We start from the raw sequence: 57,671 nt of genomic DNA, 5'->3' as shown, positions 1-57,671 counted from the left end.
ATGTACAAAAACTTTATGTTCATTGGATCGAACAGGCTTGGTAAAAATGAGGATGGGGAACTGCTGAAGGTCGCATCCATTATCGATGTCTATGACTGGGGCGACTCCACTTATAGGTTCAGCTTTCACCTATATCATGTAGGAAAGGAAAAGGTCCATGAGTTCAGTGTCTTTGATGGCCGTTTAGTGGCCTTGATTGACAATGCGCTCTCCGTCTACAATTTTAGAAAAGGGATTGTGGACCACATTCCCTATCAGGAACAAGAAAATATTACTGGCCAGTAACGGGGATGCGATCGAAAACCCGTAAAAAAGAGTAGATCACAGTATTAATTTAAATGTTATCATTATGAAATTTAGTAAAACAAAATTTCTGATTCCAGGGTTGGCTGTAGTACTTGCTGTCGCAGCCAGCGCCTTTACGACAAACGAGACAAAAGATGAGTCTTTTGTCCAAAATTACATCAATTCCCCGGTCCCGTGCCAGGAAGTTGAAGAGAGCTGTACTCCTCAAGGTACACAGGAATGTACCTATGAAACCGGTGAGTACATATTCGCCAAAAACGGGACTGTTTGTGAAACACCACTTTACAGGCAATAGGTTGTTTTTTGTTTTCATAATTAGAATGGGAAAAGGAGCCTTGATCGGCTCCTTTTCTTTGACTAATTCAAAAAACTAGGGGAACACTTGTTCCATTTTCAAGAGGCAATGCCTTAAATGTCCTATATTATCGATGTCCGAATCACCGTCCAGGGTAAGTTTCAGATCAGCCTTTAAGGTGTTATACGCTTTCATAAAATGGCCCTTGGCCTGTTCAGAATATCCAAAGTTGCCCAGCTTGGTCGAATGGTCCATACCTTCACCTACCACCTGGACCAATAGGGCGATATATCTTTTTTGAAGTGCCTGACACCGACGTTTACCGATGTATTTTGTCTTGAAAAGCGCTTGTTGAAAATCCATTAAAACCTTTTCGGTCAAGCCCCTGTGAGCCAAGGCTTCCTCCATCCATTCCAATCGTTTCATTCGGTGCGGCCCGAACAGTTTTAGGACAAGCTTTTGCTGGTACCCCATCAGTTCATCCGGATGTGTGGAAAACCGAAGACCGATCAGGAAATCGGGATTGGCCAACCAATCTGGTGGAGAGATGGCCTGTTCCATAAAAAAAGACAATGCCTCCTCTTGATTCTTCCTATCAATGGGGCTATACATTGCTCCTTGTTGTCCATTAGATCTGTACTGGATCGAATAGCCGCCGACCATGCTCAAAACATGTTGCATTTGTCCATACCATAATTCCAGAGCTGTATTATACCTTCTTTCCAGAACAGCGTCATCTATTTTACCACTGCGGTACATTCCATCGAGTATTGCCATCACACGTTGCATATTCTCAAGTCCCAAACGCGTACTTTCAATGGGGTCATCATTGTCCATCACATTGTTTACGGTTCCTGGGCCGATCCTTTCGTATTGATTGCGATTGTATCGGTACCAGGGCACACTGTCCTGTTGCCGTACCAAGGATTCCAGTATGGGAAGTTCATCTGTGGGCATTCGCACATCCTGGATCTCTCTATACCCCCATTGGATGTGGTAACGATCCATGGGCCCTACTTTTTGGATGAGTAGTGAGGGAGGGATCCCATCCGCTGGTTGGACCACATAATTGTGGCGTGCATAGCCCATGATACTCGGGGTATGCCCCATTTTCTTGAGCCAATCCCTATCCCTTGTTTTATCAATCGGATAGGCGTACTCCCCAAAATTGGCATCCTTGATCCCAAAGGCATGGCCGGCTTCATGTGCCGTGATATATTGTAACAGTTCCCCCTTAAGGCTTTCGGGGACCGGGTATTCCCGGGCCCTGGGGTCCAAAGGCGCACAACGGATAAAATATTGATCCACCCAATAATCAAATGTGCCCCCGATTATAATATCTGCTTTGAGGATCTCCCCTGTCCGAAAGTCCGTGATTTGGTGAACGGTGGAACTGGATCGCCGCTCCTTTCGTGTTCCTTCGTCCATATTCCATCGAACCACGGAATGGCCCATGGTATTCAAACTCCACAGGGAATCCTTGGAACTAAACTCCCTTACGATCAGGGCGTCCTTAAAACCTGCCGCTTCAAAGGCAGGTTGCCATTCCATTATTCCTGCAGTTATATAAGGTTTCCATTTTTCGGGTATGGTCCTGTCCAAATAAAACACAATGGGTTTTACCGGTTCACTTAACTCTTGGCCTTTGTTCTTCTTTTCCAAGCGCCAACGCATGATACTGGCTAGCGCCGGCTTTGTGCTATGGTTCAGGACATCAAATATATCCTCACCAAAAAAACCCATGCGATGGTCAAATAATCTTGGTGCCATGGGTTCGGGGAGCACATAAAATCCAAAATCTGCATCCAAGCTTATGCTCTCACCCTCCTGCAATATTGTTCTTTTGGTACTGATGGCCACTTCCTGGTCCAAATTATGCACGCCATCAATATAGGATCGTTGTCCATCCACTGTTTCTGGACGGTTGTTTTGCCAAGAAACCGGGGCCTGGAGGATAAAATCGGTCACATCCACTTGAAAGGAAGCTGTATCACGACCATTGGGCAGGATCGGAAACCGTCCCAAAATCGGGGATGTTCCTTTGGCCCCTTGTGGAATCAGCACTCCAACAAGGGAATGGACAGGAGGGGCCTCCAACACCAGATAATCTGCTTTCTTGGACCATCTGACCTGATATTGGCCCGATGACCCATGTCTGACAAAGAGCATCGGTTGTCCCAGTATGTTTTCATTCAAGGTCATGATGAGTCGTTCCCCCTCCAAATGTCCCATCAATTTGGAATTGGTCTGCCCCATAATGGGACAGACCGCTAGCCAAACAATCACAGAAAACAAAACTTTCCAGTGACATAGCTTAGGGGCGGGTTTTCTTCTACCCGATGACAATCTGCCTGACTCCATTTCAATAGCCTTCATTCTGGGGTTCTAGCTTTGGATTGAGCAACAACTCCGATTCCGGGACAGGTAACAGGATATCCGTACCCTGCCAATTGGGCTTTGTTGGGGCCAATGTCCCATCAATCCTTCCGGTCCTTTTCAAATCAAAAAAACGATGCCCATGCTCCGTAAAGAGTTCCACCCGTCGTTCCCTCTGGATGGCATCCAATACACTGGCCTGATCCATGGATACAATAGCCGGGAGGTCCGCCCTCTCGCGAAGGATGTTCATATGGTCCAAGGCCAATGCAGTATCCCCCAATTGTGCCGCCGCTTCAGCAACAATCAAATGGAGTTCTGCCAAACGAAAGATCACGGAACACTCCTCCGTGGTAGCCGTATTGGTGTTCAACTTGTACTTGAAGGGATGATACCATATCCCATCGCCTTCAGAAACAGATCCGACCCAATTCGATAAGCGCTCATCTCCTTCCTCAAAACTTTCCACCAAATCATTGCTAAGTGCTGAATAGGGCGGAGGACCATCGGTAAAAACAAACGTAAAGGCTTCCTCTGTATTGACCCCGGCAATCCCTGGGTCCAATTGCCACAATGTTTCCAAACTATGTATTGAAAACACTTGTCCTAAATCCGCATGTAATTGATATCCTCCATTTTCGATGACATATTGCGCTTGTTCCAAGGCCAAGGACCAGTCACCCTGATACAGGTAGACCCTGGCCAAAAGTGCCGATGCGACCCAATGGTTCGGACGAAAGCTTGTTCCGGTATCCTTTGCCATCAAATCTCTCGCCCGTTGCAGGTCATCAATGATCTTTTGATATACCAAAGTGCCCTCCATTCGGCCCAATTCCCTATTGGCCCTATAATCCGTACGCTCCACATAGGGAATGTCCCCGAACAAGCTGGTGAGGTAAAAATGGACAAAGGCCCTTAAGAAATAGGCCTCGCCCATAAAATGCTCTTGATCTTCCAATGATAGGGAACTGGATGTCCCCACACCTTCCAATATACTATTTGAGGCATGGATAAGGTTATAACCCGAACTCCAAAATCCCTGCACATATCCATCGGTGGGAAGTACATCGTTCTCCTCATAGACTTGAATGGATTGGAAACTGGGGTTATATAGATTGAGTTCATCGGTGTAGTGCCCCAAAAGATAACTTAAACCAGAGGTTGTTCCATTGGTAAATGCCGTTTGGCGCAATTCACTGTAAATATGTGCAAAGGCCGCTTCCACCGTAGCGGCATCTTCAAAAACCACTGGGCCCGTCAATTGGTTATTGGGGGGTTCCACATCGGTAAACCCCTCACAAGAAGTACATAGGATCAGTAAGATACAAACAGGCCCAAGGAGCCTCGTTTTGATGAATTGTTTTATTTCGTTAACTGATTTCATGGTGTTTGTTTTTAAAATTTTAATTGGGTACCTAGACTTATCATTCGCAATACCGGAGGGCTTGACATGGACTGTGTCTCAGGGTCCAGCCCCTTATAATTCGTCCATGTCCAAAGGTTCTGACCCCTAAGAAAAAGCTCACAGCCAAACCCATGTTCACCCCTATCGGTCACTTGATAGGAAATGGATACGGTCTTGAGCCGGAGATAGGAGGCGTCCGATACCGAGGTATCACTGTTGGCAAAAAGCGAATGTGCCCTCCTTGCCCCTGAATCCCGCCCAGTGGAGAATCGCTGCACCCCCGATTTTTCGCCTTCTGACTGCCAGCGTTGCAGTACCTCCGTGGGTTGATTGGTCATTCCTCCAGGTATACCAGTTGAATACCAGTAATTGTATCCCTCCTGTTGGGTAAACTGGAACAATACATCCAATTGGAACTTTTTATATGAAAATTGGTTGGAGATACCTCCATAAAATTTTGGCCCAAGATCCCTGATGACCTGCCTATCATCCGGGGATGAAATCGTACCATCCCCATTGAAGTCCTCAAATTCATATAGCCCGGTATCGGGGTCGACCCCATTGAACTGGTACAACTTTACAATGTTCAAAGGCTCGCCGACCACCAATCGGTTCGCATAGGTGGAACCTTCCAGGTCAGGGAAGGACACCAATCTGTTCTTGGGAATGGTGATATTAAGGGAAGTGGACCAACGCAGGGTTTTGCTTTCAAGATTCACTGTATTGAGCAACAGTTCCCAGCCCGTATTTTCCACCGTGGCATCCAAATTCCCCTGTATCGAACCAAAGCCTGTGGTTCTGGGCAAAGGGATGCCAACCAATTGGTTGGAAGATCGGTTTTTATAATAGTTCCCGCCGAAAACAATGCGATCCTTGTATAACCCGAGGTCCAATCCAATTTCAAACTTCCGGTTGGACTCCCAGCCAAAATCCGGATTGAACAGACGGGTCGGATACAGGCCTACCACGTTTTGGTACTGTGCACTTCCATAGGAGTAGGTGTCCAAATATTGATAATTCCCGATTTGATCGTTCCCGGAAGTCCCATAACTGGCCCTTATCTTTCCAAAGCTCAGCTGGGGCAATGCTCTGGAGACAAACCTTTCCTCAGAGAATACCCAGGCCGCTCCCAAGGCACCAAAATTCGCAAATCTTTTGTTCGGTCCAAATCGACTGGACCCATCCCTCCTGCCCGTGGCGTTCAGGATATATTTGCCCATATGGTTGATGTTCACCCTGCCGAACAGTGCATTGTACCTATAGACCTCCTCAGCATCTTGCAACGGGATGATATTTGAGGCAGCAGCGAGGTTTTCTATCAGGCTGTTACTGGTGAACCCCTGTCCGTTCTGCGACAACCGATCATCCTTTTGCTCTTGAAAGGTCAAGCCTGCCAATACCTCCAATCGGGTATCTCCAAAGTCATGTCCAAAGTGCAATTGGGGCTCCACGATCCACGAAGTGCGTTGGGACACATTGTGAACGGCACTGGAATATTCGGGACCCACCCCGTATGCAGGGTCATATATGGTGGAAGGGGTCGTCTTTAATTCCTTGACATGACTTTCCGTGTAGCCCAGATTGGTAGACAAGTTCAGGTCACCAAAAAGGTTATACTTAAGGCTCATGTTACTGATAAGGTTGGTTGCATTGGACTCATAGAACCCTTCCAAATGCCTCAGTGGATTGCTCCAAGTGGAATTCTCCCAATTGAGCGACCCATCCTCATTGAACAGTTCCGGTGCATTGGGGGGTAGACCGATTGCCGTCGATACCAGCCCGATGGCCGGAAGGTTGTTCGTATTGGAGGTATATCCCGTGGAGAGTTGAAGGATAAGCCCATCATCTTTGGAAACATGGCTGAGATTGGCCAGAACGGAAACCTTGTCATTGGCATAGTCCCCATAATAAACATTGTTCTGTCGGTGATAGTTTCCACTGACCAAAAAACGCGTCCGCTCACTCCCCCCGGACACAGAACCTTGAACATTGGTCAGATAGGACGCCCTGCCGAACAGTACTTTTTGCCAATCGGTATATCTGTTTTCATCCCAGGTCCCATTGATATCATAGGCATTGGAGGGAATAGGGTCGATTCCGTCATTGGCATAGGCCTCCTTTCGCATGGAGAGATAGGTTGGAGTGTCCAACAGGTCCAAGGTATTGGAAACCCTACCCAAACCTGTCAATATATTGAACTCCACTACGGTTTTGCCGGCCTTGCCTTTTTTGGTGGTGATCAGCACCACCCCATTGGCACCTCGGGAACCATAAATGGCCGTGGCGTCCGCATCCTTTAATATCTCTATACTTTCAATATCGGAAGGGTTCAGGTTGTTCAGGGGACTGATGGCACCTCCGGTGATGACCGTGGAGGAAGATTGTTGTTCCCCCAGGCTTGATGAGGAAAAGGGAACCCCATCAACGATATAAAGGGGATCATTGCCATCGGAACGAATACTGTTCCTCCCCCTTATGCGAATATCGAATTTCGATCCCGTGACCCCTGAGGTCTGTATAATTTCAACCCCGGCAGCTCTCCCTTGAAGTCCTGCCAATGGATTGGAAATGGGCTGTTTTTCGATGTCCACCGAAGTCACTTTTTCGATACTGCCCGTGCGTTCCTTCTCTGAAACGGTATAGTAGCCCGCATTGAGTACCACTTCGCCCAATACCGTCACATCCTCTTCCAAGGTAACAAGGACCTCATCCCTGCCCGCAATGGGCACGGTAAGGGTCTTGAAACCGACCATGGAAAAGATCAGCACATCATCAGGGCCTGCATTAATGGTAAAGGAACCGTCCAGACCGGACATGGTCCCGATATGCTTGGATTCCACCACAAGGTTCACCCCGGCCAGGGGATTCCCCGACGCATCGGTCACGGTGCCGGATACGGTGGCCTGTGGTGGTTCCAAGACATTGCCCGCCTGCATATAAAAGGTACAAAAGGGCATTAAAAAAGCATATAGGAGCACAAGCAGGGATGCCCTGCGCATGCGTATTGTTATTGGTTGCATAAAAATGAGTTCTTTTGATTAAAGCGTTAGTTGTTCTCCACACTGCCCATAAGTCACGGAAAAGCCGTAACTTCCAAAAAGGACATCAAGGTTCGGACATAGGCCATCCTGCCCAGGCAAAAGCATACCCAGTAATAGGATTCCTAAACCAAAAAAGACCATGGTTTCGTGATTGGGCCGGTTGCCCTAAAAGTGTGTGTGTTGATTGTGGGACAAAGGATATCGTGAACCGGAAAAAAATGTAACGTGTATCCCACAACCGTGGCCTTGGGTTTAAACGGGGTTCTTGGGCTTCTTTTTGAACAGGATATCGAACACCGAGTGCGCTGCCCCAAAAACAGGACAACAACACGGTGTGAACCCCACATAAAAAAATTGCCAAATGTTTCCCATAACCCAAAATGGTTGGGCGATGCCCCGAAAGGACCAAAGAAACCAAACGCTAAGAAAAAGTTGGGCGTGAAACTCAACTTACCGACTTGAGGTACTGGTATACCTGTACACGAATAAGAGAGCTCACGCCCGGGTCGTGAGCCAATCTGCTTATCCTCTCGTGTACTAAAAATTACCAGTTTTCAAGTCGAGATTCAAAGCGATAGCTTCAAATATGTTCTAAACGAAGAATCGCAAAATATGTAATTCTAGACGAATATAACAATATTTTTCAATCTGTACTATAGTACATAATTATTCTTTGAGAATTTGTTTCAATTTGATGGATGCACGAATCGCTGGATGAAATAGAACGTTATATAATATCTAGAGTTAGAGAAATTCGAGAAGCCAAAGATGTTACGCAGGAAGAATTATCTCTAGCTATTGGAAAAAATATTGGTTTTATATCACAGATAGAAGCACCTTCTAAAAAAGCCAAATACAATACGATTCACTTGAATTTAATTGCAATAGCATTGGAGTGTTCACCTAAAGACTTTTGGCCTGAATATCCTCTAATAGAAGAAAAATATAAAAATATCAAAGCCGCTCAATCTAAAAACAACTAGGAATTAAATATTCAGTTTGCCTTTCTCCAATTTAAGTCCACTACGGAAATTCCCATTTTCTTTTTCTGGAAAATTCTAACATTTAGTTTTTGCTCCCCCAAATTTTATTGAACAATAAGAAAACTATGCTTTTGCATATGTCAAACGAATCACGAAAAGGAATACCAAAATAAAGTTCATAACGAAGTGTTTTAGCCCATATTCTACGACGGGATATGGCCATAGAAGACGGCTAAAAGTAATTGCCTGTTCTCGCCTACTTTTGAAAACCCTCGTTCAATTTAACCATCAAAGTTAAGTGCTAATACTATAAAACTACTCATAGACCTTTGTGGTCAATATCTGAATGAAAAAACCGTACAAAGAATATTTAATTCAGTTTTTTCAAAAAGTAATTGAACTCCGACATTCAAGCAATCGGATAAATTCAGTTTTGAGAAAAGATGTTGAGAAATATACAATAGAAGATGCCATCACGTTGACTTTATAGATCCAGAGACAATCAGACCATATTATACAATCACACCATTTTTAAAATATAAGTTGGTATCATAACATGCTTGTTTGTCCGTTTATTTATAACCATCAAAATATTGGAAAGGGATGCAATTTAATCAAAGCTGTATTCGGACACTTTTCCCCTCACCCCTTTATAAAAGCCTTGAATTTTTTGGAAGTCATTTTCTTGATTGTCCGTAGTGAAAAACGGTTCCCCTATTTTGATTTCTTTTTTGTCAAAATCGAATGCTACCATAACAATGGGAACATTGGCCTTTTTGGCAATGTGGTAAAATCCAGTTCTGAGCTGTTCTACTTTCTTACGGGTGCCCTCTGGGGCCAATGCCAGGCGAAATGTTTTTCTGGAATTGAAAATCTGAACAACAGTATCTACCGTATTGGAATTTTTGGAACGATCTACGGGTGCACCGCCAGTCCACCTAAAAAACCATCCGAACGGGGGCTTAAAAAGACTCTTTTTACCAATGTAGTTGATTTTCTGGTCAACCACTTTCCTAATCAGCAATCCCAAAAAGAAATCCAACCAATGGGTATGGGGAACTACAATGATAACACACTTGTCCACATCGGGAAAAGAGCCGATAAGTTTCCATCCCAACAATTTGAAGTAAATAAACTTGGCCAGTTTACGCATTTATTGTGATGATTGTTCAATTTGGTACAATCCCTATATTTTTTCGTAAAGTGCCTGAAGCCGCTCTGGGGTCATAATGGTTTTCCAGTCCCTCCCCAATGCATTTTCCCATAAAGGCTCCAAGCCCAATGAGATATTCACCATTACATCAAAATCGTTTTGGGTTAGATTGGCACAAATTCCTTTTGGTAATTGAATATTGTGCTTGTCCATCATTTTGTTGAACAATGCTACACCCTCGGGATAAAATTCTTCCAAATGTTGAAACACCAAACAATTTCCGATTCCGTGTTTTACCCCCAAGACGTATGATAAACCATAGCTCATGGCATGTGCCACCCCAACCTGTGAATAAGCGATGCTCATTCCCCCGTGCCAAGATGCCATCATTAATTTGTCCCTGGAATCTTCTGCAGGAATATCCCCAAGAAACACCTCTTGGCAAAGTTCCATGGCCTTCTCCCCATAACTCTGGCTAAAGGCATTCAGGTAGGTGCCCGTTAAGGATTCCACACAATGGATAAAGCAATCCATACCGGTATAGAACCATTGGTCTTTGGGAACAGTTTTTGAAAAGTCAGGGTCCAAAAGTACTTGGTCAAAAGGTGTAAAATCCGAATTGATCCCCAATTTTTTTTCTGGCCCTAGCAATACTGTGGTACGCGACACTTCGGCTCCTGTTCCACTAATGGTGGGGATTCCAACATGGTACAATGCCGGCTTGTTCACCAAATCCCATCCTTGGTAGTCCTTGGCGAGTCCTTTATTGTTCAATAATATGGATACGGCCTTGGCCAAATCCAATAGCGTTCCTCCCCCAATACCTATAATGCCCGATGGAAGCTCGCTGTACTTTTCCCTGATCTGGGCAACAAGCGCATCTACTTGTGCTGTTTTGGGCTCCTCTTCCGCGGAAATAAAAATGACCTCGTCATTGAACATTAAGGGAACCTTTGCCAAGAACTGTTCGTTTTCAAAAAAATCGTCGACCATAAAAATAAATGGGGCCTCCGAGCTTTTTCGCATTGGCAGCAAAATATCGCCCAATTGGGAAAAACTTCCGGCTCCAAAAATAACTTTGGGTACCATGGGAAAGTTCCGGTAGGTGGTTTTATTTGCAGGGTTTATTTTATGCTTTTTCAAATTGCTTTCTATCTTCATTGGTTATTCAAATACTTCAAAATTTCTTTGAGGCCATTAAGTTTTAGATGGTTGTTCACCAGCTCGTCCTCGGAAACCATTTCGTGCGCCCATGTGGTGTGAAATGGAACGTGAACAGCTTGGGCCCCAATATTTAGGATGGGCAATATATCCGATTTTAAGGAATTGCCAATCATCAAAAACTCGCTCACATCTATATTTAAATGTTCGAGTAAATTTTTATAGTTGCTCTCTTTTTTATCGCTCAAAACTTCTACATGGTGAAAATATTTGGAAAGCCCGGATTTTTCCAACTTCCGTTCTTGGTCCAACAGGTCTCCCTTGGTCAGAACTATCAACCTATATTTTCCCACCAATTTGGATAGGACTTCCTCCACCCCGTCGAGCAATTCCACGGGATGGGATATCATTTTCTTGCCCAGGTTCAGTATTTCTACAATGGTTTCTTGCGAAACCTTATTATTGGAAAGGTCCAAAGCAGATTCTATCATGGAGAGCATAAATCCTTTTATACCATATCCATAAATATCCAAGTTGGCCATTTCTATTTTAAATAGCTCTTGGTCTATCTTATTCTTGGTTTCGTAGCCTTCCAAGAGTGCTGCAAACTTTTCCTCGGTATCCCTAAAATAGGTCTCGTTTACCCAAAGGGTATCATCTGCATCAAAACCAATTGTTTTTATGTTGGAGAAATCTACTTCCATATTTTTCTGGCTCGTTCTAAATCCTCAGGGGTATCAATTTCGATACCCGTGACATGGGTTTCCACCATTTTTATTTTCCTACCATACTCCAAAAACCGTATGGCCTCTATTTTTTCCTTGGCCTCCAATGGCAACATGGGTAATTTTTTAAAATCCATCAGAGCCCGCTTTCTGAAAACATATACCCCTTTATGCTTGTAGTAGGGGGCCTCCACTTCTTTGTCCCTTGGATAAGGAATCGGGGAACGTGAAAAATAAAGGGCGAAATCTTGATGGTCCACGATAACCTTTACCGTGTTGGGGTTGGATATTTCATCCCAGTCGGTAATCGGTGTCATTAATGATCCCAAATCAATTTCTTTCGCTGTATCATTTTTGAATACGTTGATGATTTTTTCCAAGCTTTCGGCATCAATAAAAGGTTCATCTCCTTGCACATTGATCACAACATCAACATCCATATCTTCCACGGCCTCCGCAATTCGGTCGCTACCGCTTTCATGCGTTGTTTTGCTCATAATCACATTTCCTCCTATCTCTTTGATCACATCGGAGATTATGGGGCTATCGGTGACTACGTACACTTCGTTAAACAGTTTTGTGTTGACGGCTGCTTCATAGGTTCGCACAATCACAGGTTTCCCACCAAGGTCCTGCATCAATTTAGCGGGAAACCTGGAGGCCTGATAGCGGGCGGGAATCATGGAAATTATATTCACTTTATTTCTGTTGCTTGAATGAATGTTATTTTTTGGGTCTGATTTTTCTGTAAATCCTGAATATGACCAATAATATAATGATCACCAGAATGGCTGCAATGGGCGGCACCAAGATGGATGCCGTACTAACGGCCACAGCTGCCCCGGTTTCCACCGTCGATACCAATGGATTGGCCAATCCTCCTGTGGTTCCGGTGGATGTTAACCTACCTGCTGCATTGGCCCCTTTTATGGCTGTTGCCGTTCCTCCCCCTGCAATTATGGCCAGGGACCAAGTGACCACGGGATCCAAATTTGCTGCTGTGGACACCACTACAGCGGTACCTGCTATTCCGGCCAAGGGAATGGCGATACTGTCCAATACATTGTCCACCCAAGGGATGAAATAGGCGAAAATTTCCACAATGGTTGCCACGCCCAAAGTAATGAGGGCGGTTAAACTTCCAATCCATTGCCAGCTATCATTGAGTTCCCAAACACCCAAATATGCGGCAAAACTAAGGGCGAAAAGCGGCAGAAAAACACGGAAGCCTACCGAGGCCGCCAATCCGATTCCAAGGAACAAACTTATTATGGTATCTGGTTCAATATTCATGCTGATGTCTAAAATAGGTTTTTCCTAGTCAAGAAAAAAATCATCCTTAAAACCTATCAAATAGAGTTGCCGCTGCGCCCTTGTAACAGCGGTATACAACCATCTTAAGTAATCCTTGTCCACTCCATTGGGCAAATAGGGTTGTTCCACAAAAACGGTATCCCATTGTCCCCCTTGCGATTTATGGCAGGTAATGGCGTAGGAGAATTTCACCTGAAGTGCGTTAAAAAAACGATTGTTCTTCACCCCTAAAAACTTTCGGTATTTGGATTTTTCGTGGGCGTAGTCTTTCATTACCTCTTGGTAGAGTTTGTTGCCATCTTCATAGGAGAGGGAAGGCGTCACCGCGGTGATCGTATCCAACAACAGAACGGTCTCGAATGGTTTTTGATTGGGGTAATCGACCATCTTAACCTTTACCTCCGCAAACTTAAACCCATAAAGCTCTTTGATGGCAAAGAGTTCCAACACCTCTATAATGTCGCCATTGGCTATAAAACCGGCTTCGGAATTGGGTTTTAGCCAGAAGTAATTGTTCTTTACGACCATCATGTAATCCCCGACCGAAATTTCATTGTCCAAAAAGAGAATGCGTTCACGAATGTTCTGATTGTACAGATTGGCCCTTTTGTTCGAGCGTACAATTATGGCCGTCTGTTCCTTTCCATTTTCACCATAAGATGAATCAATGGCTTCCTGTATTTCGTTACCATCGATTAAACGGACAATGTCCTTGTAATGGGCCAAATCAAATTTAAAGTCCTCAAAAAAATCGGATTGCAATTGCTCCCTAAGGTTGGTCGCATTGTAAAGGATGCCCGAATCATCCGATTGCCGCATTACCTCGTCCAGCTCCAAACATTCCACTTCCTTGTCATAATTCAAGGATAGGCGGTTTTCATCAAGTGCAGGACTCAACTCCAATTTTACGGGCGGTAATTGGGCGGTATCCCCGATCAATATTAATTTACAGTTATGCCCAGAGTGTACATAATACATAAGGTCATCCAAAAGCGAACCATTTTCGAACAGTTTGGAATCCGCGGGCGTATCCGGAATCATGGATGCTTCATCCACTATAAAAACGGTGTTCCGATGCTTGTTCGGAGCCAGGACAAATTGGATTCCCCCACCCGATTGCTTTTTGGGGAAATATATCTTTTTGTGTATGGTAAAGGCTTTATTTCCCGAGTAAACGGACATAACTTTTGCCGCCCTGCCCGTAGGAGCCATCAAAATCGAACTCATTTTAACTTTCCAAAGACTGCTCACCAATGTGGCCACCAATGTCGTTTTTCCCGTTCCAGCGAATCCCTTCAACAGGAATACATTGTCCTTTTTGCCCTCTAAAACAAAGTTAGCCAGCTTATTAAGTGCAAGACCTTGTTTTTGGGTAGGTGCGTGTGGAAATTTTTCAGTTAAAACCTTTAAAAAAGTGGGTGCGTCAAAATCCTTCATGAGTGCTAAATATAGTGGTCTTTTTTAAAGCAAAAAGTTTCCCAATAAAAAAAATATTGTAGATTTGTCTGTAACCACTAAATTAACTTTGAAAGACAGTATCAGATATGTTAAACTTAATTCTTATTGTTGTATTAATATGCCTTGTGACCATAGGGCTTGTTTTCGTTATTGATAGATTTTTACCTCAAAAAGTAAAGCCCGTTTTAATAATTCTATTTGGAATCCTGAGCATTTACCTTGGCTATAAAATATATCATTCCATAAACGCTCCTATTGAGTTTAACAAGGTAAGAAATGAAAGATTCAGCAAAGTAATCAACAAGTTAAAGGACATTAGAGACTCGCAAGAAGCTTATAAAACTGTAAACGGAAAGTATGCCAATGATTTTGAAAGCTTGATCAAGTTCATCGACACCGGCAACTATACCATTACCACACAGCGCGACTCCTCTTTTATGAGGTACGACAGGGTATATCAAATTGAAATGCAACAGGACACCATTATCATTGACACTTTGGGTACTGTTAAGGTTAAGGACTCCCTTTTTGGGGCAGATGACCGTTACAAAACAATGATGAACGTACCTTACGCCCAGAACAATGAAAAGTTTGAAATGAAGGCCGACATTATCGACAAAAGTGGTTATAAAGCCCCAGTGTTCGAAGCCAAGGTCAAGAAAAGTGTAGTGCTTTACGATCAGCCAGAAGACTTGGTGGAAAAGGAAAACTCTTACCAGAGTGTTGAAGAAGTTAATGGTTCGGAAATAAAGGTTGGTTCCTTGACCGATGTTAGTACAAATGGAAACTGGCCACCTATATACGATAGGAAAAAGATAAATTAGCTATAGTACCGAACGATACAAATAGCGCCTATAGAAAACTGTCCATTCAAGCCGGCTTGAATGGACTTTCTTTTTGTGCACTGGATACCATTACCAATAAAATCTTAGCTTTTGAAAGGGTGAATTTCCAAACACAGCTCACCCCCTACCTGATGCTAAAGGAGTTAAAAGAAAAACTCAGTAAGCAAGGAGAAATAGGGAGGAACTTTTCCGAGGTTATGGTTATCCACAAAAACAATATGTTCGGTTTGGTGCCAAAGCCGCTTTTTAACAAAGAAGAGCTGCCCAACTACCTAAAATTCAACGCCAAGATAATGGCAAACGACCTTATTGCATACGATGAGGTTCCCAACCAAGAAATTATGAACGTTTACATTCCCTACACCAATGTAAACAACTATATTTTTGAACTTTTTGGAGAGTTTGAATTTAAGCATAGTGGTACCGTTCTTATCAACACCTTGTTGAACCAAAATAGGACTGCTTCGGAACCGATTTGCTATGTACAGGTATCCGAACGCGAGATGGAAATGATGGTGATGTCCGATAAAAAATTGCTCTTCTACAACCAGTTCGAGTACAAGAACAAAGAAGATTTCCTTTACTATCTATTGTTCAGCTTGGAGCAATTACAAATGGATTTGGAAAAAATTCAACTTAAACTCTTCGGAGCTATAGAAGAAGGCGACCCTATCTACGAACTTTGCTACCAATACATTAAAAACGTTTCCGTTTTTGCACCCAGCAATCCTTCCTTCCCTATGGACCAATTGGAAAACGAGAGCATAGACTTTTCCATTTTAAGCTCCCTTTAATGCGCATTATTTCAGGAAAATACAAGGGCAAAAGATTGACTGCCCCAAAAAAACTACCTGTTCGCCCTACAACGGACATGGCCAAGGAAGCCTTGTTCAACATCTTGAACAATCGCTTTTATTTTGACGAGCTCAAAGTGCTGGACCTATTTTCGGGAACAGGGAACATTGGTTTTGAATTTGCTTCGCGGGGTACGCAAAAGATAACAGCCGTAGATGGCCACCAAGGTTGTGTGCGATACATCTCCAAAACGGCACAGCAACTGGATTTTTCCATCAACACGGTAAAATCCGATGTATTCAAGTTTTTGCAAGGAACGCCGGATAAGTTTGACCTTATTTTTGCAGACCCACCCTATGATTTTGATACCGAACAATTTTTGAATATTGCCAATCTGGTGTTTGAACAAGGGTTATTGTTGGATGATGGACTTTTAATCATTGAACATTCCGACCAAACCAATCTATCCGAACATCCCAAATTTTCGGAGCAGCGTAAATATGGTGGTAGTATCTTCAGCTTTTTTGAAGTAAAATAAAAGCAGGCCGTAAGCCGGATTCTGTGCATCCCCAATTAATTTGGGAAACTCCTTATCATTTATCTAGACAAATGGTTGCCCAAGTGTTCCAACCGCCTACCCTCCAACTCGGGCGTGCAGCCCTCAAACATTGGTTTACATGACGTTTCACCGCATAGAGTTTGCCGATTTCACTACAGCCGAACTGTACTTGCTTTCTGTTGCACTGGTCCTCGCCTCACGGCGGACGGGCGTTACCCGCTATGCTGCACTATGGTGTCCGGACTTTCCTCCTTGCCCTGAACTTGATTCAGGATCCCAATGGACGCCGAAACAAGTTCGGCACACGGCGATAAGGTGGCCTGCTATTTGCAAAGGTAATCCAATTGTTAATAAAAAACGGCTTAACTCTGCACAAGCAGGCAACTTTGCCCGTTCCTATTTTTATATTTGTAGTAATTCTATTTTTCCCAGCATTGGAACCATTTATAGTATCAGCGAGAAAATATAGACCCCAAACATTCAAGGATGTAGTGGGCCAATCGTCCATTACCAATACCCTGATGAATGCCATTGAACACAACCATTTGGCACAGGCACTGTTGTTCTGTGGCCCTAGAGGTGTCGGTAAAACCACTTGTGCCCGTATTTTGGCCAAAAAAATAAACCAAGATGGCACAGAAAGGGAAGATGAGGATTTTGCCTTCAATATTTTTGAATTGGATGCAGCCTCCAATAACTCTGTGGACGACATTCGTAGTTTGATAGACCAAGTACGGATTCCACCTCAAACGGGAAAATACAAAGTGTATATCATCGATGAGGTCCATATGCTCTCCCAATCGGCCTTCAATGCATTTTTGAAGACCTTGGAAGAACCCCCAAAGCACGCCATATTTATTTTGGCCACAACGGAAAAACACAAAATAATCCCGACCATTCTATCCCGTTGCCAAATTTTTGATTTTAAGCGGATCACGGTAAAGGATGCTTCACAATACCTAAAACATATTGCAGAACAACAAGGTATAGAAGCTGAAGAGAGCGCTTTGCACATCATAGCGCAAAAAGCCGATGGTGCCATGAGGGATGCATTGTCCATTTTTGACCGTGTAGTCAGTTTTTCCGGTAAAGAATTGACGAGAAAGGCCGTAACGGAAAACCTCAATGTTCTCGATTACGATATCTATTTCTCGACCACGGATTTGATTCTGGAGAACAACATTCCGGAACTTCTGGTGCTTTTCAACAAAACCCTGTCACTTGGGTTTGATGGCCACCATTTTATTACTGGATTGGCTTCGCACTTTAGGGATTTGATGGTTTGTCAACACCCCGATACCTTAAACCTGTTGGAAGTAGGTGAAGATGTAACGCAACAATACCAGGAACAGGCCAAAAAGGCCTCAAAACAATTTCTATTAAAGGCCATAGACCTCGCAAACGATTGTGATCTGCAGTACAAGACCAGCAAAAATCAGCGATTGCTCGTCGAGCTCACCCTCATGAAATTAGCGTCCATCACTTTCGATGGAGAAAAAAAAAAGCTGATTTCATAATTCCCGCCTCCTTTTTTAAAGGAAAAATCATCGGAACAAACGCTACAAAAGAACCCGAAAATAAGGGAGCTGGCACCGCCCAGGTCCCAAAAGAGGAAGCGCAAGTACCAACACCGGCCCCAGAAGCAAAACCGGTAAACAAAGTTCCAGAACCAAAACAAGGGGATAAACAAGTGATAAGCGGACCCAAGGAAACGTATCGGCCCAAAAAAATTGAAATCAAGACTTCAGAAAAGCGGGTTTCCGGACTTTCGTTATCGAGCATTAAGGTCAAAAAAGCGCACGAGAACTCAAAATCGCCGGGCATAGACGAAAAGGACCTGCCCAAAGACGCTTTTGAAGAAAAAGAGATGCAACAACATTGGGATGATTTTGTACATCAACTGGAAAAGCAGGGCCGAAAAATATTGGCGAGCAATCTACAAAGTGATGTGCCAAAACTCAAAAACGAGAATACCATTTGGATAGAGCTTCCCAATGGCACAATGAAAAAGGAAATAGAGCGAGAACAAAGTTTGATGCTGGATTACCTGAAACAAAAATTGAACAACTACTCCATTTCTCTTTACATTACCGTGAATGAGGAGGTGGCCAAAAAGTTCGCCTTTACTCCAGAAGAGAAATATGAAAAGTTACGGGAGAAAAACCCAAACTTGGATTTACTCCGTAAAGAGTTCGACCTAGATTTTTGATTTGTTCAGGAAACGGGTTCTCAATCCATATACCAACATCACAACGGCAGCGATCAAAGACCCCAAGGATTCCCTTCCCTCTTCAATATTTACGGTTTTCATGCCCTGGTCCAACCGAACACCTTCATAGGTTTCTGGCCAATACATGAAGAACAGCACCAAAAAGAAAATCGTTAGCAAAAAAAAGATGATAGGCTTAAGCTTCTTCAGTAGAAAAAGTATTGATGCCACCGCAGCGGCCAAATAGAACAGTATCCATTTTATGGCATCCGGATCATTGAACTGTACTACTATGGCATAGCCAAACAAAAGCGCAAAAACAACCGCAAAAATTTTGAAAAAGGTTTCCATATCTATTGAATTACATGATTTTTCAGCACTCCGTAAACTTCCGTGGCAAGCAATTCCTGTTGGGGCAGATTGCTTTCGCTATTGGTCACTAAAATGGGCCAATCTTCCTTGTCCTCTGGAATTCTTCCGTGGGACCCTTTCACCAATTCAGCCTTTAACGGAATAATGTCCAATACGGTTCTAAAGCCCAGTTTCTTTTTTAAGAGTTTCAACATCACCTTGGGCATAACCAATTTATCCGAAGGGTCGGTAAACATTTCTACGGGGTCATAACCCGGTTTTTTGTGGATGTCCACCATACGGGCATAATCGGGCGCCACGGCCTCATCTTCCCAAAAGTAATAGGTGAACCAACTATCCTTGTCCGCCACTAGCACAAAATCGCCTGCCCGTTCGTGATCTATATAATGGGCATCCCGTTCGTTCTTTGGGATAACTTTTTCAATGCCTGGAATTGTTTTCAAGTATTCATAAAGTTTGTCGTAGTCAACGGAATCTTTTGCATAAACGTGCGCTATTTGATGGTCGGCAACCGCAAAAGCCTTGCTTGCACCTGCATCCAAAAGTTCCAGTCCTCGCTCTACTCTAATACCCAAATACCCTTCTTTTCGTAAGTGTCGGTTAATGTGGATAGGGTTGGACACGTTGGTGATGCCATACTCGGACAACAAAACAATATTGGCCGATTGTGCTTCATAATACTCGACCAAATCCTTGACCACGGCATCAATTTCCCTCAAATCCTTTTGAAGGACATCAAAATTTAATCCGTGTCGCTGCGTGTTATAATCCAAATGGGGCAAATAGACCAATGTCAAGGTTGGATTGTTTTCCTTATCCATTTCCATCGTGGCATCAGCAATCCATCTACTGGATGCTATGGATGTTTTGGGTCCCCAGAATTTAAACAACGGAAATGTTCCCAACTTGTCTTGAAGCATATCCCGCAACTTGGCCGGATAGGTGTATATGTCCGGGATTTTTCTGCCGTCGGCCAGATAATTGGGGCGTGGCGTGGCACTAAAATCCACAGTGCTGTACATATTGTACCACCAGAACATATTGGCACAGGTGAAGTCTGGGTTTAATGTTTTTAGTTCATCCCAAATCTTGTTTGATTGCACCAAGGGATTTCCCTGCCGCCAAAATTTGACTTCCAATTCTTCCTTAAAGAACCATCCGTTCCCGACAATACCATGTTCTGTTGGCCACTTGCCCGTTAGATAAGTACTTTGTGCCGAACAGGTGACAGCTGGCAAAACTGGTTTCACAACACTGCCCTTCCCTTTTTCCAGAAAAGCTTTTATAAAGGGGGTGTGTTCCCCGATCAATCTATTGGTAAGCCCCACAATGTTGATTACAACGGTCTTCTTCATTTTAATCTTGATTTCATCCAGTCCAGTTCCCGTGCAATGGACTCTGTAATCGGCACTTTGAGTTCATTGGGCAAAACATCCCAGGTATAGGTTTCCACTTCCATGTGATTGCTGACAAAATTGTCCTGCAAATGGTCCAACACCTTCTCAATCTGATCTTGTGTGGATTGAAGCAACCCATAATCCTTTAAAAATATGGGCACATGAAAATGGGAGCGCAACTCTTTAAAAGGCTTCCTTTTTTCCAAAACAATGGGCAGATCGTTATATGTTTTCACTTTTCCATCCACCATTTCCGTAACCTGATGCAAATACACGGGCTCGTTGAATTGGGCCAAGGTGTTCCACAACTCCTCTTCCCTATCGCTGTCATACATTATTTTGAGGGCGGCACTCACCTGAATTTTACCAACATTGATATTGGCTGCCTTCAACTTTTCAAAAGTCAAATTTGGCGCTTCGTAGGCCAATGCGAAATGACACACATCATAACATACCGTAATATATCTTTTGATTAGCCCCTCTGTTTTTTCCGCACTGAATTGAAACGGTTCAAAAGCCTTGGTGGCCTCGGGAACCAAATAATCTTGGTAGTAATCCAGTACCTCTTGGGTGTTCTCCAAAAACCCGTCGGGTTCCGGTTCTACATCCAAATGCATGTACCTACCCGTTGCTTTTTCAATTTGGTACAATTCAAGCGCAACCTTGACCATATTTTCCGCTCCTTTGGCAAAGGCCTGTTGCTTTTCTGATTCACCATCAAACCAATGCTTGTAGGAAACGGGCGATGTAGAAATACCACATTCCATGCCTTCCGGTGCCAAAAAGTCCAATTGTTTAAACAATCGTAAGGTATACTCCAACCGCTCATGTGTTGTCCAATCGGGCACATGCACTTGGTCTTTTACGGGCTCACCGTGAAAGTTCCCGTAGGGAAATCCGTTCATCGTAAAAACGTAACAGTCATTTTCGGATAGCCAATCTTTAAAGCCCTGAAGCTGTCCATTGTCCAGTTCCAAACTGGCCGTGTTGCCCAATCGAAGCCCCAGACCAAACGACTTGTTTGGGGAAACGGATTTCTTGATTTTTGGTAAATGTTGCTTTAGGCTGGTAAATGTTTCTTCCCAATCTCCACCGGCGTGGATATTGGTGCAATAGGTCAGATGATATTTATCCTTGATCCTCATAGAGAGTTTTGCGGTTTGTACATAAAGCTTCGCACTGCTTTTTCCATTAATTCATAATCGATACTGTGAACATCGGTTTTGGTCCCTATTTTGGGAATTAAGGGAATGGTGAGTTCGCCTCCCAAATGCTCCCGAAACTCTTCAATCCCGTTAAGGAGTTCTTTGATTTCCGCATCTTTTTCCAAAGGAACCTCCAAGTTAAAGCCTACTTTTCTCATGACCGATAGCACTCGCTCCAAATCATCTTGCAACACACCTACCAAACCGGCGTACACCATGTCTATGGCCATACCTATGGCCACGGCTTCACCGTGTCTGAGGCTGTACCCTGTCATATATTCCAACTTGTGGGCCGACCAATGGCCAAAATCCAAAGGTCTGGAAGAACCATTTTCAAAAGGATCACCACCTTTGGCTATATGCTCCATATGCAATTCTGCGCAACGATGAATCAGATAGGCCATGGGCTCCATTTCCCGGTTGGCCAGTGCTTCCGCATTGGATTCAATATACTCAAAGAATTGTTTGTCCTTGATTAAGGCCACTTTTATGGCTTCAGCTATCCCCGCCACCCAGTCACGCTGTTCCAAGGTCTTTAGAAATTCCAAGTCGTTGATGATTGCGTAGGGAACCGAAAAAGTACCCAGGAAGTTTTTCTTATCAAAAGCATTTACGCTGTTCTTCACCCCCACAGCCGCATCGTTTTGGGCCAAAACGGTGGTTGGAATTCGGATGAGTTGTACCCCCCTATGAGCAATAGTGGCGGCATAACCCACCATATCTACCACTGCCCCACCTCCAATGGCCACTACAAATGAATGTCTGCAAATGGCATTTTCATTGATGGCATCAAGACATTTGTTAACACTGGATTGGTCTTTTTTGCTCTCTTCCCCACCTGGAACGGCAATAAGGTCAGTAAATTGGATTTGCTCCTTAAAGTGATTGCAATAATCTTCGATTTCCTTTCCTAGATTCGGATGATGGTCCAATACTCCTTGATCTAGCACGAAAAGACATTTGATAGCATGGTTTGGACGATAGTCGGCCAACACATTTTTGAACAAAGGATTCCCAATCGCAAATAAATGCTGGGTAAAAAGCAATTGATATGTATACCGTACTTGAAACTCTTGTCGAATCGTAGGTAGCGTAATTTTATTCATAAGCTAGGTAACTGCAAATTGTTTGGCCAAATACATGGATAATGGCAACAGTAAGAGCGTCAATACTCCAATAATTAGATTGGCATGCGCAACAGCCATAGCGGCATCCAGCAATATAATGGACAACACACCGGACTTTACAGCCTTCTTTATATTTTCTGGTGTATTATTTTGATATGCCCTGATCAAAGGTTTGAAAACCATAAAAGCAAAAAGTCCCAAAAACAATAGATACCAAAGGTCGCCATTTGCATACACTTGATGCAAATAAAACACGCCCGACAGTACTGCAACGTACAACAAACCCGCCAGCAGTATATTGCCCTTGTTCTTTCCGTGCACCTCTCCCCTGCTGATCATGGTCACAGCAAAAATAAATACGATGGGAACCAAAACATAGGGCCAGTTTTCCATTGAATTCAGTAAAGATATACCCATTAAAAGGTTAAGTCCCCTGCAAATTCCCATATTGAGGGGTCCAAAGAAAGCATGGTGCTTTGCAAATTTATCATAGGACAAAATGGCCAAAGCCAAAAAAATGGAAATGATACCACTATTGATATTGACCAAAAAAGCAAAGTAAATCCCCACCAAAAGTAGCCCAAGGCCAAATGACCTTGCTTTGCCCAAAGGAACCATCCCACTTGGAATTGGCCTTTCGGGACGCTCCACTTTATCAATTGCAACATCAAAAACATCGTTGAGCACCACACCGCCCGCATACAAAAACACGGAGGCCAATACCAACATGAAAAATGGAAACAAATCCACAGTTGGTATTGCAAATATTCCTATTCCTGCAAATAGGCCTGATATGGACATACCTGCCAAAATATCGGCTGCGGCGGTAGGTAAGTTGGGAGGCCTACACAGTTGGAGATATGCCTTTACACGTGGCCCCATTAAACAATTTTATTGTCCTCTACCTTTGGCTCCTGACCGCGCAAAACACTATTGTCATTAAACAGCTTTCGTTGGTCAATAGCCTCTGGATTCAACCAGTGTTCCTCTTTCATTTTTCCGGATCTGCCGAAAAAGTCCAAAGCATTTTGGTAGCACGTCTTTACCACGTCTTCACGAGCAATTCCGTTTTGCAACATCAGGTTTGCCGTTTTTGGAACGGCCAATGGATCACTCACGCCCCAATCGGCAGAGCTATCCACGATAATATTGTCACTGCCGAACTTTTTCACCACTTCCACCATACGTTGGTTGCCCATTTTTGTTTTGGGGTAAATGGTAAATGCAGCGGTAAACCCTCGGTCCAGCACATCTTTGACCGTTTCTTCGTTGTTGTGATCTATCACCACCATTCCCGGGTCTATGCCATGCTCCAAACAGACTTCCATACTTTTAATGGTTCCTGCTTTTTTATCCCTGTGCGGGGTATGTACTTGGACCATCATGTTAAAGGCCTTGGCCAATTCCAATTGTTCCCGAAAAAAACGGTCTTCGGCCTCGGTTTGGTCATCGTAACCGATCTCGCCAATGGCCACCACATTTTCTTTGTGCAGATACAGGGGCAACAATTCCATCACCTCTTCGGCCAAGGGCACATTGTTGGCCTCTTTTGAGTTCAGTCCTATTGTGCAATAGTGTTTTATCCCAAACTGTGAGGCCCTGAACGGCTCCCATCCCACAAGACTGCTAAAATAGTCTTGAAATGAGCCTACCTGGGTCCTAGGCTGGCCCAACCAAAAAGATGGCTCTATCAAAGCAACAACTCCTGCTGCTGCCATAGCCTCATAATCATCCGTGGTTCTGGATGTCATATGAACGTGTGGATCTATTATCATTAATGTATCATCCATGATATTATAAATTTTTCCAGGTTATATCACCCTTCTCTACTTTTTGTAGGTGGGTATCGTAGGTTTTGAGTAATTTTTTCGCTTCATCAGAGTTTGAATGGAAACAAACCAAGGTCGCCGCCTTTTGTTCCCTTTCCGTATCACTTTTAAACAAACGTTCTATGTCATCAATTAGATTACCTTCCAGAAAATTGGATACGGGTCTCCAAAACATAGGCTCCACATCTCTTGATGCCGCCCATCTTTCGTGTGCATAATCGGAGATGATGCGTGCCAAATCCTTGTTGGCCATTTTGTCTATTTCGGGTATCTTTTTCAAATCTTGCTGCATAAAGGCAGCCTTAAGGTACATTTGGTTCCACTCCGCCGTAGTAAAATATTGGGCCGGATATGGGTTATATTGGGATATCGCATTAAAAACCGTAGCAATATTGGTCCTTAACGCTTCTACGGCTGCAAAATTGAAATTCTTTGGTTCTGGCAACAAAACCAAATATTTTAAAAAGGTTTCCAATTCGGTTTTATCAGCAACCTGAATCAATTGCTGCACGGGTTTTAAAAACTCATCCCCTGCTTCGAGGGCAGAAGAAAGTATAAAAATTCTGGAAACTTCCAAGGTGGATGCCTTTTGTGTTTCCAAGTAAGTTTTCCATGCAAAATCCCGAGCACCAAAATCAGCAATGGGCGTATTTTGGATTTTGGAAGTGCACAGGCTGTAGGCCATGTACAGATCCTTTTTGCTTTTTGCTTCAGAAATTTGTGCTACAGCATCAATTAACCATTGAAATTCAGAATTATTTAAATTTAATTGCAGAATATCGGAGAGATAATCTTTAGAGGTTTTGGCCATAAGATATAGACTAGAATCTGTTGGTTTTACAAATATAACGAGGGTTCAACGAATTTATTTAATCCTGTCGGATTATCTTTGCGGAAAAATACACATCATGCTAGGCCTAAAATTACCAACTGACCCAAGATGGGTAAACATTGTTGAAAAGAACATCGAAGAGATTCTGACGGATCATGCGTATTGCGAGCAAAAAGCAGCCAGTACTGCCATTTCGTTGATCATTGGTTTTCCGGAAAAGTCGGAATTGGTAAAGGAAATGACCGCTCTTGCCCGTGAGGAAATGGGTCATTTTAACATGGTGCACGATAAAATAGTAAAGCGCGGCTGGGTCTTGGGCCGCGAACGCAAGGATGAATATGTTATCGAGTTGATGAAATTCTTCCCAAAAGGCGGCAGCAGGGAAACCCACTTGGTCCACAAACTTTTGTATGCTGCCCTTATCGAGGCAAGAAGCTGCGAACGCTTTAGATTACTATCAGAAGAAATAGCCGACGAAGAGTTGTCCGAGTTCTACCGGAACCTCATGGTCAGCGAAGCCAACCATTACACCATGTTCCTCAAGTTTGCCCGCAAATACGGTAAAAAAGAGGAAGTGGACCAAAAATGGGAAGCCCTCTTGGAGTACGAGGCACAATTAATGAAAGACCTCGGCAAAAAGGAGACCATGCACGGTTAGGATTCCAATTTCCTTTTGTAATAATTGTACATTTCAACCTGCGATCGCAGTTCGGTTTCCCCTTTGGCGCGTTTTCTATAGGCATTGTCCTGTTTTGAGGAAAACACTCGTGCCTTGGAGTTATCTTTCCAAGAAATATCGAAAGTATCCAACAGTTCCTGTCTAATATCGGGGTCGTAAATGGGACAGCCCACCTCTACCCTAAAGTCCAGGTTGCGCGTCATCCAATCTGCGGATGAAATATAGATTTTTGGATCACCATCATTGCCAAAAATGAACAATCTGGGGTGTTCCAAAAACTTGTCCACCACACTTATGGCTTCAATATTTTCGCTCATGCCCTCTACACCGGGAATAAGACAGCATATTCCCCGAACAATCATCTGTATCTTAACCCCTGCCCTACTGGCCTCATACAGTTTATCCACCATTTTATAAGAGGTAAGGCTATTCATTTTTATTTTGATGTAAGCCTCTTTCCCCGCCTTGGCAAAGGCGATTTCCTTATCGATCATCTTCATAAAAGATGACTTGGTGTAATGGGGCGATACAATAAGGTGTTTGTATTTATTGATTTTATAATTGGTCTCGAAGAAGCCGAATACCTTGTTCATATCCTTTAAGATACCTTGATGGGCCGTAAACAGTGTATAATCCGTATAAATTTTCGCTGTGGACTCGTTAAAGTTACCGGTACTGATAAAGCCATACCTTTTGATACCCTCATTTTCTTCGCGCTCCACAAGGCAAATCTTGCTGTGTACTTTTAGTCCAGGTACGCCAAAGATTAATTTTACGCCTTCATCTTGCAAAAAATTGGCGTATTCAATATTGTTCTGCTCATCGAATCGGGCCTGCAACTCTATCTGTACGGTTACCTGTTTTCCGTTTTTAACGGCGTTGACCAAAGCATTTGCAATTTGGCTATCGCTCTCCGCCAACCTATATATGGTGATTTTTATGCTACGCACCTGTGGGTCCAGGGCAGCCTCCCTCAAAAACTTGGTCACATAGCTAAAGGTGTGGTACGGGGCATAGATCATGTAATCCTTGTGGGCAATCATATCCAACAAACTCCCTTTCATGCTCAAGCCTTTCACGGGCAAGGGCTCTATCTTATCGTACATCAGGTCCTGGCGCCCCAAACTGGGGAAACCCATATAATCCCTTCGGTTATGGTAACGGCCACCGGGAATCACACTATCGGTGCCCATAATATCCATTTTTTCCTTCAGGAACTGGAGGGTGTCCTTGTCTATGCTCTTGTCATATACAAAGCGTACGGGGTCGCTGATTTTCCGGTGCTCCACACTGGAAGAAATCTTTTCAATAAAACTTTTGCTCAGATCGTTGTCTATATCCAATTCCGCATCCCTAGTAATCTTGATCATGTGGGCCGAAATGGACTCGAACTCGAACATCGTAAACACGCTGTCCAAGCAAAAGCGGATCAAGTCATCCAATATGATGACGTAGTTCTTCTCCCCTTCTTTTGGCAATACCACAAAGCGGTCGATTCCCTTCGGGATCTCTATCAAGGCATACCTGTTGTGCTTTCCTTTGCCCGAACCGTTCTTCATCACCACCTTAACGGCCAAATAGGCAGCGGTGTCCTTCAGGAGGGGAAACTCGGTAAGGTCGTTCAGGATAATGGTCATCAACTCCTGGTTCACCTTTTTAAAGAAATAATCCCGAATGAACTCTGCCTGACTTTCATTGACCTCGGTCTCCCTGATGATAAAAATATTTTCCTCACGAAGTTCCCTATCAATTTGTTGAAAAATTTCAAGGCTACGGGTCTGCTGATCAATCACGATTTTGGTGATTTCCTCCAGCAAATCCTTGGCCCTTTCTCCGCCCAAAACACTTTTACCCGTTTTTCCGGCATCCACAATACGTTTTACCGTGGCATATCGTACCTTAAAAAATTCATCCAAGTTGTTACTGAAAATCCCTAAAAACCGTAATCGGTCGATCAGTGGCACCCTATGATCTTTACTTTCTTGCAGTACCCTAGCGTTAAAGTGAAGCCAACTGATTTCCCTGTTTATATATTCGTTCTTTGTTTTTACCATCTATTTTTTCAAGTGTTTTGGAAAGACCATTTGCTTTGTGGTTCCCTCGGATATTTTGGACCAATCGTCCACACCAAATGTAATGTGTACAAGTCCAGCTGTGGGAACGTTCTCAATATACTGATCTCCCCAAGTATTTGCAAGTGATGTAAAGGCATAATTATGGCCAAAGATGGCCACAGTGTCCAAACTGTTGTCCAAATGCCGGACAAATTGCTCCACACTATTGCCCGAAAAATCGTAAAGCATATCGTTGACCTTGAATCTGGACAGTTCAAAATCCAGATTTCTTACAAAAATCATACTGGTATGCAAGGCACGATTGGCTGGGCTTGAATAAATAAAGTCTATTGAAGGGGCATGCAAAGCAAAGGTTTGGGAAACCAAATGGGCGTCATTGATTCCTCTTTGTTTTAAAGGTCTGTCTTTGTCGGAGACATCGTAATCCCATGAGGATTTCCCATGTCGCATCAGTATCAATTGTTTCATCTTGTAGGGGTTAGGTTAGGGGGCCAATCGCTCAATTTTCCAATCAAAATCTTCCTGGAGGGAGTATCGTATCCGATCGTGCAATCGGTTAGGGCGACCTTGCCAAAATTCCATGGAAATGGGGCGAACCAAATATCCTCCCCAATGCTCGGGCCTGGGCACTTCCTTGCTTTCATATTGCTGTTCGAGCTGCTTCAACTTATTTTCCAAATATTCACGGGACGGAACTACTTCGCTCTGGTCAGAAACAATGGCACCTAGTTTACTGCCATGTGGACGGGATTCGAAGTATCCATCGGAAAGATTTTCGGCTATTTTTTCTGCAGTACCCTTTATAATGACCTGACGTTCCATATTCGGCCAAAAAAAAGACAGGCAAACCGACGGATCCGCTGCAATGGACCTTCCTTTTTCACTTTGGTAATTGCTATAAAAAATGAAACCTTCAAAGGTGAATTTTTTCATTAAAACCACCCTGCTTTTCGGAAATCCATCCAGTCCAATGGTAGAAATCGTCATGGCGTTTGGTTCGTCTACCCCTTCTGAGGCTTCTACCTCATAAAACCACTTTTGAAATTGCTCCAGCGGGTTTTCCTTTATGGAAGCTTCGGTCAGCTCACTTTTTTCGTAAGTTTTTCTATAATCACCAAGGTCTTTTTGCATGACGTGAAGTTCGGGAAATTTACCTTGATTGCAAAGCTTGGAATTACATTTCGATTTACAATTAACTAGGAACAACGACAAAAAATGGATTTCCCGTCGCTTCGCTCGCTCGACACGGCACAAACAGATTATTTGAAGTCAAAAACTTTACCATCGTCGGCTAGGTCCACCACTGGAAAAACATCCTCGGCTTCTTTTTTAAATAGTTCGATGGATTTGTAGCGCGTGGAATAATGGCCCAATATCAGCAATTTGGCATTGGCCTTTTTGGCGATTTGTGCAGCTTGCTTGGATGTGCTATGTTTTGTTTTTTCGCAAAGGTGTTCCTCGGATTCCAAAAAAGTGGATTCGTGATACAGCACCGTCACATCTTTAATAATGGGCACAATGGCCTCATTATAGACCGTATCGCTACAAAAAGCGTAGCTTTTGGGTTCCGGTGGGTCCAAAGTGAGTTTTTTATTGGACACCAGATTGCCCGATGCATCAATACCATCCTTTCCTTTTTTAATATTGTTGAACTGACTCTTATCTATGCCGTACTTTCTGGCCGCTTCAATGTTGAGGGTCCTCGGGGATTCCTTCTCTTGAAACAAAAAACCATTGGTGTATACCCTATGGATCAACGGAACTGTTCGGACGGTGACTTTTTCATCCTCAAAAACCAGTTCGGATTCTTTGGACTCCAATTCGTGGAATATCAACGGGTAATCGGTCCAAGAATCACCCAATTTTAGAAATAGGGTGATGGCCTGTTTGATTCCTTTGGGGCCGTATATGTGCAGTTCCTTTTCCCTGCCCAACAACCTAAAGGTTGAAATCAAACCGGGAAGGCCAAAAAAATGGTCCCCATGGAGATGCGATATAAAAATGTGGTTGATCCTGGAAAACTTGACCTTGTATTTTCTCAACTGCACTTGGGTTCCCTCACCACAATCGATCAAAAACAGATGGTTCTTTATTTCGAGTACCTGCGAAGTAGGGTTGGTAAATGTTCGTGGCGTAGCGGCATAGCACCCAAGTACGGTCAATTTCATATACCCAGGTCGCGTTCTATTTCTTCCATTTCGATAAGGTCCTTGGCCTCTTGAAGTGTAGGCACCACGCTTATCTCTTCAGGAATCTCGTCGTAGTTTAACTTATCGGTCACCAAAACAAATGACCTGCCAGAACCTTTGTGGGTGTTCGAAATGTCCAAAAACTCCAATAAATCGCCAATTTCCAAGGTATTGAAAGAAAAAAGGTTGACAACAATATTGTCGTGCTTGAGTTTTGGGTATGCTTTGTTGAGGTTTTCCAAAAAACCGCTTAAGGTGGTCTTTTCCTGAAAAACAATCGTTGTTGTTCCGTCTTTGTCGAAAATCATCTTTTACTTAATTTTTGATGCCAATAGGTAAAGTACTGCCATACGTACTGCCACTCCGTTTTCTACCTGATGTAAAATAATGGATTGGTCGGAGTCCGCTACATCACTGGTTATTTCCACGCCGCGGTTTATAGGGCCGGGGTGCATGATCACAATTTGTTTGTCCAAACTGTCCAACAGTCCCTTATTGACCCCGAATTGTTGTGTGTATTCACGAGTGGATGGGAAATAACTGATATCCATACGTTCGTTCTGAACACGGAGCATATTGGCCACATCGCACCATTCCAAGGCCTTTTTTAGGTTGGTCTCCACCTCTACTCCCAGAGATTCTATATGTTTGGGAATAAGTGTTTTTGGTCCACAGACTTTTACGTTGGCCCCTTGTAGTTTTAAGGCAAAAATATTGGACAACGCTACCCTTGAGTGAAGGATATCACCTACTATTACCACATTTTTACCTCCCACATCACCTAACTTTTCGCGGATGGAATAAGAATCCAAGAGTGCTTGCGTGGGATGCTCGTGGGCACCATCACCAGCATTTACGATAGCCGCTTTTACGTGTTTTGACAAGAAAATGCCCGCTCCTGGATTGGGGTGCCGCATCACTACCATATCCACTTTCATGGACAGGATGTTATTCACGGTATCGATGAGGGTCTCCCCTTTTTTTACGGATGATTGTCCTGCGGAAAAATTGACCACATCGGCAGAAAGTCGCTTTTCGGCCAGCTCAAAAGATAGCTTTGTACGGGTACTGTTCTCAAAAAAGATGTTGGCTATGGTAATATCACGAAGGGTGGGCACTTTTTTAATGGAACGGTTGATTACTTCCTTAAAATGGTCGGCCGTTTCAAATATGAGCGATATATCCTTTTTGTTCAGATATTTGATTCCCAACAAATGGTTTACACTTAACTCGCTCATTCCCTTTTATTTGCTTACTAAATATACTTTATCCTCACCGTCGTTCTCTTCCCACATCACCTTTACTTTTTCTTTGTTGATGGCATCCACCTGCCTGCCTCTATATGTCGGTTGTATGGGCAAATGTCTGCTAAAACGCCTATCTATCAACGTCAATAGTTCGATGTTGCTTGGTCTTCCAAAGGATTGGATGGCCGTTAGTGCCGCCCTGATGCTTCTTCCGGTATAGAGCACATCATCAATGAACACCACTTTTTTATCCTCCACCAAAAAATCCATTTGTGTGGAATTGGCTTTTAGGATTTCTCCACGTCCAAAATCGTCCCTAAAAAATGTGATGTCCAAGAAACCAAGGTCAATATGTTTGATCTTGTATTCTTTTTTGAGAATCTTTACCAACCTTTCTGCCAAAAAAACGCCTCTGGGCTGGATACCGATCAATGCGGTATCGGTAAAATCCAAATGGTTTTCCATTAGCTGACAGGCCAACCGGTGCAGTATGATGTTGATTTCCTTTGAAGTAAGCAGAACTTTTTGACTCATATGCTATGTGCGACCAACTCGGTTGAATACAAAAGTAAGCAATTCTTTAAAATGTTCGGGCCATAAAAAAGCCCCGACTGTTTCCAGCGGGGCTTCGTATCATTGAAAAGTCCGATTATTTTTTCTTGGAATCGGCTTCCATTTTGTCTTTCAATGCTTGCAATGCGGAGTTGGCATCTCCAAGGGTCGGAGCAGCTTCATCGGATGATGCGGCTCTTTTCTTGGCTGCAGCTTTCACATTTCTGTCTTCTTGCTCTCTAAAGATTGCGGTATGGCTTGCCACCACTCTCTTGAAATCCTTATTGAACTCGATGATCTTGAATTCGGCCTCTTCGCCTTTTACAAGTTTCTTGCCGTCTTCTTTTTCCATGTGGCGTTGTGGAACAAATCCAACGATATCCTCGTTGAAGTCAATGGTAGCTCCTTTGTCAACAACCTCTGCAATTGCAGCTTTGTGCACGGTACCTTCAGCAAACTCTTCGGAGTACTTGTCCCAAGGGTTCTCTGTGGTCTGTTTGTGTCCAAGGCTCAATTTGCGCCCTTCTACGTCCAATTCCAATACTTCCACCTCCAAGGTATCGCCTACGGCAACAAACTCGGATGGATGCTTGATTTTCTTTGTCCAAGAAAGATCGGAGATATAGATCAAACCGTCGATTCCTTCTTCCAACTCTACGAATACCCCAAAGTTGGTAAAGTTTCTAACGATTCCCTTGTGCCTTGATCCAACAGGATATTTGGAAGTAATATCGGTCCATGGGTCTGGCGTTAATTGCTTAATACCCAACGACATTTTACGATCTTCCCTATCCAAGGTCAATACAACAGCTTCAACTTCGTCTCCCACGTTTACAAAGTCTTGGGCGGATCTTAGGTGCGTACTCCACGACATTTCTGAAACGTGGATCAAACCTTCAACGCCATCGGCAACTTCGATAAATGCACCGTAATCGGCGATTACAACCACTTTACCTTTTACTTTGTCACCAACTTTGATCTCATCACCCAAGGCATCCCATGGATGTTTCTCCAATTGCTTAAGACCCAACTGGATTCTTGATTTGTTATCATCAAAATCAAGGATAACAACGTTCAATTTCTGGTCTAGATCTACAACTTCGTTCGGGTGGTTGATCCTGCTCCAAGATAGGTCGGTAATGTGAACCAATCCATCCACACCTCCAAGGTCGATAAATACCCCGTAAGATGTAATGTTCTTCACGATACCTTCCAGTACTTGACCTTTTTCCAATTGGCCAATGATCTCTTTTTTCTGCTCTTCGATATCCGCTTCGATCAAAGCTTTGTGGGAAACCACTACGTTCTTGAACTCGTGGTTGATCTTCACTACTTTGAACTCCATGGTCTTGCCTACGTACTGATCGTAATCTCGGATAGGCTTCACATCAATTTGGGAACCTGGCAAGAATGCCTCGATGCCGAATACGTCCACGATCATACCACCTTTGGTACGACATTTAACGAATCCAGTAACAATCTCTTCTTTGTCGTGTGCGTTGTTAACACGCTCCCACGCCTTGATGGTTCTTGCTTTACGGTGAGACAACACCAATTGTCCGGTCTTGTCCTCACGGATATCTATAAGTACCTCAACTTTATCACCAACTTTAAGGTCGGGATTGTAGCGGAACTCATTCAAGGAAATTACACCTTCGGACTTGGCATTGATATCAATGATCGCCTCACGGTCTGTCATGTGAACCACTTTTCCTTCCACTACTTCCTCGTCGGCAGTGTCCACAAAGTTTTCCTCTACAAGTGTTTCAAATTCCTTGAGCTTGGTATCATCTACGCGCTCAATTCCTTCTTCGTACTTGTCCCAATCAAAATTTTCAAGAAACTCCTGAGGATCTTGCTTGGGTTCTGTTTCTTTTACTTCTGGTGCTGCGGCAGTTTCTTCTACCTCAACGTTTTGTTTTTCTTCAGCCATGCTGCTGATTAAAATTTGTATTCCACGTTTTACAAGAGTTGAACAATTACCGCGGAAGTGGTTTTTAAAATGATTTTCTAAAATTCCCTTTTTCTCTTGCCTCCTTGCCAAAAGGGGTGCAAAAATACAATTAAATTCTTGATATACAAAGCCTACAAGCAAGGTTTCAGCAAAAAAAGTATTACCATTATTTAACAGCAAAATTTGAGCATATTAACTATCTTGAGAATTCTAATTGTTAACTGTAAAAAATCGAATTATGAGTGTTAAAGCAAAATATCAACCTGTACTAGATCTAGGTGAGAAATTGGAAGTAAAAAACGGGGATGTGAATGTTGAAGGCGATATCTTAAAAATAAAAGGGATGACCAAGACCCAATACGAAAAAAACCTATTGTGGGACAAGATCAAGGAAATCGGTGGGGAAAAGCCATCGGACATTAAAGCGAACATTACCGTGGAAGATGATTCCGTTTACCACAGACATACGGTGAAGAGCGGGGAATCCTTGAGCAAGATTGCGAAGCATTATTACGGCGACCCGATGAAGTACACCAAAATTTTTGATGCAAACACCAATATTTTAAAAGACCCGAACGTGATCCACCCCGATCAGGTGTTGGTGATTCCGAATTTGTGATATTTGTCAGTTCGAGCCTTTCGGCTGCGCTTAGGATGACAGCTCGATGTGACATTGACAACATAAAAAAGCGCCTTTGGGCGTTTTTTTGATTTTTGGGATTTCCACGCTTAGGTACAACCGTGTACAACTCAGCTAAGGCATCCATCAATCCATACTGGAATTTTAAACGGAAAAATACTAACTTCACTTACCTGGGCCAAATTGGTTTCGGTATCGGTCGATATAAATCATTAAAACGATTCATATCTTTCAACGCTGTACCCCAAGGGAAAGTGAACCCATCACAAATTGAATGACCTTGCATTTTAAAGGGGCGATATCCGAAAAGCTTTACTAGTAGGCATAATTATTCACATTTATTTATTTTTTAAATGAAAAAAGAAGAATTCAAAGCCAAGGCGAACCAAACCATTGACGAAGTTTCGGCTAAAATCAAGGAGTTGAAGGCAAAAAAAGAATCTGCCAGTGGGGATGCAAAATCTAAGTATGACAAAGCAATCAATGATTTAGAGTCAAAACGATCAGACTTGGAAAGCAAGTATGCTGACCTTAAAAAGGTATCCGAAGAAAAATGGGATGAAGCAAAAGATGCGTTTTCATCTGCTTCAGGCTCTTTTAAGGAAGGATTTGACAAGTTGAAAGGCTTGTTCTCTTAATTAATCAACAGGGCTTATAAATGACCTACAAGCCCTGTTCTTTTATTTGATAAAATGAAAAAACTGCTCTTTTTCTGGAAAGAATTGCTTGCCACGTTCTGGTTTGTACCTGTTATAATTATTGGTTTAGCAGTAGTATTGTCAGTAAGCTTGGTTTCATTGGATAATATGATAACCATTCCACAAGAAGGTTGGATTCGCTTTTTCTCGGTGAACAGCTCCGATTCTGCAAGAAGCATTTTATCTACTATTTCAGGTGCCATGATCGGTGTTGCAGGAACAGTTTTTTCAGTAACATTGGTTGCTTTGACACTTGCCTCCTCTCAATTTGGCCCTAGACTGATAAAAAACTTTATGTACGTACGCCTCAACCAAGTAGTTTTGGGTTCATACATTGCCACGTATCTATATTGTCTCTTGGTTTTAAATGCTATAAAGGATGGAAATGGATATACTTTCATTCCATCCATTTCCATTCTTGTTGCCATTTTAATGGCCATAGCAAATATTACTTTGCTTATCGTATTTATACACCAAATTGCAGTAAGTATCCAAGCGGACAAGGTTATTTCTGATATATCAGACCTTATTTTGGAACAAGTAGAAACGCTTTTCCCGGAAAAAATGGGGGATGAACCCAAGAACAATAAAGATTTCGATGAAGATGCTGCTATTTCCAACTATCAAAAACAAACAGGTATCAAATCTCCCAAAAATGGTTATCTGCAATACTTGGACAACGAAGTAATATCAAAGATAATAACTGATAATGATTCCTTGTTTAAATTAAAGCACAGACCGGGTAGCTTTTTAGTGAAAGACCAAGAAATTGGCGTGATTTATTCAAACATGGATTGGCAAGCAGAATCCATAGATGAGCTACTACACCAATTTGTTTTTGGAAAAATAAAGACCTCCCAGCAGGATTTGGAATTTTCAATCCATCAAATGGTAGAGATTGCGGCCAGGGCATTATCTCCAGGGGTAAACGACCCATATACCGCAATTGCCTGTATTGACAACCTAACAGCGACTTTGTGCTACTTGGCACAAGCCAAATTCCCTTCAAAGTATCGTGTTGATGAAGACGGAAATCTTAGGGTTATTGCAGATGTATTGGATTTTGAAGGCGTATTAAATGCAGCATTTAATCAAATCAGACAATTTTCAGCAGGAAGCACCTCGGTAATCATAAGGCTTTTGGAAGCATTGATAACCATCCAAAATTTCACCAAACGAGAAGGTCACAAAAAGGCGATAATCAATCATGTTGAGATGGTGTTGCGATTAGGAAAAGAAACAATAAAAGAAAAAAATGACCTTGACGATTTGGAAAAAAGAGCGAACCTAATTTTGAAGTAATGAAGAACTACTGGCTACAACAAGTTGTATAAGAGCAACTCCAAAATCAGAAACTATTCTAAGCCCTACTTCGCAATAACCCGTTGGGAGTACTTGCGGTTTTTACAAAAAAGAGCAAGAACTCACTTGGAACCTAAATCTGAATAAATCAAAAATAATTACCAATTCGGTAACTTTTTGCTACATTTGCGACAAACAATCATAATGTGAGGGTAATAGCCAAACGCACATTACGGAATTTCTGGGAGAAACACGCCGACAGCGAGGATCAATTAAAGGCGTGGTTCAGGGAAACCGAAAAGTCCGACTGGAAAAACATAAACGAACTAAAAAATGATTATCCAAGCGCAAGTATTCTAAAGGACAACAGAATTGTTTACAACATCAAAGGAAACAACTATCGGTTGATCGTAAAGTTCAACTTTGAATATCAAATATGCTGGATACGTTTTATTGGAACCCACGCGGAATATGACAAGATTGACGCAAACAACATCTGACAAATGAATATAGTACCAATCAGAAACGAAAAAGATTATCAAAATGCCCTCAACAGGCTTGAGGATATTTTTGATGCAAAAAAAGGAACGGAAGAAGGAGACGAACTGGAAATCCTTTCGATTTTAATCGATCGCTACGAGAATGAAAATTTTCCAATCGATATGCCTGACCCAATTGAAGCCATCAAATTCCGAATGGAACAAATGGGAATGAAACAGAAAGACTTGGCAGAAGTTGTGGGGTTTAAAAGTAGGGTCAGCGAAATTTTGAATAAAAAACGAAAGTTGACTTTGGGAATGATTCGAAAACTAAACACCGCGCTTCATATTCCAACTGAAGTCTTGGTTCAGGATTATTAAAAAACGGCAGAACCGTATATCGCCAATCATCTAAAACACCAACACATCAACCCAGCTTTGCAATTACCCGTTGCGAATAGTCATAAATCCGCTCAAACTGTTCTTCCAAACCCATATCGCTGTTATCAAACTCAATGGCATCCTTGGCTTGTGTCAATGGGGAAATGGTCCGGGTGGAGTCAATACGGTCGCGTTCCTCTACATTTTTAAGCACTTCGGGATAGGATACCTTCTCCCCTTTTTCCAGCAATTCCTTGTAGCGGCGAGCCGCTCGGGTCTCGGGAGATGCCGTCATAAACAGTTTTAGTTCCGCGTCTGGAAAAACAACGGTGCCAATATCACGGCCGTCCATCACGATGCCTTTATCCTTGCCCATTGCTTGCTGAATCTTCACCAATTTTTCACGGACTTCCTTAATTGCGGCTACTGGGCTCACAAAACCGGACACCCGCATAGATCTTATTTCCTGCTCCACATTTTCATCGTTCAAAAACATTTCGGAACGTCCTGTTTGCTTATTGGGCACAAATTTGAGGTGTATTTCCGATAGTTTATCAACCAAAGCGGCCTTATCCAACTCCCCTTTATCGTTGATAATGTCCTCTTGCAAAGCAAAAAGGGTCACCGCGCGGTACATGGCACCCGTATCCACATAAATATAATTTAAGGCAGAAGCCAACCTTTTGGCAATGGTACTTTTTCCAGTGGAGGAATATCCATCTATTGCTATTGTTATTTTTTTCATCGAAACAAAAATAGGGATAACACCCCTAAAGTCGCCTTTAGGGGGGAATTCCTTTACAAAAAGTCCTTTGGGCCTTTGAAGTTGGAATATATCAAATGTAGTTGAGACTAGAGTTTTTTTGCATTCTTAACCTTTTGCTTGGTAATCGCAATGTCGATAACCTCGCTCATGTCCGTTACATAATGGAACGTAAGCCCTTTCAGGTATTCGTCCTTGATTTCCTCAATATCTTTTTTGTTATCCGTACACAGAATGATTTCCTTAATGCGCGCCCTTTTAGCGGCCAAAATCTTTTCTTTGATCCCTCCCACGGGCAAAACCTTGCCCCTGAGCGTAATCTCGCCCGTCATTGCCAAGCTCTTCTTCACCTTACGCTGAGTGAAGAGTGATACCAGCGAGGTCAGCATGGTGATACCCGCACTCGGGCCGTCTTTTGGCGTGGCACCTTCGGGCACGTGAATGTGCACATTGTATTTATCGAATACCTCTGGATCGACCCCATAGGTTTCTGCATTGGATTTTATGTATTCCATGGCAATGGTGGCGGACTCCTTCATCACCTTGCCGAGGTTACCGGTAATGTTCATGGCACCCTTTCCTTTGGAAAGAATGGATTCTATAAACAGAATATCGCCACCTACGCTGGTCCACGCCAAGCCTGTAACCACCCCGGCCACATCGTTGTTTTCGTACTTATCGCGTTCCAAACGGGCCGGGCCGAGAATTTCCTCAATATTTTCATTGGTCAAGGTAACATTGTACGCCTCCTCCATAGCAATGGATTTTGCAGCATAACGTACCACTTTGGCTATCTGTTTTTCCAAACTACGCACTCCGGACTCACGGGTGTAGCCTTCCACAATTTTCTCCAATTGCCGTTTCCCTATTTTCAGGTCTTTTTTGGAAAGTCCGTGCTCCTCTAACTGCTTTGGCAACAAATGGCGTTTGGCAATCTCCACCTTTTCCTCGATGGTATAACCCGTAACGTTGATGATTTCCATACGGTCGCGCAAGGCAGGCTGTATGGTGGACAGGTTGTTCGCCGTGGCAATAAACATTACTTTGGACAAATCGTACCCCATTTCCAGGAAATTATCGTGGAACTCGCTATTCTGTTCAGGGTCCAATACCTCCAACATCGCGGAAGACGGGTCCCCTTGGTGACTGCTTGCCAGTTTATCGATCTCGTCCAAAATAAACACGGGGTTGGAAGTTCCAGCTTTCTTCAAACTTTGAATAATACGACCCGGCATGGCACCAATGTAGGTTTTTCGGTGTCCTCGGATTTCGGCTTCATCACGCAGGCCGCCCAAGGACATACGTACATACTCCCTGCCAAGGGCCTCGGCCACGGATTTCCCCAAAGAGGTTTTACCCACCCCTGGAGGTCCGTACAGGCAAAGGATGGGCGATTTCATATCGTTTCGCAGCTTCAAGACCGCCAAATATTCAATAATCCTTCGCTTTACATCTTCCAGGCCGTAGTGATCTCGATCCAAAATCTTTTGGGCACGCTTTAGGTCGAACTTATCCCTGGAATATTCGTTCCATGGCAAATCCAACAAAAGGTCCAAATAATTGCGTTGGATGGAATACTCGGCTACTTGTGGGTTCATACGTTGCATTTTGGAGAGTTCCTTCTCAAAATGTTCCTGTACTTTTTTGCTCCATTTTTTCTTTTTGGCCTTTTCTGCCATCTCATCCACCTCTTCCTCATAAGATAGTCCACCCAATTCCTCTTGAATGGTCTTCATTTGTTGGTGGAGGAAATACTCGCGTTGCTGTTGGTCCATATCACTGCGGACCTTGCTCTGGATATCGTTGCGCAGCTCCAATTTTTGAAGTTCCATGTTCATGTACTTCAAAGTGGCCAATGCCCTTTCCTGAAGATTTGGCATCTCCAAAAGTTGCTGCTTTTCTTTAACCGCAAGATTCAGGTTGGAAGACACAAAATTGATCAAGAACGAATTGCTCTGAATGTTCTTGATGGCAAAAGTGGCTTCGCTCGGAATATTGGGGTTGTCCTTTATGATTTTAAATGCCAGCTCCTTGATGGAATCGATGATGGCCTCAAATTCGCTTCCTTTTTCATCGGGACGCTCCTCCGCGGCCTCGCTCACCTTGGCCGTGATATACGGTTTCTCGGTCAGAACCGCATCTATTTTGAACCGTTTCTTTCCTTGAATGATCACCGTAGTATTTCCATCGGGCATTTGAAGCACCCTTAGGATACGGGCAACAGTACCCACTGTGTTGATGTCCTCAAGGCCGGGGTTTTCAACACCTTCGTCCTTTTGGGATACCACTCCAATGGTCTTGGTGCCATTATTGGCATCCTTGATCAAATTGATGGATTTGTCCCTACCTGCTGTAATTGGAATTACTACTCCGGGGAACAGTACCGTATTTCTGAGGGGCAATACCGGCAAAGTTTCCGGCAGGCTCTCCCTGTTCATCTGTTCCTCGTCCTCAGGGGTCAACAACGGGATCAACTCCGCATCTTCATCCAGCCCTTGTAAATCTATATTGTCAAAATTGGTAATTTTCATCTCTCCCATATCAACTTTTCGGTCATTTTGTCATAATCCACAAACGACCCGTGTTTTTATTCAACATTAAAGCCTGCACAAACCCCTCAAAATCAATATTTATGGTGATTCACAAGCTTATTATCACCCATTAATTGGCAATTCTTGTGCCATTAAAAATCAAATTTTAAGAAAAAAGTGTAACAAATGCTAAATTGTGTAATCTATAAGACAAACAAATCATTTTTTGAGCCACCAAAATGAACATATTGACACACTGCTCGAATTGTGCATGCAAGGGAAGCAAAGTGCACAACTAGAGGTTTACAACCGTTATTACAAAGCGATGTACAACACCGCTTTAAGGATTGTAAAGCATACCGCCGAAGCAGAGGATGTGATGCAGGAATCGTTCCTGAGCGCATTTACCAAGCTGCATACCTTTAAGGGGGACGTCACCTTCGGGGCATGGTTAAAGCGGATTGTGATCAATAACAGTATTTATCATTACAAAAAGCAGCGGAAAAAACGCGCTGCGGATTTGGATGATGTAATGTACAAGGTCGAAGATAATGATGGAGTTGCTTCAGATCAAAATGGTTATACAGAACTGAAGGCTCAAAAAGTGATGGAAACCATGAAAAGTTTGAAAGACAATTACAGAGTTTCTTTGACCTTACATTTGATTGAAGGGTACGATTACGAAGAAATCAGTGAGATAATGAACATTAGCTATGCTAATTGTAGAACCACGATTTCGAGGGCCAAACAAAACCTGAGAAAAATGTTGACCGTAAATGTGTAGTTATGAACAAAGATAATTTAGATAGGTTGTTTGAGAGACTCCACGGAGCGTTTGATGTAGCGGAACCGCAAAGCGGACACCAAGAACGCTTTCTGGAAAAGCTGGACAAAGATCAGGGCACCATTGTTCCAAACGAGAGAATATCTTGGTGGAAACCTTTGTCCATAGCTGCATCCATTGCCCTAGTGGCACTCTTGGGCTACCAAGCCTTTGGCCCACAACCCAGCATCAAGCAACAGGTAACAAAAATTGCCCCGGAAGTTTCCCAAACCGAGTTCTATTTTGCGAATTTGATAGAGGAACAGGTTGAGGAGCTGAAAGAGGAGAAAACACCGGAAACGGCCCAATTGGTGGACGACACCTTGGCACAATTGGAAAAACTGGACAAAGATTATGAAACCCTTGAGCAGGATTTGGTAAACGGCGGCGACAGTAAAATTATCCTGAGTGCCATGATTACCAATTTCCAAACACGAATCGACCTTATAAAAGAAGTTTTGAGCCAAATAGAAAACATTAAGAACTTAAAATCACAAAATGATGAAAGCTTTACCATTTAAATACATTTTTTTCGCCTTGGCTTTGATACCGCTTGTTGCGATTGCCCATGTGGATAACCAAAAGTTGAACGGGAGGTATACCAAGGAAAAAACCATAAAAAAAGAGTACAACGTTAATTCCGATGCCCTCTTTAAAGTGAAAAACAGTTATGGCAACCTCAACATTACCTCTTGGAACGAAAACCGTGTGGTTATCGAGGTACATATAAAAACCAACGGTAACGATGAAGATCGCGTTCAAGAGCGACTGGAGGAGATTGATGTGGACTTTGAAAACAGTTCAAGCATGGTATCCGCCATAACACAATTTGGAGACCAGAGCAATAGCTGGGGATGGAGCTGGGGAAAACGCAAAAAAGTGAGCGTACAGGTAAATTACACTATCAAACTGCCCGTTAAAAACAGTGTAAACCTAAGCAATGACTATGGTAGCATTATCCTTGACCGTATTGACGGCCACGCCAAGATTAGCTGCGACTATGGAAATTTGGAAATCGGTGAGCTTCGTGGGCGCAACAATGAGCTTAAGTTCGACTATACCTCTCGATCTACTTTTGATTATGTGAACAGTGCCGAAATTGTAGCGGACTATTCCGGGTTTACCATCAAAAAAGCTGGGAACCTGAACATAAGGGCCGATTATACCAATGCTGTCGTTGAAGATATGAAAAATCTGGAGTACTCCAGCGATTACGGATCTGTCGAAGTGAACAACGTAGAAAATGTAACTGGCAACGGAGACTATATTGGTGTAAAACTGGGCAATGTACACGGCAATGTTTCCATAAACGGCGATTATGGATCCTTAAAAATAGACCGTTTGGCCCCAGATGCCGGAAACGTGGAAATACGAAGCGATTACACAGGCATTAAAATAGGTTATGACCCTGAATACCATTTCGATTTTGAGATTTCTGCCGAATATGCCGGGGTAAATGGCAAGGAGAATTTTGAAATCAACATCAGTAAAGAAAAATCCACCGAGAAATACTACAGCGGCTACTACGGAAAAGCAAATTCTGGAAACAGGGTAAGCATTACCAGTGACTACGGGGGAATCTCATTTTATCAAAATTAACATCAAATCAAAAACAATTTTAAACACAAGATCATGAAAAAACTTATCACACTTACCCTGGCATTGGGAATGATATCCTGTACCAGTGCCCAATGGGGAAAACGAGTTAAAGGAAATGGCGATTACGTAACTATTGAACGCTCCGTAGGCAACTATGACGGTGTCGCCCTTGCAGGTTGGTTTGATATAGACCTGGTATCGGGGAATGAAGGGGAAATTACCCTCGAAAGGGAATCCAACTTATTGGAGCATATTAAAACAGAGGTCAAAGATGGAAAGTTGGTCATTAAAGCGGAAAAGGGTATGAATCTCAGGCCATCCAGTTGGAACAAGGGCATTCATATTACCGTTCCAGTGGAATCCATTGAATTTGTGAGTCTATCGGGCTCTGGAGATGTTGTAGGCAAAACCATGATAAAGTCCGACCGTTTCAATGCAAGCATGTCGGGTTCGGGCGACGTTAGCCTTATGGTAGAAGCAGAAGAAGTAGAAGCTGCACTATCAGGCTCCGGAGATATAAACCTATCCGGTAGGGCAACGGACTTTACCGTGTCTGTTTCGGGCTCTGGAGATATAAAGGCATACGACTTAGAGGCCGATTTTGTGAAGGCAACGGTTTCCGGTTCCGCTGACATTAAAGTTACCGCCCACCAATCCATTGATGCCACAGTGTCCGGTTCGGGCGACATCCATTACAGGGGCAACCCTAAAAAAATAAAATCAAAAGCTTCCGGTTCGGGGGACATAACCAAAGGATAAGACCGGGTTTATCATCAATCAAAAAATGAAAAAGCCCTGAAAGTTCCAGGGCTTTTTTATGCAACTTGTCTTGCATCTATTTTTGCATTGCCCCACCTATTTCTTTCCAAGTGACCAACTTGATGTTTTCTTCCTCCAAAATCTTGGCACATTCCTCACTGGTAAAAAAATCGTAATCGTTTTGGCGCCATTTAGCTCCCCAGTATGGATGTTCAAAAGACATGCCTTGGCTCTCCAGATTGTCATAAGCGCAATGTATGATCATTACATGAACTCCAGGCTCCATGGCCCTGAGCGTATCAGCATAATATTTTGACATGGCATCCTTATCAAAGTCTTGGGGAGCAGCCCCAAAAATTTGATTGACCACCGCCATGGGTTCAGGGGCGTCCTCCCCTCCCAATTGTTTTATTTGATGATTGACCATGGTCGGAATACCATACTCCCTCCCCAATTTTGTGTACAATTCATAGTAACGGGGATCTGTTGCGAACAAACACCCCATGTGACTGTCCAAATGGGTTGGGTTGACCCCCATAGCAATCGCCTTATCAATCTGTGCCCTTAGTTCAATTTCAACCTCCTCTATCTTTGCATTTTCCCAAAGTTCATTACAATCGCTATAAAAATATCCATTGGCGTCCACTAAACTTGATACTTTGGAGCGGGATGCCACAGGCCCGTATCGTAACAGTTTCCATTCACTGGTCAAGGTCAAGTGTATGCCCAGATCATGATCTGGGTTTGCTTTTGCATATTGGGCCACTTCGGGGAACCAAGGTGTGGGCACCATAATACTGGCACTGTTCACGGAGCCTTCTTCCAGGGCATTGAATGTAGCTTTGTTCACGGTGTGGGTCACCCCAAGATCATCGGCATGAATGATCAAGAGTTTGGTGTCCGCAGGGAATCCAAGTCGTTCCTGAAGACTTTTTTGGGCATGGAGCCCTTTTCCTGTCAACCACATTGAGAGGACAATTAATAAGAAATTTTTCATGTGTCTAGTTATTTTTATTGACGCGAGTCAGCAAAAAGATACCGATTAAAAAGAATATGGCCAAGAATATAGTGCTGTTACGCATACTTCCCGTAAGTTGTGCCACCATTCCGTACATAAGTGTTCCAATGATGATGCCTATTTTTTCCGCAACATCATAAAAACTGAAAAACGATGTGGTATCCGTAGTCTCGGGCAAAAATTTGGAATAGGTGGAACGGGACAGGGCTTGAATCCCTCCCATCACAATACCGACCAATCCAGCGGCAATATAAAAATCCATGGGGGTCTGTAGGAAATAGGCGTACACACAAAGCAATGTCCAAATTACGTTAATGACTATAAGTGTCCGGATATTTCCAAAAATCTTGGAGGCCCTTGCGGTTACCGTTGCCCCTAAAATAGCCACAAGCTGAATCAGCAAAATACTTACAATCAATCCCATGGTACGTTCATTGTCCGAACCCCATACAATTTCCTCTTCCCCAAAATAGGTGGCGATCAACATAATGGTCTGTACTGCCATACTATAGGTGAAAAATGCCCCTAGGTAGCGTTTCAGCTTCCTATTATGTCCAAGTTGGTGCCAGACCTGCTTTAACTCCTTAAAACCATTCAGGATGATGTGATGCCGTTTTCCTTCACGCTTGTACCCTTTGGGTAAATGTGCAAAAGTGTATTGACTAAAGAGTATCCACCAAATTCCAACGGAGATAAAGGAATACTTCATGGCCTTGATCTCTGCAACCTCACCACCACTATCCGTGATGCCAAAAAAGTCAGGCTCCATCACCATAGCCAAATTAAACACCAATAAAATAACACTACCAATATATCCCAGAGAAAAACCTTTGGCACTGATCCCATCCTGCTGTTCTGGATAGGCGATATCCGGTAAATAGGAATTGTTGATGGCAAAACTGACCCAAAACCCTACAAGGCCAAAGAAATAACAGGCGAGGCCAAGATAAATGTACTCCAAAGAGAACCAATATAATCCAATGCACGAGCCCGCTCCCAAATAGCAGAAGAACTTGAGGAATACTTTTTTGTTCCCCAAATAGTCCGCCACGCCCGAGACGAGAGGGGTTACAATGGCTATAAAAACAAAGGCCAGAGAGGTTACATAGCTGATCAATGGCGCCCTAGCGATTTCACCACCAAAAATAGTGACCTGCTCTATGCCTGCGGTCCTGAACAATAACCCATAAAAAAGCGGGAAAATGGCCGAGGATATGACCAAGCTGTACACCGAATTGGCCCAATCGTAAAACGCCCAAGCATTCAATAGTTTTTTGCTTCCTTTGAGTGCCAGTGTCTGTGCCATAATTTTTATTTACAAAAAAATGTCACTTCGAATCTGCTTTAAAAACCCTTTTGGTAACTGTGGGGTTTTCATTTGGCTCGAAGTGACATTCACTAATTATTCTTTACATCTATTTGAACGATGTTACCCCAAATTTACGTGCTTCTTGTTTTGCAGCAGGGGCCCATTGGGTCAAATTGTTGATTCTGGTATCGTTGGACGGGTGCGTACTCAAAAACTCCGGAGGAGCCTGTCCACCCGATTCCGCTTTCATGCGCTGCCAGAGTTTGGCGGCCTCATCTGGATTGTATCCGGCAATTGCCATAATCTGCAATCCTATTTTATCGGCCTCGGTTTCGTGGTTTCTGCTAAAGGGAAGCATTACCCCGATCTGGGAGCCCACACCATAGGCTTGGTTGAACAGCCCTCTGGTCTCATCGTCCTTAATCGCCACATTACCCGCTACAGCACCAATTTGCTGGAGTGTACCTGCACTCATGCGCTGGGCACCATGATCGGCCAAAGCATGTGCCACTTCGTGTCCCATTACAACCGCAATACCAGTCTCGTTTTGGGCTATCGGCAAAATACCGGTGTAAAACACAATCTTACCCCCTGGCATACACCAGGCATTTACCGTTTCGTCCTCCACCAAATTATATTCCCATTGATAGTCCTTTAAATACCCTGGATATCCGTTGGCGTCCAACCAACGTTCAGCAGCTGAAGCAATCCGCTGCCCTACCCTTGTGATCATTTGGGCTTCGGATGTTCCTTTGACCACTTTGTTTTCTTCCAAAAACTGATCATATTGGGAGAAAGCCATGGGAAACATTTGGCTATTGTCATAAAAATTAAGTGTGCTCTTTCCAGTAAATGGATTGGTCTTGCAAGCCATCACCGCCAAAAACACCAAAAAGGTAAGACTAAGCTTTTTCATAGGTAAAATTGTTTTGTATTATGAAAATTACAAAATTTTATTTTCCGAAGATGTGAAGCTCCGTGAAATCCTTACCAACTTCTATCGAGTTATTGCCGTTCAACTTAATATCGTTCAAATCGACTTCTTCATTGTCAAGCTCCACGGTTTCAATGGTAAACGGGAGTCCGTGGAAGGTCATTTTAAATGTGTTGTAAGGTGTAATGAAATTGCCATCCTTAAACTGCTGAATGATCAATTCGTTTTCCTTGCCCGTCAATTTAAACCGTCTTAGGCTATACCTTCCTTTTTTGTAATCGTAACCCTCTTGTTGGTCCTCGTATACTTTGGAATTTTCGGTACCTTCTTTATAATACACATCAATGCCCAACTTCTCGATCTCCTTTTCCCCAACATATTGCTGTACCGGGTATTTAGGAATCATGGCGCCTTCTTTAACGAACAATGGAATGCGGTGGATTTCAGCAGACACCCAACGCTCAACTCCTCCCGCTATCAACTCATCCGTCCAGTAATTGTACCAATTCCCTTTTGGAAAATACATTCTCCTACCTTGTGCATTGGGCTCTTGCACCGGACATACCAACATTTGTTTTCCAAATATGAACTCATCGGTTCGGAAATGGGTCTGGTGGTCTTCCTGATCGTAAAAAACCAAGGATTGAAGCATCGGAAAACCTTCTTTGATGTAAGTATAGAACATGGTGTAGAGGTAAGGCATTAGTTGGTACCTCAGCTCGATAAACGCTCTTACTATGTTCGTGATTTCATCACCGAAGGACCAAGGTTCTTGGTCTCCGTGGTCACCACTTGAGTGTACCCTGCAAAATGGGTGGAAAACGGCCAATTGCATCCAACGGGCAAACAATTCGCCATTGGGCTGTTCGGCAAATCCACCAATATCGGAACCTGCAAAGGAATATCCGCTCATGCACAAACGTTGCATCTGTACGTTGGCAATCCATAGGTGTTCCCATGTGGCCACATTATCGCCTGTCCAAGTGGCACAATAGCGCTGTGTACCGGCATATGCCGCCCTGGTAAGTACAAAGGGCCTACGGGGGAACATATATTTTTTGACACCTTCGTAGGTTGCGCGCACCATCTGCATTCCATATACATTATGCGCCTTTCTATGGCTACAGGGATGCCCGTCATAATCGTGCCTCACATCCAAATTGGCGGTTTTTGTGGGCACTTCCATTACAGCGGGCTCGTTCATGTCGTTCCAAACCCCGCTAACGCCCAGGCCTGCGATCATTTCTTTATACAGGTCCGCCCACCATTCTCGAACTTTGGGATTGGTAAAGTCTGGGAACTTACATTCGCCCGGCCATACTTTGCCTTTAAAATGGGGGCCATCCGCCCTTCTACAAAAGAATCCGTTGTCCATGGCCTGCTGATATACCCAATACTCGCGATCTATTTTGATTCCCGGGTCTATCATGGTGATGACCTTAAAGCCATCATCCTCCATTTCCTCGATCATTTTTTTGGGATTGGGGAAATATTGGTTGTTCCAGGTGAAACACCTGAACCCTTCCATATAATCAATATCCAGATAGATGGCATCGCAGGGTATGTTCAACTTCCTAAACTTCGAGGCTATATCCTTTACCTTTTGCTCCGGGTAATAACTCCATTTGGATTGGTGGAAACCCAAGGCCCAAAGTGGCGGAAGTTCCGGGACGCCGGTTAGATCGGTATAAGATTCCACGACCTCCTGCATTTTGGGACCATAGAAAAAGTAATAGTTCATTTCGCCCCCATCGGCCCAAAAACTGGTGACATTTCGTTTTTCGGCAGCAAAATCAAAATACGTACTGAACGAATTGTCGAAAAATATACCGTAAGCTATGTTTTCCTTTAGCCCAATATAGAAAGGGATGGATTTGTACAGTGGTTCCTGGTCTTTTCCATAGGCGTAGGAATCCGTCACCCAGTTGTTCACCCTTTTTCCTTTTAGGTTGGTGTGCGATGCCTTGTCCCCCATTCCATAATAGCTTTCGCCGGAATGGCATACTTTGCTCATTTTTACCACGTTCCCGCCAAAGTCAAAGTTTTCCTCCCAATGGAAACCGAGTTCGTCCTCGGTCAGGATCACATCGTCCATATCGACAATCTGAACCTTGAGATTGGCCTTGTTGATATATATTTTGATTTTGGAGGTAATTATCACATACTCCGGTATTTCCTCCTCTACGGTAAGTTCGTTGTACCCTAGGTTGACATCTTCGTTTATGGCATAGGAGAAGTCGGGTTCAAAAACATATTCCGTACCATACCTAAAGCGGACCACACTGTCCCTTAGAATGGTAACTTGTAGAATGACACCGTTTTGGGTGGTGAAATATATTTTGTCGTTTTCTTGTTTAAAATCGACTATGTGATTGGGGATTTGATTCCCTCTTTTTTCAATTTCCGTATTGGTTATCATCTGTAATCAGTTGAGGCTAGCAAAAGAACTACAAAAGCCTGAATAATTAAACATATGTTTTGAAAAGCAATTAACTACAACGTTTTAGTCGCCCGTTTATTTATAAACGACCACACCCAAGGGTGGCAGGTTCATCAAAACGGATTGCCCGTACCCATTCCATGCGGTTTTGGAAGGTTTTATTGTTTTCTTTCCAACTCCGCTGCCCGAGTATTTATTATCATCGCTATTAAAGAGCAATTTTAAGGTCGAAGTCTTTGGAATGCCCAACCTATAGTTTTCACGAGGTACAGGGGTAAAGTTGCAAACAACGATCAAATCATCTTTAGGGTCCGCTCCCTTTCTAATGTACGATATGACCGTGTTTTCCCGGTCGTTGTACTCGATCCACCGAAATCCCTCTGGCTTAAACTGCTTTTCGTAAAGCGCCGGTTGGGCCTTGTACATTTTGTTTAGGTCCTTGATGGTTTCTTGTATACCAGAATGGAAATCATATTGTGTCAAGTCCCATTCCAGACCCTCTTGGAAATTCCATTCGGAAGATTGTCCAAACTCGCCCCCCATAAACAAGAGATTGCCTCCTGGATGGGTGAACATATATCCAAAGAGCAATCTCAGATTGGCAAAACGTTGCCATTCGTCCCCGGGCATTCGGTTCAATAAGGATTGTTTCCCATACACCACCTCGTCGTGCGAAAAGGGCAACATAAAATTCTCGGTAAAGGCATAGGTAAGGCTAAAACTGATGGCATTTAAATCATACGATCGGTGAATGGGGTCTTTTTTAAAGAACTCCAAGGTATCGTGCATCCAGCCCATCATCCATTTCATACCAAAGCCCAGCCCGCCGTAATGAACAGGTTTGGTTACACCCGTAAAGGCCGTGGATTCCTCGGCAATGGTCTGCACTCCTTTAAAGCTGGCATATACTTCTTGGTTCATCTCCCGCAAAAAGGACATAGCTTCCAAATTCTCGTTATTGCCATACATATTGGGCTCCCATTCACCATCTTCGCGAGAATAGTCCAAATAAAGCATGGATGCCACGGCATCGACCCGCAATCCATCCACATGGTATTGATCGAGCCAAAAAATGGCATTGCTTATCAAAAAGGCGCGTACTTCGTTTCTTCCGTAGTTAAAAATAAGGCTTTTCCAGTCGGGATGATACCCCCTTCGCCTATCCGGATGTTCATATAGGTGCGATCCATCAAAAAAACCGAGTCCATGGGCATCTTCTGGAAAATGGGAAGGTACCCAATCCAAAATAACACCAATACCGCGTTGGTGCAAGGCATCTACCAGAACCTTAAAATCCTCTGGTTTGCCAAAACGCGAAGTAGGCGCAAAATACCCTGTTATTTGATACCCCCACGAAGGATCATAGGGATATTCCATCACGGGCATCAACTCCACATGGGTAAAGCCCATTTCCTCTACATAATCGGCCAATTGCTCCGCCATCTCCAGATAGCTGAGCGATTCCCAGCCGTTCTTTTTCTTCCAGGAACCCAAATGTACTTCGTAGACGGAATAGGGCCTGTCCAAGCCATTCCTTTTCTCGCGGGTTTCCATCCAGTCCCCATCCTTCCATTGGTAGGCGTCGTCCCAAACCAGCGAAGCTGTTTGTGGTGATTGTTCACAAAAGCGCGCAAAGGGGTCGGCTTTCTCTGTCCAAATGTCGTTGTTGTTGGAGTGTATTTTGTATTTGTACTTGGTGCCCTTGTCCACTCCGGGGATAAATCCCTCCCATATACCACTACTGTCCCAACGCACATTCAATTGGTGTTCGCTAGCGTTCCAGTAATTAAAATCGCCAACCACACTGACGGATTTAGCGGAAGGTGCCCAAACAGCAAAATACGTACCTTTAACACCGTCCACCTCCGTAAGGTGCGACCCCAATTTTTTGTAGAGCCGAAAGTGTTTGCCTCCTTTAAAAAGATTGATATCAAATTCTGTAAAAAAACTATGAGGAACTACCTTGGACATATATCTGGGTTTAGTACTATACAATAATAAGCATCTTTAAGCAAGAATACGATTATAACAAGAGGTTTGGCATTGGAAACAACATTTTTTTTTAAAATGGAACGCTTTTTGATTTTAATGTAGCAACAGATAAAATGAACACAAACTAAAAATCCAAAATCATGAATAAATTTAGTACAATTTTAGGTGTCGTAATCGTTTTTATCCTCGCTGCATGCGAAGGTCCTCAAGGCCCACCCGGTTTTGATGGGCTTGATGGGTTAGATGGACAAGACGGTCTTGACGGTATCCAAGGGCAGGTTGTTGAAGTGGAGGGTGTAAACTTTGGCTACGATGGTGACGCCAACCTTTTTAGCACCTTAATCACTTTTTCAGATGTAACCGATTTCGAAGTATTTGAATCTGATGCCGTTTTGGTATACAGACACGATGGTGTTATCGAACTTAGCGATGGTTCCACTGCCGATGCCTGGACACAACTGCCCCAAAATTATTTCTTGCCGGGAGGCACCATGCAATACGTTTTCGCCCACACTTTTGTGGACTTGGAAATCTTTATTGATGGAAATTTTGACCTATCAGGTATAAGCACCGATTTTACGGATGACCAAATCTTCAGGATCGTATTTGTGCCCAGCGAGTTTGCAGAGGCTTCAAAATTGGACACCTCAAATATTGAAAACGTAATGTCCGCCTTAAATATTGGCGAAGAAGAGGTGACAAAGTTGGACATCAACTAAGTCACAAAAAAGCAGTATCTTAAGTCTCATTGTAAATCAATGGGACTTTTTTTTGGCTTTTTTTGAAAGGATTTCAAACCAATTCCGTCGAATCACATAAAAAACGAATCATGGGAAAAAAATTGCTATTACTTCTTTTAGTCGTATTTGCCGGATGTAAAGGCACATCACAAGAAGAGAAAAAAGAAACTACCAAGGAAACAGCCTTCAAAGTAAACAAAACCGATGCGGAGTGGCGGGCGGAACTGACCGATATGGAGTATTACGTACTTCGAAAAGCTGCGACGGAAAACGCTTTTTCCAGTGAGCTTTTGGATAACAAGCAAAAAGGCACCTATGTTTGTGCAGGTTGCGGCACGCCCCTATTCAAAAGTGAGCATAAGTTTGAATCCGGAACAGGATGGCCTAGTTTCGACCGAGAGATCAAGGGCAATGTAGCATACGATACCGACTATAAAATAGGGGTGCCGCGCACCGAGGAGCATTGCGCGGTCTGTGGCGGCCACTTGGGACATGTTTTTAACGACGGGCCCAGCAACACCACCGGAAAAAGACATTGCATAAACGGGGCCGCTCTTGATTTTATCCCGGACAACAATTAAACGTTTTAAAAACTATATGGACAAAAAATACGGTATAAACAAAACCGAAGAGGAGTGGAAACAACAACTATCCCCTGAAGAATATTATGTTTTACGACAAAAGGGAACCGAACGCCCCTACACGGGCAAGTTCGACCTGCATTTTGAAAATGGCGACTACCACTGCAAAGCATGCAATGCCAAACTATTTGAAAGTGAACACAAGTTTGAAAGTGGTTGCGGATGGCCCTCTTTTGACCAAGCCGTAGCCGGTGCCATTGAATACATTCGTGATACCAGTCATGGCATGGTTCGTACAGAGACTGTCTGCGCCAATTGTGGCAGCCATTTGGGACATGTTTTTAATGATGGGCCCAAAGAAACTACAGGACAACGCTACTGCATCAACTCGGTGAGCATTGATTTTGATCCTGAGGAATAAATTGGGTTCCCAACATAACTTTCGCTCTAAGTGCAAGTTTTTGGCCGTTTCACAAACTAATCCATATTTGCTTTTTTTCAACTTGGGAAATGGGTATGGTTTTCCGTACTTTTGCACCTGCCGAGACGGCATATTTCTAATCTAACAACTAAAATCAAAATCTAATGAGCAAGTTCGATATAATTGTTTTGGGAAGTGGTCCAGGTGGATATGTTACTGCCATCAGGGCGTCACAATTAGGTTTCAAAACAGCCATTATAGAAAAAGAAAGTTTGGGAGGCGTATGCCTTAATTGGGGGTGTATCCCTACCAAGGCCCTTCTAAAATCCGCTCAGGTTTTTGAATATCTAAAACATGCCGAAGACTACGGTTTGAACGCCAAGGATGTTGCACATGATTTTGATGCCGTTGTAAAAAGAAGCCGTGGGGTTGCCGATGGAATGAGCAAGGGAGTTCAATTCTTGATGAAGAAGAACAAGATTGAGGTCATTAATGGGTTTGGAAAGGTAAAACCTGGCAAAAAAGTTGAAGTAAAGGCCGAAAACGGTGACACCACCGAGTATTCAGCCGACAATATTATAATTGCCACCGGAGCGCGCAGTCGTGAATTACCAAGTCTTCCGCAAGATGGTGAAAAGGTAATCGGTTACCGCGAGGCCATGTCCTTGAAAAAGCAACCCAAGAAAATGATCGTGGTGGGCAGTGGTGCCATTGGTATGGAGTTCGCCTATTTCTATCACTCCATGGGTACCGAAGTTACTGTAGTGGAATATATGCCGAACATTGTTCCTGTTGAGGACGAAGATATTTCCAAGCAATTGGAACGTAGCTTCAAAAAATCGGGCGTCAAGATCAAAACCTCTGCCGAGGTCACTAAAGTTGACACCTCTGGCGATGGCGTAAAAGCCACCGTAAAAACCAAAAAAGGGGAAGAGGTTCTTGAGGCTGACATTGTACTATCTGCCGTCGGAATCAAAACCAACATTGAAAACATCGGTTTGGAAGATGTTGGAATTGCCACGGACAGAGATAAAATATTGGTGAACGATTACTACCAGACCAACATTCCCGGTTACTATGCCATTGGTGATGTTACTCCAGGCCAAGCCTTGGCTCACGTTGCCTCCGCAGAGGGAATCCTTTGTGTGGAAAAATTGGCGGGCATGCACGTTGAAGCCTTGGATTACGGAAATATTCCAGGTTGTACGTATTGCATTCCCGAAATAGCCTCTGTTGGAATGACGGAAAAACAGGCCAAAGAAAAAGGATACGACCTTAAAATTGGCAAGTTTCCTTTCTCCGCCAGTGGTAAGGCAAAAGCCGCAGGGACCCCGGATGGTTTTGTAAAGGTTATTTTCGATGCCAAATACGGTGAGTGGCTAGGTTGCCACATGATTGGGGTTGGTGTAACCGATATGATCGCCGAGGCCGTAGTTGCCCGAAAATTGGAGACCACAGGTCATGAAGTATTGAAAGCGGTACACCCGCACCCGACGATGAGCGAAGCGGTAATGGAAGCCGTTGCCGATGCTTATGATGAAGTAATCCACCTATAAACTATGCTGAAAATTTTTAGGGCCACTGCTATTTTAGAAGGTATTTCCTATCTACTCCTTTTCGGAATGACCATGCCGCTGAAGCATTGGGCAGATATTCCTGAACCGAACCAAGTTGTTGGTATGGCACATGGAATATTGTTTATTCTATATGTAGTGGTGGCCATCGTTTTTTGTTGGGAAAGAAAATGGAAACTAAAAAGGTTCATCGTACTCTTTGTTGCATCCTTGCTCCCATTCGGCACGTTCTACGCCGATAAAAAATACCTGAAGAATCTAGCTTAAAAAGCTTTGGATGGCCAAATCGTAGCTTTGGAGCCCAAAACCAAGGATAACACCTTTGGCCCCAGATGATATGTACGAAACGTGACGGAATTCCTCACGCTGGTGCGTATTGGAAATGTGCACCTCGATTACCGGGGTTTCCACCGCCTTAACTGCATCGCCAATGCCTACAGAAGTATGCGTATAGGCAGCGGCATTTAGAACAATACCGTCATAATCAAAACCCACTTCCTGTATTTTACCGATCAGCTCCCCCTCTATATTGGATTGATAGTATTCCAATGCTACATCAGGAAACTTTTCTTGCAATTGTTTAAAGTAATCTTCAAAAGTGGTGTTTCCGTACACTTCGGGTTCTCGTTTTCCCAATAAATTTAGGTTGGGCCCGTTGATGATCATTAGTTTCATAACTGTAAAAATATGGTATTTTTTCAAGCACAAAAAAAGCGAAAGGGAAACCCTCTCGCTTTTTTATATTTTCTAGGTAACAGATGATGATTAGTTGAACCTGTATCCAGCACCAACTGTAAGGGTATTGATATCTACAGCATCACCAAAATCACCTCCCCTGCTTATTTGAAGGCCATATCTGGCTTCAACAAACCAATTATCATCGATTTGATAACCACCTCCAAAAGCTAGATCAATTCCAAGTTCACCGTCTGGCACGTCTTCCAACAAATAATTGATTTGTGGACCTGCTTGGATGTTAAACTTGTCGGCAACTTTATATTTGAACATTACGGGAACATATAAAGATGTCAAGTCATTTACAAAACTCAAAAGCAAAGAAGGTTCAATGTCGAATTCTTCAGAGAGGTAGAAGTTATAACCGCCTCCGAGATAAAAGCCCAATTCACTGTCACTTACATCCCCGAAAAACTCATCGCCCGAGTCAAAACTCATGGATACATTGTTGAATCCTGCTTTGGCTGCAAAACCTTCCTGTCCAAAGGTGTTTACCATAGCAAATCCAACAAAAAGAACTGTCAATACAAATACTTTTTTCATAATTAAAGGTTTGTCCCGTCCTGAAATAAGTTGACACAAAATCAACTTATTTATGAAGTATTCAGAAAACCTGAGGAATAAGCGCACCCAGCGTGATTACAATTTAGGCTTTAAATTAGCAGTAATATCTCAAGTAGAAAAAGGCGATATGACCTATAAGCAAGCTCAAAAAGCTTATGGTATACAAGGAAGGAGTACTGTTTTGGTTTGGTTGCGAAAACATGGTACTTTAGACTGGAGCAAACCAAGACCAAGGGTTCTTAACATTAAAATGAAAGAAACTCCAGCCCAAAAAATTAAAAGATTAGAGAGAGAGTTGTCCGATGAGAAGCTTAAAAACAAAGTACTCAACACGATGATTGATATCTCAGATCAGCAACATGGTACTTCCATCAGAAAAAAGTATTTGCCCAAGCAATCCAACGAATCCGACAACAACAAAGGCTGAGCCTGTCCCGTTGCTGTAGGTTGTTTGGGATAAGTAGACAGGCTATTTATCAAGCTGAAAAGCGTGCGCATAAAAGAGCTGACGAATTAGCGCTGGTTAAACCACTAGTTTTAAAAATACGTCAAGAAATGCCAAGACTTGGCACACGTAAATTATATTATCTCCTTAAAATTGAATTTGACAAATTGGGAATCAAAATTGGTAGAGATGCACTTTTTGAATACCTAAAATCTGAATCAATGCTAATAAAACCAAAGAAGAATTATACTAAGACCACCAATTCTAAACATTGGTTGAGGAAACACCCCAACCTGATGAAGGATGTAACACCAGTAAGACCAGAGGAATACTTTGTAAGCGATATTACTTATATTAAAAGCAGAGAAAGAACCCATTACCTCTCATTGGTGACAGACGCTTTTAGCAGAAAAACAATGGGTTATCACCTAAGTGATGACATGAGTGCTGAAAATGTAGTGATGGCAATGAGGATGGCTGCTAAGAACAGAATAACCTCTAAAGAACTAATACATCATTCTGATAGAGGCTTACAATATTGTTCTACAATATATCAACTTGAATTAGAAAAATCGAATACAATACCATCAATGACCGATGGGTACGATTGTTATCAGAATGCGTTGGCAGAGCGAATAAATGGCATTTTAAAAGGAGAGTTCTTTATCAATAAATGTAATACAGGCAAAGAATTGAAACGACTAATCGTAGAGTCAATAAAAACCTATAATAACAAAAGACCACATTTGAGTCTTAAATACAAAACACCTAATTTTATACATAACAAAAAATCCAGCGAAGCTAGCTTCGCTGGATTGATTTAATTATTAAAAACTGTCAACCTATTTTAGGACGACTCA

At 43.1% G+C, this 57,671-nt stretch carries 55 protein-coding genes, 1 other RNA gene and 1 pseudogene (1 of these 57 running past the window's edge); 23 read left to right on the top strand and 34 right to left on the bottom strand.

Translation table 11 applies throughout. The features are described 5' to 3' along the window. Both AC13CC_RS03060 and AC13CC_RS03055 read left to right on the top strand, forming a co-directional pair. Positions 1–285: the 3' end of a hypothetical protein gene (locus AC13CC_RS03060; RefSeq protein WP_482877893.1), read on the top strand. The gene continues 816 nt to the left of window position 1, outside the view; only the last 285 of its 1,101 coding nucleotides appear in the window; its start codon lies beyond the left edge, outside the window; it ends in the stop codon at positions 283–285. Between the two features lie 64 nt (positions 286–349). Beyond that, the gene (locus tag AC13CC_RS03055) at positions 350–601 is read left to right on the top strand and encodes a DUF6520 family protein (RefSeq protein WP_482877892.1); all 252 of its coding nucleotides are present in this window, start codon (positions 350–352) and stop codon (positions 599–601) included. A gap of 75 nt (positions 602–676) precedes the next feature. On the opposite strand, the gene AC13CC_RS03050 is transcribed toward AC13CC_RS03055, so the two are convergent. Genes AC13CC_RS03050 through AC13CC_RS03040 form a run of 3 tightly spaced genes read right to left on the bottom strand, consistent with a single transcriptional unit; the run spans position 677 to position 7,402 of the window. Then, positions 677–2,977, bottom strand: coding sequence for a zinc-dependent metalloprotease (locus AC13CC_RS03050; protein WP_482877891.1), 2,301 nt, complete (start codon positions 2,975–2,977; stop codon positions 677–679). Further along, positions 2,964–4,361 (bottom strand): RagB/SusD family nutrient uptake outer membrane protein, encoded by a 1,398-nt coding sequence (locus tag AC13CC_RS03045; protein WP_482877890.1) that lies wholly within the window; start codon positions 4,359–4,361, stop codon positions 2,964–2,966. Before AC13CC_RS03045 ends, AC13CC_RS03050 begins: the two co-directional genes overlap by 14 nt. Before the next feature lie 11 nt (positions 4,362–4,372). Beyond that, positions 4,373–7,402 carry a SusC/RagA family TonB-linked outer membrane protein gene (locus AC13CC_RS03040; RefSeq protein ID WP_482877889.1) on the bottom strand — a complete coding sequence of 1,010 codons (3,030 nt, stop codon included), beginning with the start codon at positions 7,400–7,402 and terminating at the stop codon, positions 4,373–4,375. Between the two features lie 719 nt (positions 7,403–8,121). Between AC13CC_RS03040 and AC13CC_RS03035 the strand changes: the two genes are divergently transcribed. Further along, positions 8,122–8,406, top strand: a complete 285-nt coding sequence (locus AC13CC_RS03035) for a helix-turn-helix domain-containing protein (RefSeq protein ID WP_482877888.1) — start codon at positions 8,122–8,124, stop codon at positions 8,404–8,406. 610 nt (positions 8,407–9,016) lie between these two features. Here the strand turns inward: AC13CC_RS03035 and AC13CC_RS03030 are convergent. Genes AC13CC_RS03030 through AC13CC_RS03005 form a run of 6 tightly spaced genes read right to left on the bottom strand, consistent with a single transcriptional unit; the run spans position 9,017 to position 14,196 of the window. After that, the gene (locus AC13CC_RS03030; protein WP_482877887.1) at positions 9,017–9,559 is read right to left on the bottom strand and encodes a lysophospholipid acyltransferase family protein; all 543 of its coding nucleotides are present in this window, start codon (positions 9,557–9,559) and stop codon (positions 9,017–9,019) included. Positions 9,560–9,592: 33 nt separating this feature from the next. Next, positions 9,593–10,720 carry an iron-containing alcohol dehydrogenase family protein gene (locus AC13CC_RS03025; protein ID WP_482877886.1) on the bottom strand — a complete coding sequence of 376 codons (1,128 nt, stop codon included), beginning with the start codon at positions 10,718–10,720 and terminating at the stop codon, positions 9,593–9,595. Continuing rightward, positions 10,717–11,424 carry an HAD family hydrolase gene (locus tag AC13CC_RS03020; RefSeq protein ID WP_482877885.1) on the bottom strand — a complete coding sequence of 236 codons (708 nt, stop codon included), beginning with the start codon at positions 11,422–11,424 and terminating at the stop codon, positions 10,717–10,719. The genes AC13CC_RS03025 and AC13CC_RS03020 overlap by 4 nt, the downstream gene beginning before the upstream one ends. Further along, positions 11,415–12,128 (bottom strand): 3-deoxy-manno-octulosonate cytidylyltransferase, encoded by a 714-nt coding sequence (kdsB, locus tag AC13CC_RS03015; RefSeq protein WP_326278790.1) that lies wholly within the window; start codon positions 12,126–12,128, stop codon positions 11,415–11,417. The genes AC13CC_RS03020 and kdsB overlap by 10 nt, the downstream gene beginning before the upstream one ends. A gap of 40 nt (positions 12,129–12,168) precedes the next feature. After that, positions 12,169–12,738 (bottom strand): DUF4126 domain-containing protein, encoded by a 570-nt coding sequence (locus AC13CC_RS03010; RefSeq protein WP_428979731.1) that lies wholly within the window; start codon positions 12,736–12,738, stop codon positions 12,169–12,171. Between the two features lie 24 nt (positions 12,739–12,762). Beyond that, positions 12,763–14,196, bottom strand: a complete 1,434-nt coding sequence (locus AC13CC_RS03005) for an ATP-dependent DNA helicase (protein WP_326278653.1) — start codon at positions 14,194–14,196, stop codon at positions 12,763–12,765. Between the two features lie 107 nt (positions 14,197–14,303). On the opposite strand from AC13CC_RS03005, the gene AC13CC_RS03000 reads away from it, so the two are divergent. From AC13CC_RS03000 to rsmD, 3 genes are read left to right on the top strand one after another with little or no spacing between them, the layout of a single operon-like run. Further along, positions 14,304–15,041, top strand: coding sequence for a hypothetical protein (locus AC13CC_RS03000; RefSeq protein WP_482877884.1), 738 nt, complete (start codon positions 14,304–14,306; stop codon positions 15,039–15,041). A 56-nt stretch (positions 15,042–15,097) separates the two neighbouring features. Further along, a complete protein-coding gene (locus AC13CC_RS02995) occupies positions 15,098–15,856 on the top strand; it encodes a DUF3822 family protein (protein WP_482877883.1) in 759 nt (252 codons plus the stop codon). After that, on the top strand, positions 15,856–16,395 hold the full coding sequence (gene rsmD / locus AC13CC_RS02990; protein ID WP_326278650.1) for a 16S rRNA (guanine(966)-N(2))-methyltransferase RsmD: 540 nt from the start codon (positions 15,856–15,858) through the stop codon (positions 16,393–16,395). Before AC13CC_RS02995 ends, rsmD begins: the two co-directional genes overlap by 1 nt. On the opposite strand, the gene rnpB is transcribed toward rsmD, so the two are convergent. After that, positions 16,391–16,743: RNase P RNA component class A (gene rnpB / locus AC13CC_RS02985), an RNA gene on the bottom strand. The two genes, rsmD and rnpB, sit on opposite strands and share 5 nt — an antisense overlap. 107 nt (positions 16,744–16,850) lie before the next feature. On the opposite strand from rnpB, the pseudogene AC13CC_RS02980 reads away from it, so the two are divergent. Next, positions 16,851–18,625 (top strand): annotated as a pseudogene (locus AC13CC_RS02980) (DNA polymerase III subunit gamma/tau). Here AC13CC_RS02980 and AC13CC_RS02975 read toward each other — a convergent pair. Genes AC13CC_RS02975 through AC13CC_RS02945 form a run of 7 tightly spaced genes read right to left on the bottom strand, consistent with a single transcriptional unit; the run spans position 18,614 to position 25,366 of the window. After that, on the bottom strand, positions 18,614–18,976 hold the full coding sequence (locus AC13CC_RS02975; protein ID WP_326278649.1) for a transmembrane 220 family protein: 363 nt from the start codon (positions 18,974–18,976) through the stop codon (positions 18,614–18,616). The pseudogene AC13CC_RS02980 and the gene AC13CC_RS02975 sit on opposite strands and share 12 nt — an antisense overlap. A gap of 2 nt (positions 18,977–18,978) precedes the next feature. Next, positions 18,979–20,352 carry an alkaline phosphatase family protein gene (locus AC13CC_RS02970; RefSeq protein WP_482877882.1) on the bottom strand — a complete coding sequence of 458 codons (1,374 nt, stop codon included), beginning with the start codon at positions 20,350–20,352 and terminating at the stop codon, positions 18,979–18,981. Continuing rightward, positions 20,349–21,539: a metabolite traffic protein EboE gene (gene eboE / locus AC13CC_RS02965; protein ID WP_482877881.1), complete on the bottom strand. Its 1,191-nt coding sequence runs from the start codon at positions 21,537–21,539 to the stop codon at positions 20,349–20,351. The genes AC13CC_RS02970 and eboE overlap by 4 nt, the downstream gene beginning before the upstream one ends. Beyond that, on the bottom strand, positions 21,536–22,705 hold the full coding sequence (locus AC13CC_RS02960; RefSeq protein ID WP_482877880.1) for a 3-dehydroquinate synthase: 1,170 nt from the start codon (positions 22,703–22,705) through the stop codon (positions 21,536–21,538). Before AC13CC_RS02960 ends, eboE begins: the two co-directional genes overlap by 4 nt. A gap of 3 nt (positions 22,706–22,708) precedes the next feature. Then, complete coding sequence (gene eboC / locus AC13CC_RS02955; RefSeq protein WP_482877879.1) at positions 22,709–23,608, bottom strand: UbiA-like protein EboC; 900 nt, start codon at positions 23,606–23,608, stop codon at positions 22,709–22,711. After that, entirely contained in the window at positions 23,608–24,516 is a 909-nt protein-coding gene (locus tag AC13CC_RS02950) for a TatD family hydrolase (RefSeq protein ID WP_326278644.1), read from the bottom strand. The genes eboC and AC13CC_RS02950 overlap by 1 nt, the downstream gene beginning before the upstream one ends. A 4-nt stretch (positions 24,517–24,520) precedes the next feature. After that, positions 24,521–25,366, bottom strand: a complete 846-nt coding sequence (locus AC13CC_RS02945; protein WP_482877878.1) for an EboA domain-containing protein — start codon at positions 25,364–25,366, stop codon at positions 24,521–24,523. 97 nt (positions 25,367–25,463) lie between these two features. Between AC13CC_RS02945 and AC13CC_RS02940 the strand changes: the two genes are divergently transcribed. After that, on the top strand, positions 25,464–26,045 hold the full coding sequence (locus AC13CC_RS02940; protein ID WP_293164944.1) for a tRNA-(ms[2]io[6]A)-hydroxylase: 582 nt from the start codon (positions 25,464–25,466) through the stop codon (positions 26,043–26,045). Here AC13CC_RS02940 and ppk1 read toward each other — a convergent pair. From ppk1 to rpsA, 8 genes are all read right to left on the bottom strand, one after another. Beyond that, positions 26,042–28,120 carry a polyphosphate kinase 1 gene (gene ppk1, locus AC13CC_RS02935; RefSeq protein WP_482877877.1) on the bottom strand — a complete coding sequence of 693 codons (2,079 nt, stop codon included), beginning with the start codon at positions 28,118–28,120 and terminating at the stop codon, positions 26,042–26,044. The genes AC13CC_RS02940 and ppk1 overlap by 4 nt on opposite strands. Then, entirely contained in the window at positions 28,121–28,609 is a 489-nt protein-coding gene (locus tag AC13CC_RS02930; protein WP_482877876.1) for a SixA phosphatase family protein, read from the bottom strand. A 15-nt stretch (positions 28,610–28,624) separates the two neighbouring features. After that, positions 28,625–29,272: a pyridoxamine 5'-phosphate oxidase gene (gene pdxH, locus AC13CC_RS02925; protein ID WP_482877875.1), complete on the bottom strand. Its 648-nt coding sequence runs from the start codon at positions 29,270–29,272 to the stop codon at positions 28,625–28,627. Positions 29,273–29,400: 128 nt separating this feature from the next. Beyond that, positions 29,401–30,309: a ribonuclease Z gene (locus AC13CC_RS02920; RefSeq protein ID WP_482877874.1), complete on the bottom strand. Its 909-nt coding sequence runs from the start codon at positions 30,307–30,309 to the stop codon at positions 29,401–29,403. Next, positions 30,306–30,638 carry a ribonuclease Z gene (locus tag AC13CC_RS02915; RefSeq protein ID WP_482877873.1) on the bottom strand — a complete coding sequence of 111 codons (333 nt, stop codon included), beginning with the start codon at positions 30,636–30,638 and terminating at the stop codon, positions 30,306–30,308. Before AC13CC_RS02915 ends, AC13CC_RS02920 begins: the two co-directional genes overlap by 4 nt. 3 nt (positions 30,639–30,641) lie before the next feature. Then, entirely contained in the window at positions 30,642–31,568 is a 927-nt protein-coding gene (locus AC13CC_RS02910; protein WP_014033734.1) for an aspartate carbamoyltransferase catalytic subunit, read from the bottom strand. Positions 31,569–31,574: 6 nt separating this feature from the next. Continuing rightward, a complete protein-coding gene (gene pyrR / locus AC13CC_RS02905) occupies positions 31,575–32,111 on the bottom strand; it encodes a bifunctional pyr operon transcriptional regulator/uracil phosphoribosyltransferase PyrR (protein ID WP_014033733.1) in 537 nt (178 codons plus the stop codon). A 115-nt stretch (positions 32,112–32,226) separates the two neighbouring features. After that, positions 32,227–34,062 carry a 30S ribosomal protein S1 gene (gene rpsA / locus AC13CC_RS02900; protein ID WP_041801974.1) on the bottom strand — a complete coding sequence of 612 codons (1,836 nt, stop codon included), beginning with the start codon at positions 34,060–34,062 and terminating at the stop codon, positions 32,227–32,229. 259 nt (positions 34,063–34,321) lie between these two features. Between rpsA and AC13CC_RS02895 the strand changes: the two genes are divergently transcribed. The 5 genes from AC13CC_RS02895 (at position 34,322) to AC13CC_RS02875 (ending at position 37,583) form a co-directional block, all read left to right on the top strand. Continuing rightward, positions 34,322–34,702, top strand: coding sequence for a LysM peptidoglycan-binding domain-containing protein (locus tag AC13CC_RS02895; RefSeq protein ID WP_326278635.1), 381 nt, complete (start codon positions 34,322–34,324; stop codon positions 34,700–34,702). Between the two features lie 374 nt (positions 34,703–35,076). Further along, on the top strand, positions 35,077–35,361 hold the full coding sequence (locus AC13CC_RS02890; protein ID WP_482877872.1) for a sll1863 family stress response protein: 285 nt from the start codon (positions 35,077–35,079) through the stop codon (positions 35,359–35,361). Positions 35,362–35,415: 54 nt separating this feature from the next. After that, entirely contained in the window at positions 35,416–36,723 is a 1,308-nt protein-coding gene (locus AC13CC_RS02885; RefSeq protein WP_482877871.1) for a DUF2254 domain-containing protein, read from the top strand. Positions 36,724–36,929: 206 nt separating this feature from the next. Beyond that, entirely contained in the window at positions 36,930–37,223 is a 294-nt protein-coding gene (locus tag AC13CC_RS02880; protein ID WP_482877870.1) for a type II toxin-antitoxin system HigB family toxin, read from the top strand. Between the two features lie 3 nt (positions 37,224–37,226). Continuing rightward, a complete protein-coding gene (locus AC13CC_RS02875) occupies positions 37,227–37,583 on the top strand; it encodes a helix-turn-helix domain-containing protein (protein WP_482877869.1) in 357 nt (118 codons plus the stop codon). A gap of 46 nt (positions 37,584–37,629) precedes the next feature. Here AC13CC_RS02875 and cmk read toward each other — a convergent pair whose 3' ends face one another. Then, a complete protein-coding gene (gene cmk / locus AC13CC_RS02870; protein ID WP_482877868.1) occupies positions 37,630–38,328 on the bottom strand; it encodes a (d)CMP kinase in 699 nt (232 codons plus the stop codon). Between the two features lie 107 nt (positions 38,329–38,435). Continuing rightward, on the bottom strand, positions 38,436–40,886 hold the full coding sequence (lon, locus tag AC13CC_RS02865; protein WP_482877867.1) for an endopeptidase La: 2,451 nt from the start codon (positions 40,884–40,886) through the stop codon (positions 38,436–38,438). A gap of 217 nt (positions 40,887–41,103) precedes the next feature. Between lon and AC13CC_RS02860 the strand changes: the two genes are divergently transcribed. The 4 genes from AC13CC_RS02860 to AC13CC_RS02845 are packed head-to-tail and all read left to right on the top strand — an operon-like array spanning position 41,104 to position 44,058. After that, positions 41,104–41,661 (top strand): RNA polymerase sigma factor, encoded by a 558-nt coding sequence (locus AC13CC_RS02860; RefSeq protein ID WP_326278630.1) that lies wholly within the window; start codon positions 41,104–41,106, stop codon positions 41,659–41,661. 2 nt (positions 41,662–41,663) lie between these two features. Further along, the gene (locus AC13CC_RS02855) at positions 41,664–42,221 is read left to right on the top strand and encodes a hypothetical protein (RefSeq protein WP_482877866.1); all 558 of its coding nucleotides are present in this window, start codon (positions 41,664–41,666) and stop codon (positions 42,219–42,221) included. After that, positions 42,202–43,299, top strand: coding sequence for a DUF4097 family beta strand repeat-containing protein (locus tag AC13CC_RS02850; RefSeq protein WP_482877906.1), 1,098 nt, complete (start codon positions 42,202–42,204; stop codon positions 43,297–43,299). The genes AC13CC_RS02855 and AC13CC_RS02850 overlap by 20 nt, the downstream gene beginning before the upstream one ends. 33 nt (positions 43,300–43,332) lie before the next feature. After that, complete coding sequence (locus AC13CC_RS02845) at positions 43,333–44,058, top strand: head GIN domain-containing protein (protein ID WP_482877865.1); 726 nt, start codon at positions 43,333–43,335, stop codon at positions 44,056–44,058. 76 nt (positions 44,059–44,134) lie between these two features. On the opposite strand, the gene AC13CC_RS02840 is transcribed toward AC13CC_RS02845, so the two are convergent. The 5 genes from AC13CC_RS02840 to glgB form a co-directional block, all read right to left on the bottom strand. After that, positions 44,135–45,055, bottom strand: a complete 921-nt coding sequence (locus AC13CC_RS02840) for a polysaccharide deacetylase family protein (protein ID WP_482877864.1) — start codon at positions 45,053–45,055, stop codon at positions 44,135–44,137. 4 nt (positions 45,056–45,059) lie between these two features. Beyond that, positions 45,060–46,382, bottom strand: coding sequence for an MFS transporter (locus AC13CC_RS02835; protein ID WP_482877863.1), 1,323 nt, complete (start codon positions 46,380–46,382; stop codon positions 45,060–45,062). Between the two features lie 109 nt (positions 46,383–46,491). Next, entirely contained in the window at positions 46,492–47,301 is an 810-nt protein-coding gene (locus AC13CC_RS02830; protein ID WP_482877862.1) for a M48 family metallopeptidase, read from the bottom strand. Positions 47,302–47,338: 37 nt separating this feature from the next. Then, a complete protein-coding gene (locus AC13CC_RS02825; protein ID WP_482877861.1) occupies positions 47,339–49,738 on the bottom strand; it encodes a glycoside hydrolase family 31 protein in 2,400 nt (799 codons plus the stop codon). Between the two features lie 96 nt (positions 49,739–49,834). Beyond that, positions 49,835–51,730, bottom strand: coding sequence for a 1,4-alpha-glucan branching protein GlgB (gene glgB / locus AC13CC_RS02820; RefSeq protein ID WP_482877860.1), 1,896 nt, complete (start codon positions 51,728–51,730; stop codon positions 49,835–49,837). Between the two features lie 161 nt (positions 51,731–51,891). Between glgB and AC13CC_RS02815 the strand changes: the two genes are divergently transcribed. The 5 genes from AC13CC_RS02815 (at position 51,892) to AC13CC_RS02795 (ending at position 55,334) form a co-directional block, all read left to right on the top strand. Continuing rightward, the gene (locus tag AC13CC_RS02815) at positions 51,892–52,470 is read left to right on the top strand and encodes a collagen-like triple helix repeat-containing protein (protein ID WP_326278623.1); all 579 of its coding nucleotides are present in this window, start codon (positions 51,892–51,894) and stop codon (positions 52,468–52,470) included. Between the two features lie 110 nt (positions 52,471–52,580). Then, complete coding sequence (gene msrB, locus AC13CC_RS02810) at positions 52,581–53,072, top strand: peptide-methionine (R)-S-oxide reductase MsrB (RefSeq protein WP_326278622.1); 492 nt, start codon at positions 52,581–52,583, stop codon at positions 53,070–53,072. A 16-nt stretch (positions 53,073–53,088) separates the two neighbouring features. Then, positions 53,089–53,493, top strand: a complete 405-nt coding sequence (msrB, locus tag AC13CC_RS02805; RefSeq protein ID WP_326278621.1) for a peptide-methionine (R)-S-oxide reductase MsrB — start codon at positions 53,089–53,091, stop codon at positions 53,491–53,493. A gap of 164 nt (positions 53,494–53,657) precedes the next feature. Then, positions 53,658–55,049 carry a dihydrolipoyl dehydrogenase gene (lpdA, locus tag AC13CC_RS02800; RefSeq protein WP_326278620.1) on the top strand — a complete coding sequence of 464 codons (1,392 nt, stop codon included), beginning with the start codon at positions 53,658–53,660 and terminating at the stop codon, positions 55,047–55,049. 3 nt (positions 55,050–55,052) lie between these two features. After that, the gene (locus AC13CC_RS02795; protein ID WP_482877859.1) at positions 55,053–55,334 is read left to right on the top strand and encodes a DUF3817 domain-containing protein; all 282 of its coding nucleotides are present in this window, start codon (positions 55,053–55,055) and stop codon (positions 55,332–55,334) included. Here AC13CC_RS02795 and aroQ read toward each other — a convergent pair. Both aroQ and AC13CC_RS02785 read right to left on the bottom strand, forming a co-directional pair. Further along, positions 55,326–55,742, bottom strand: a complete 417-nt coding sequence (gene aroQ, locus AC13CC_RS02790; protein ID WP_482877858.1) for a type II 3-dehydroquinate dehydratase — start codon at positions 55,740–55,742, stop codon at positions 55,326–55,328. The genes AC13CC_RS02795 and aroQ overlap by 9 nt on opposite strands. A gap of 90 nt (positions 55,743–55,832) precedes the next feature. Further along, positions 55,833–56,345, bottom strand: coding sequence for an outer membrane beta-barrel protein (locus AC13CC_RS02785; RefSeq protein ID WP_326278617.1), 513 nt, complete (start codon positions 56,343–56,345; stop codon positions 55,833–55,835). 52 nt (positions 56,346–56,397) lie between these two features. Here AC13CC_RS02785 and AC13CC_RS02780 point away from each other — a divergent pair. Beyond that, positions 56,398–57,635 (top strand): IS3 family transposase gene (locus AC13CC_RS02780; protein ID WP_482878237.1). Its coding sequence is split into 2 segments (ribosomal slippage): positions 56,398–56,755 and positions 56,755–57,635, totalling 1,239 coding nucleotides; the frame shifts between segments, so codons are not numbered across the junction. Positions 57,636–57,671 lie beyond the last annotated feature (36 nt).

This window comes from Flagellimonas sp. L-11 (genome assembly GCF_056857735.1).
This window is presented reverse-complemented; position numbering and strand designations above follow the sequence as displayed.

Excerpts from the sequence above, each read along its gene's own strand:
- AC13CC_RS03055 (WP_482877892.1), top strand. The coding sequence starts at position 350 with ATGAAATTTAGTAAAACAAAATTTCTGATTCCAGGGTTGGCTGTAGTA.
- AC13CC_RS03050 (WP_482877891.1), bottom strand. The coding sequence starts at position 2,977 with ATGAAGGCTATTGAAATGGAGTCAGGCAGATTGTCATCGGGTAGAAGA.
- AC13CC_RS03045 (WP_482877890.1), bottom strand. The coding sequence starts at position 4,361 with ATGAAATCAGTTAACGAAATAAAACAATTCATCAAAACGAGGCTCCTT.
- AC13CC_RS03040 (WP_482877889.1), bottom strand. The coding sequence starts at position 7,402 with ATGCAACCAATAACAATACGCATGCGCAGGGCATCCCTGCTTGTGCTC.
- AC13CC_RS03035 (WP_482877888.1), top strand. The coding sequence starts at position 8,122 with ATGCACGAATCGCTGGATGAAATAGAACGTTATATAATATCTAGAGTT.
- AC13CC_RS03030 (WP_482877887.1), bottom strand. The coding sequence starts at position 9,559 with ATGCGTAAACTGGCCAAGTTTATTTACTTCAAATTGTTGGGATGGAAA.
- AC13CC_RS03025 (WP_482877886.1), bottom strand. The coding sequence starts at position 10,720 with ATGAAGATAGAAAGCAATTTGAAAAAGCATAAAATAAACCCTGCAAAT.
- AC13CC_RS03020 (WP_482877885.1), bottom strand. The coding sequence starts at position 11,424 with ATGGAAGTAGATTTCTCCAACATAAAAACAATTGGTTTTGATGCAGAT.
- kdsB (WP_326278790.1), bottom strand. The coding sequence starts at position 12,128 with ATGATTCCCGCCCGCTATCAGGCCTCCAGGTTTCCCGCTAAATTGATG.
- AC13CC_RS03010 (WP_428979731.1), bottom strand. The coding sequence starts at position 12,738 with ATGAATATTGAACCAGATACCATAATAAGTTTGTTCCTTGGAATCGGA.
- AC13CC_RS03005 (WP_326278653.1), bottom strand. The coding sequence starts at position 14,196 with ATGAAGGATTTTGACGCACCCACTTTTTTAAAGGTTTTAACTGAAAAA.
- AC13CC_RS03000 (WP_482877884.1), top strand. The coding sequence starts at position 14,304 with ATGTTAAACTTAATTCTTATTGTTGTATTAATATGCCTTGTGACCATA.
- rsmD (WP_326278650.1), top strand. The coding sequence starts at position 15,856 with ATGCGCATTATTTCAGGAAAATACAAGGGCAAAAGATTGACTGCCCCA.
- AC13CC_RS02975 (WP_326278649.1), bottom strand. The coding sequence starts at position 18,976 with ATGGAAACCTTTTTCAAAATTTTTGCGGTTGTTTTTGCGCTTTTGTTT.
- AC13CC_RS02970 (WP_482877882.1), bottom strand. The coding sequence starts at position 20,352 with ATGAAGAAGACCGTTGTAATCAACATTGTGGGGCTTACCAATAGATTG.
- eboE (WP_482877881.1), bottom strand. The coding sequence starts at position 21,539 with ATGAGGATCAAGGATAAATATCATCTGACCTATTGCACCAATATCCAC.
- AC13CC_RS02960 (WP_482877880.1), bottom strand. The coding sequence starts at position 22,705 with ATGAATAAAATTACGCTACCTACGATTCGACAAGAGTTTCAAGTACGG.
- eboC (WP_482877879.1), bottom strand. The coding sequence starts at position 23,608 with ATGGGGCCACGTGTAAAGGCATATCTCCAACTGTGTAGGCCTCCCAAC.
- AC13CC_RS02950 (WP_326278644.1), bottom strand. The coding sequence starts at position 24,516 with ATGGATGATACATTAATGATAATAGATCCACACGTTCATATGACATCC.
- AC13CC_RS02945 (WP_482877878.1), bottom strand. The coding sequence starts at position 25,366 with ATGGCCAAAACCTCTAAAGATTATCTCTCCGATATTCTGCAATTAAAT.
- AC13CC_RS02940 (WP_293164944.1), top strand. The coding sequence starts at position 25,464 with ATGCTAGGCCTAAAATTACCAACTGACCCAAGATGGGTAAACATTGTT.
- ppk1 (WP_482877877.1), bottom strand. The coding sequence starts at position 28,120 with ATGGTAAAAACAAAGAACGAATATATAAACAGGGAAATCAGTTGGCTT.
- AC13CC_RS02930 (WP_482877876.1), bottom strand. The coding sequence starts at position 28,609 with ATGAAACAATTGATACTGATGCGACATGGGAAATCCTCATGGGATTAC.
- pdxH (WP_482877875.1), bottom strand. The coding sequence starts at position 29,272 with ATGCAAAAAGACCTTGGTGATTATAGAAAAACTTACGAAAAAAGTGAG.
- AC13CC_RS02920 (WP_482877874.1), bottom strand. The coding sequence starts at position 30,309 with ATGAAATTGACCGTACTTGGGTGCTATGCCGCTACGCCACGAACATTT.
- AC13CC_RS02915 (WP_482877873.1), bottom strand. The coding sequence starts at position 30,638 with ATGATTTTCGACAAAGACGGAACAACAACGATTGTTTTTCAGGAAAAG.
- AC13CC_RS02910 (WP_014033734.1), bottom strand. The coding sequence starts at position 31,568 with ATGAGCGAGTTAAGTGTAAACCATTTGTTGGGAATCAAATATCTGAAC.
- pyrR (WP_014033733.1), bottom strand. The coding sequence starts at position 32,111 with ATGAGTCAAAAAGTTCTGCTTACTTCAAAGGAAATCAACATCATACTG.
- rpsA (WP_041801974.1), bottom strand. The coding sequence starts at position 34,062 with ATGGCTGAAGAAAAACAAAACGTTGAGGTAGAAGAAACTGCCGCAGCA.
- AC13CC_RS02895 (WP_326278635.1), top strand. The coding sequence starts at position 34,322 with ATGAGTGTTAAAGCAAAATATCAACCTGTACTAGATCTAGGTGAGAAA.
- AC13CC_RS02890 (WP_482877872.1), top strand. The coding sequence starts at position 35,077 with ATGAAAAAAGAAGAATTCAAAGCCAAGGCGAACCAAACCATTGACGAA.
- AC13CC_RS02885 (WP_482877871.1), top strand. The coding sequence starts at position 35,416 with ATGAAAAAACTGCTCTTTTTCTGGAAAGAATTGCTTGCCACGTTCTGG.
- AC13CC_RS02875 (WP_482877869.1), top strand. The coding sequence starts at position 37,227 with ATGAATATAGTACCAATCAGAAACGAAAAAGATTATCAAAATGCCCTC.
- cmk (WP_482877868.1), bottom strand. The coding sequence starts at position 38,328 with ATGAAAAAAATAACAATAGCAATAGATGGATATTCCTCCACTGGAAAA.
- lon (WP_482877867.1), bottom strand. The coding sequence starts at position 40,886 with ATGGGAGAGATGAAAATTACCAATTTTGACAATATAGATTTACAAGGG.
- AC13CC_RS02855 (WP_482877866.1), top strand. The coding sequence starts at position 41,664 with ATGAACAAAGATAATTTAGATAGGTTGTTTGAGAGACTCCACGGAGCG.
- AC13CC_RS02850 (WP_482877906.1), top strand. The coding sequence starts at position 42,202 with ATGAAAGCTTTACCATTTAAATACATTTTTTTCGCCTTGGCTTTGATA.
- AC13CC_RS02845 (WP_482877865.1), top strand. The coding sequence starts at position 43,333 with ATGAAAAAACTTATCACACTTACCCTGGCATTGGGAATGATATCCTGT.
- AC13CC_RS02840 (WP_482877864.1), bottom strand. The coding sequence starts at position 45,055 with ATGAAAAATTTCTTATTAATTGTCCTCTCAATGTGGTTGACAGGAAAA.
- AC13CC_RS02835 (WP_482877863.1), bottom strand. The coding sequence starts at position 46,382 with ATGGCACAGACACTGGCACTCAAAGGAAGCAAAAAACTATTGAATGCT.
- AC13CC_RS02830 (WP_482877862.1), bottom strand. The coding sequence starts at position 47,301 with ATGAAAAAGCTTAGTCTTACCTTTTTGGTGTTTTTGGCGGTGATGGCT.
- AC13CC_RS02825 (WP_482877861.1), bottom strand. The coding sequence starts at position 49,738 with ATGATAACCAATACGGAAATTGAAAAAAGAGGGAATCAAATCCCCAAT.
- glgB (WP_482877860.1), bottom strand. The coding sequence starts at position 51,730 with ATGTCCAAGGTAGTTCCTCATAGTTTTTTTACAGAATTTGATATCAAT.
- AC13CC_RS02815 (WP_326278623.1), top strand. The coding sequence starts at position 51,892 with ATGAATAAATTTAGTACAATTTTAGGTGTCGTAATCGTTTTTATCCTC.
- msrB (WP_326278622.1), top strand. The coding sequence starts at position 52,581 with ATGGGAAAAAAATTGCTATTACTTCTTTTAGTCGTATTTGCCGGATGT.
- msrB (WP_326278621.1), top strand. The coding sequence starts at position 53,089 with ATGGACAAAAAATACGGTATAAACAAAACCGAAGAGGAGTGGAAACAA.
- lpdA (WP_326278620.1), top strand. The coding sequence starts at position 53,658 with ATGAGCAAGTTCGATATAATTGTTTTGGGAAGTGGTCCAGGTGGATAT.
- AC13CC_RS02795 (WP_482877859.1), top strand. The coding sequence starts at position 55,053 with ATGCTGAAAATTTTTAGGGCCACTGCTATTTTAGAAGGTATTTCCTAT.
- aroQ (WP_482877858.1), bottom strand. The coding sequence starts at position 55,742 with ATGAAACTAATGATCATCAACGGGCCCAACCTAAATTTATTGGGAAAA.
- AC13CC_RS02785 (WP_326278617.1), bottom strand. The coding sequence starts at position 56,345 with ATGAAAAAAGTATTTGTATTGACAGTTCTTTTTGTTGGATTTGCTATG.